The sequence below is a fragment of the Pseudoclavibacter sp. JSM 162008 genome (assembly GCF_041366455.1).
Taxonomy (GTDB): domain Bacteria; phylum Actinomycetota; class Actinomycetes; order Actinomycetales; family Microbacteriaceae; genus Pseudoclavibacter.
The window spans coordinates 1-56,093 of the sequence record NZ_JBEWYX010000016.1 but is presented as its reverse complement, the minus strand read 5'-3'; the positions used below and the strand labels follow the sequence as shown (position 1 = coordinate 56,093).

At 69.2% G+C, this 56,093-nt stretch carries 53 protein-coding genes and 1 pseudogene; 31 read left to right on the top strand and 23 right to left on the bottom strand.

Features of this window, described 5'->3' with window-relative positions; translation table 11 throughout:
* Positions 1-228: 228 nt before the first annotated feature.
* Positions 229-2,631 carry an HNH endonuclease gene (locus tag ABVF28_RS13350; protein ID WP_371030841.1) on the bottom strand — a complete coding sequence of 801 codons (2,403 nt, stop codon included), beginning with the start codon at positions 2,629-2,631 and terminating at the stop codon, positions 229-231.
* 268 nt (positions 2,632-2,899) lie between these two features.
* On the opposite strand from ABVF28_RS13350, the gene ABVF28_RS13345 reads away from it, so the two are divergent.
* On the top strand, positions 2,900-3,568 hold the full coding sequence (locus tag ABVF28_RS13345; RefSeq protein ID WP_371030840.1) for a hypothetical protein: 669 nt from the start codon (positions 2,900-2,902) through the stop codon (positions 3,566-3,568).
* 102 nt (positions 3,569-3,670) lie between these two features.
* On the opposite strand, the gene ABVF28_RS13340 is transcribed toward ABVF28_RS13345, so the two are convergent.
* Genes ABVF28_RS13340 through ABVF28_RS13330 form a run of 3 tightly spaced genes read right to left on the bottom strand, consistent with a single transcriptional unit; the run spans position 3,671 to position 6,877 of the window.
* Positions 3,671-4,960, bottom strand: coding sequence for an ABC transporter permease (locus ABVF28_RS13340; RefSeq protein ID WP_371030839.1), 1,290 nt, complete (start codon positions 4,958-4,960; stop codon positions 3,671-3,673).
* On the bottom strand, positions 4,957-5,817 hold the full coding sequence (locus ABVF28_RS13335) for an ABC transporter ATP-binding protein (protein WP_371030838.1): 861 nt from the start codon (positions 5,815-5,817) through the stop codon (positions 4,957-4,959). The genes ABVF28_RS13340 and ABVF28_RS13335 overlap by 4 nt, the downstream gene beginning before the upstream one ends.
* Before the next feature lies 1 nt (position 5,818).
* On the bottom strand, positions 5,819-6,877 hold the full coding sequence (locus ABVF28_RS13330) for a hypothetical protein (protein WP_371030837.1): 1,059 nt from the start codon (positions 6,875-6,877) through the stop codon (positions 5,819-5,821).
* Positions 6,878-7,035: 158 nt separating this feature from the next.
* On the opposite strand from ABVF28_RS13330, the gene ABVF28_RS13325 reads away from it, so the two are divergent.
* Complete coding sequence (locus tag ABVF28_RS13325) at positions 7,036-7,929, top strand: hypothetical protein (protein ID WP_371030836.1); 894 nt, start codon at positions 7,036-7,038, stop codon at positions 7,927-7,929.
* A gap of 232 nt (positions 7,930-8,161) precedes the next feature.
* On the opposite strand, the gene purT is transcribed toward ABVF28_RS13325, so the two are convergent.
* From purT to ABVF28_RS13310, 3 genes are all read right to left on the bottom strand, one after another.
* On the bottom strand, positions 8,162-9,370 hold the full coding sequence (purT, locus tag ABVF28_RS13320; protein ID WP_371030835.1) for a formate-dependent phosphoribosylglycinamide formyltransferase: 1,209 nt from the start codon (positions 9,368-9,370) through the stop codon (positions 8,162-8,164).
* Between the two features lie 68 nt (positions 9,371-9,438).
* Positions 9,439-11,262 carry an ABC transporter ATP-binding protein gene (locus ABVF28_RS13315; RefSeq protein WP_371030834.1) on the bottom strand — a complete coding sequence of 608 codons (1,824 nt, stop codon included), beginning with the start codon at positions 11,260-11,262 and terminating at the stop codon, positions 9,439-9,441.
* Positions 11,259-13,016: an ABC transporter transmembrane domain-containing protein gene (locus tag ABVF28_RS13310; protein ID WP_371030833.1), complete on the bottom strand. Its 1,758-nt coding sequence runs from the start codon at positions 13,014-13,016 to the stop codon at positions 11,259-11,261. The genes ABVF28_RS13315 and ABVF28_RS13310 overlap by 4 nt, the downstream gene beginning before the upstream one ends.
* An 85-nt stretch (positions 13,017-13,101) precedes the next feature.
* Between ABVF28_RS13310 and ABVF28_RS13305 the strand changes: the two genes are divergently transcribed.
* A complete protein-coding gene (locus ABVF28_RS13305) occupies positions 13,102-13,887 on the top strand; it encodes an AraC family transcriptional regulator (protein ID WP_371030832.1) in 786 nt (261 codons plus the stop codon).
* Between the two features lie 78 nt (positions 13,888-13,965).
* On the opposite strand, the gene ABVF28_RS13300 is transcribed toward ABVF28_RS13305, so the two are convergent.
* Positions 13,966-14,766: a hypothetical protein gene (locus ABVF28_RS13300; protein ID WP_371030831.1), complete on the bottom strand. Its 801-nt coding sequence runs from the start codon at positions 14,764-14,766 to the stop codon at positions 13,966-13,968.
* 157 nt (positions 14,767-14,923) lie between these two features.
* Here ABVF28_RS13300 and ABVF28_RS13295 point away from each other — a divergent pair, with 157 nt between their 5' ends.
* Genes ABVF28_RS13295 through ABVF28_RS13275 form a run of 5 tightly spaced genes read left to right on the top strand, consistent with a single transcriptional unit; the run spans position 14,924 to position 20,144 of the window.
* A complete protein-coding gene (locus tag ABVF28_RS13295) occupies positions 14,924-16,042 on the top strand; it encodes an ABC transporter substrate-binding protein (protein ID WP_371030830.1) in 1,119 nt (372 codons plus the stop codon).
* Positions 16,039-16,971: a siderophore-interacting protein gene (locus tag ABVF28_RS13290; RefSeq protein ID WP_371030829.1), complete on the top strand. Its 933-nt coding sequence runs from the start codon at positions 16,039-16,041 to the stop codon at positions 16,969-16,971. The genes ABVF28_RS13295 and ABVF28_RS13290 overlap by 4 nt, the downstream gene beginning before the upstream one ends.
* A gap of 7 nt (positions 16,972-16,978) precedes the next feature.
* Positions 16,979-18,097 (top strand): iron chelate uptake ABC transporter family permease subunit, encoded by a 1,119-nt coding sequence (locus ABVF28_RS13285; RefSeq protein WP_371030828.1) that lies wholly within the window; start codon positions 16,979-16,981, stop codon positions 18,095-18,097.
* Complete coding sequence (locus tag ABVF28_RS13280; RefSeq protein ID WP_371030827.1) at positions 18,094-19,245, top strand: FecCD family ABC transporter permease; 1,152 nt, start codon at positions 18,094-18,096, stop codon at positions 19,243-19,245. Before ABVF28_RS13285 ends, ABVF28_RS13280 begins: the two co-directional genes overlap by 4 nt.
* The gene (locus ABVF28_RS13275; RefSeq protein ID WP_371030826.1) at positions 19,245-20,144 is read left to right on the top strand and encodes an ABC transporter ATP-binding protein; all 900 of its coding nucleotides are present in this window, start codon (positions 19,245-19,247) and stop codon (positions 20,142-20,144) included. The genes ABVF28_RS13280 and ABVF28_RS13275 overlap by 1 nt, the downstream gene beginning before the upstream one ends.
* A gap of 419 nt (positions 20,145-20,563) precedes the next feature.
* Here the strand turns inward: ABVF28_RS13275 and araA are convergent, their stop codons facing one another.
* The 4 genes from araA to ABVF28_RS13255 form a co-directional block, all read right to left on the bottom strand.
* Positions 20,564-22,081, bottom strand: a complete 1,518-nt coding sequence (gene araA / locus ABVF28_RS13270) for an L-arabinose isomerase (RefSeq protein WP_371030825.1) — start codon at positions 22,079-22,081, stop codon at positions 20,564-20,566.
* Entirely contained in the window at positions 22,078-22,800 is a 723-nt protein-coding gene (locus ABVF28_RS13265; protein ID WP_371030824.1) for an L-ribulose-5-phosphate 4-epimerase, read from the bottom strand. Before ABVF28_RS13265 ends, araA begins: the two co-directional genes overlap by 4 nt.
* Positions 22,797-24,599 carry a ribulokinase gene (araB, locus tag ABVF28_RS13260; RefSeq protein WP_371030823.1) on the bottom strand — a complete coding sequence of 601 codons (1,803 nt, stop codon included), beginning with the start codon at positions 24,597-24,599 and terminating at the stop codon, positions 22,797-22,799. Before araB ends, ABVF28_RS13265 begins: the two co-directional genes overlap by 4 nt.
* Before the next feature lie 119 nt (positions 24,600-24,718).
* The gene (locus ABVF28_RS13255; RefSeq protein ID WP_371030822.1) at positions 24,719-25,726 is read right to left on the bottom strand and encodes a LacI family DNA-binding transcriptional regulator; all 1,008 of its coding nucleotides are present in this window, start codon (positions 25,724-25,726) and stop codon (positions 24,719-24,721) included.
* A 177-nt stretch (positions 25,727-25,903) separates the two neighbouring features.
* On the opposite strand from ABVF28_RS13255, the gene ABVF28_RS13250 reads away from it, so the two are divergent.
* The 9 genes from ABVF28_RS13250 to ABVF28_RS13210 all read left to right on the top strand — a co-directional run bounded on the left by ABVF28_RS13250 (position 25,904) and on the right by ABVF28_RS13210 (position 35,555).
* Entirely contained in the window at positions 25,904-26,893 is a 990-nt protein-coding gene (locus tag ABVF28_RS13250) for an ABC transporter substrate-binding protein (protein ID WP_307852801.1), read from the top strand.
* Positions 26,894-27,022: 129 nt separating this feature from the next.
* Positions 27,023-28,603, top strand: a complete 1,581-nt coding sequence (locus tag ABVF28_RS13245) for a sugar ABC transporter ATP-binding protein (RefSeq protein ID WP_371030821.1) — start codon at positions 27,023-27,025, stop codon at positions 28,601-28,603.
* On the top strand, positions 28,600-29,736 hold the full coding sequence (locus ABVF28_RS13240; protein WP_371030820.1) for an ABC transporter permease: 1,137 nt from the start codon (positions 28,600-28,602) through the stop codon (positions 29,734-29,736). The genes ABVF28_RS13245 and ABVF28_RS13240 overlap by 4 nt, the downstream gene beginning before the upstream one ends.
* Positions 29,733-30,758: an ABC transporter permease gene (locus ABVF28_RS13235; protein ID WP_371030819.1), complete on the top strand. Its 1,026-nt coding sequence runs from the start codon at positions 29,733-29,735 to the stop codon at positions 30,756-30,758. Before ABVF28_RS13240 ends, ABVF28_RS13235 begins: the two co-directional genes overlap by 4 nt.
* A gap of 84 nt (positions 30,759-30,842) precedes the next feature.
* A complete protein-coding gene (locus ABVF28_RS13230) occupies positions 30,843-32,117 on the top strand; it encodes a M23 family metallopeptidase (protein WP_371030818.1) in 1,275 nt (424 codons plus the stop codon).
* Positions 32,118-32,254: 137 nt separating this feature from the next.
* Positions 32,255-33,364 carry a type III polyketide synthase gene (locus ABVF28_RS13225; protein WP_371030817.1) on the top strand — a complete coding sequence of 370 codons (1,110 nt, stop codon included), beginning with the start codon at positions 32,255-32,257 and terminating at the stop codon, positions 33,362-33,364.
* Between the two features lie 82 nt (positions 33,365-33,446).
* Positions 33,447-34,175 carry a class I SAM-dependent methyltransferase gene (locus ABVF28_RS13220; protein ID WP_371030816.1) on the top strand — a complete coding sequence of 243 codons (729 nt, stop codon included), beginning with the start codon at positions 33,447-33,449 and terminating at the stop codon, positions 34,173-34,175.
* Between the two features lie 90 nt (positions 34,176-34,265).
* On the top strand, positions 34,266-34,604 hold the full coding sequence (locus tag ABVF28_RS13215) for a hypothetical protein (RefSeq protein WP_371030815.1): 339 nt from the start codon (positions 34,266-34,268) through the stop codon (positions 34,602-34,604).
* 144 nt (positions 34,605-34,748) lie between these two features.
* A complete protein-coding gene (locus tag ABVF28_RS13210) occupies positions 34,749-35,555 on the top strand; it encodes a nitroreductase family protein (RefSeq protein WP_211891098.1) in 807 nt (268 codons plus the stop codon).
* 152 nt (positions 35,556-35,707) lie between these two features.
* Here the strand turns inward: ABVF28_RS13210 and hutH are convergent, their stop codons facing one another.
* Positions 35,708-37,321 carry a histidine ammonia-lyase gene (gene hutH, locus ABVF28_RS13205; RefSeq protein ID WP_371030814.1) on the bottom strand — a complete coding sequence of 538 codons (1,614 nt, stop codon included), beginning with the start codon at positions 37,319-37,321 and terminating at the stop codon, positions 35,708-35,710.
* A 315-nt stretch (positions 37,322-37,636) separates the two neighbouring features.
* Here hutH and ABVF28_RS13200 point away from each other — a divergent pair.
* A pseudogene (locus tag ABVF28_RS13200) lies at positions 37,637-38,378 on the top strand (IclR family transcriptional regulator).
* A 21-nt stretch (positions 38,379-38,399) separates the two neighbouring features.
* Here ABVF28_RS13200 and ABVF28_RS13195 read toward each other — a convergent pair.
* Complete coding sequence (locus tag ABVF28_RS13195) at positions 38,400-38,642, bottom strand: hypothetical protein (protein WP_104310657.1); 243 nt, start codon at positions 38,640-38,642, stop codon at positions 38,400-38,402.
* Between the two features lie 156 nt (positions 38,643-38,798).
* Here ABVF28_RS13195 and ABVF28_RS13190 point away from each other — a divergent pair, with 156 nt between their 5' ends.
* Positions 38,799-39,533 carry an SDR family NAD(P)-dependent oxidoreductase gene (locus ABVF28_RS13190; protein WP_371030813.1) on the top strand — a complete coding sequence of 245 codons (735 nt, stop codon included), beginning with the start codon at positions 38,799-38,801 and terminating at the stop codon, positions 39,531-39,533.
* A gap of 171 nt (positions 39,534-39,704) precedes the next feature.
* Here the strand turns inward: ABVF28_RS13190 and ABVF28_RS13185 are convergent, their stop codons facing one another.
* Entirely contained in the window at positions 39,705-40,727 is a 1,023-nt protein-coding gene (locus ABVF28_RS13185) for a VOC family protein (RefSeq protein ID WP_211891093.1), read from the bottom strand.
* Between the two features lie 174 nt (positions 40,728-40,901).
* On the opposite strand from ABVF28_RS13185, the gene ABVF28_RS13180 reads away from it, so the two are divergent.
* The 3 genes from ABVF28_RS13180 to ABVF28_RS13170 all read left to right on the top strand — a co-directional run bounded on the left by ABVF28_RS13180 (position 40,902) and on the right by ABVF28_RS13170 (position 42,428).
* A complete protein-coding gene (locus ABVF28_RS13180) occupies positions 40,902-41,651 on the top strand; it encodes an IclR family transcriptional regulator (RefSeq protein ID WP_371030812.1) in 750 nt (249 codons plus the stop codon).
* 81 nt (positions 41,652-41,732) lie between these two features.
* A complete protein-coding gene (locus tag ABVF28_RS13175) occupies positions 41,733-41,906 on the top strand; it encodes a hypothetical protein (RefSeq protein WP_371030811.1) in 174 nt (57 codons plus the stop codon).
* A gap of 21 nt (positions 41,907-41,927) precedes the next feature.
* Entirely contained in the window at positions 41,928-42,428 is a 501-nt protein-coding gene (locus ABVF28_RS13170; protein ID WP_371030810.1) for a MarR family winged helix-turn-helix transcriptional regulator, read from the top strand.
* 107 nt (positions 42,429-42,535) lie between these two features.
* Here the strand turns inward: ABVF28_RS13170 and msrA are convergent, their stop codons facing one another.
* The 3 genes from msrA to ABVF28_RS13155 all read right to left on the bottom strand — a co-directional run bounded on the left by msrA (position 42,536) and on the right by ABVF28_RS13155 (position 45,024).
* A complete protein-coding gene (gene msrA / locus ABVF28_RS13165) occupies positions 42,536-43,045 on the bottom strand; it encodes a peptide-methionine (S)-S-oxide reductase MsrA (protein WP_371030809.1) in 510 nt (169 codons plus the stop codon).
* Positions 43,045-43,500 (bottom strand): peptide-methionine (R)-S-oxide reductase MsrB, encoded by a 456-nt coding sequence (msrB, locus tag ABVF28_RS13160; protein WP_104310650.1) that lies wholly within the window; start codon positions 43,498-43,500, stop codon positions 43,045-43,047. Before msrB ends, msrA begins: the two co-directional genes overlap by 1 nt.
* Positions 43,501-43,707: 207 nt before the next feature.
* A complete protein-coding gene (locus ABVF28_RS13155; RefSeq protein WP_371030808.1) occupies positions 43,708-45,024 on the bottom strand; it encodes a sugar porter family MFS transporter in 1,317 nt (438 codons plus the stop codon).
* 107 nt (positions 45,025-45,131) lie between these two features.
* On the opposite strand from ABVF28_RS13155, the gene ABVF28_RS13150 reads away from it, so the two are divergent.
* The 3 genes from ABVF28_RS13150 (at position 45,132) to ABVF28_RS13140 (ending at position 48,066) form a co-directional block, all read left to right on the top strand.
* A complete protein-coding gene (locus tag ABVF28_RS13150) occupies positions 45,132-46,145 on the top strand; it encodes a Gfo/Idh/MocA family oxidoreductase (protein WP_371030807.1) in 1,014 nt (337 codons plus the stop codon).
* 104 nt (positions 46,146-46,249) lie between these two features.
* Positions 46,250-47,002 carry a TIM barrel protein gene (locus ABVF28_RS13145; RefSeq protein WP_371030872.1) on the top strand — a complete coding sequence of 251 codons (753 nt, stop codon included), beginning with the start codon at positions 46,250-46,252 and terminating at the stop codon, positions 47,000-47,002.
* A complete protein-coding gene (locus tag ABVF28_RS13140) occupies positions 46,999-48,066 on the top strand; it encodes a LacI family DNA-binding transcriptional regulator (protein WP_371030806.1) in 1,068 nt (355 codons plus the stop codon). Before ABVF28_RS13145 ends, ABVF28_RS13140 begins: the two co-directional genes overlap by 4 nt.
* Positions 48,067-48,142: 76 nt before the next feature.
* Here the strand turns inward: ABVF28_RS13140 and ABVF28_RS13135 are convergent, their stop codons facing one another.
* Positions 48,143-48,694, bottom strand: coding sequence for an N-acetyltransferase family protein (locus ABVF28_RS13135; protein ID WP_371030805.1), 552 nt, complete (start codon positions 48,692-48,694; stop codon positions 48,143-48,145).
* 108 nt (positions 48,695-48,802) lie between these two features.
* Between ABVF28_RS13135 and ABVF28_RS13130 the strand changes: the two genes are divergently transcribed.
* Positions 48,803-49,672 (top strand): alpha/beta fold hydrolase, encoded by an 870-nt coding sequence (locus ABVF28_RS13130; RefSeq protein WP_371030804.1) that lies wholly within the window; start codon positions 48,803-48,805, stop codon positions 49,670-49,672.
* On the opposite strand, the gene ABVF28_RS13125 is transcribed toward ABVF28_RS13130, so the two are convergent.
* From ABVF28_RS13125 to ABVF28_RS13115, 3 genes are read right to left on the bottom strand one after another with little or no spacing between them, the layout of a single operon-like run.
* A complete protein-coding gene (locus ABVF28_RS13125) occupies positions 49,673-50,518 on the bottom strand; it encodes an HAD family hydrolase (RefSeq protein WP_371030803.1) in 846 nt (281 codons plus the stop codon). It abuts the gene before it with no gap.
* Positions 50,519-50,527: 9 nt separating this feature from the next.
* The gene (locus ABVF28_RS13120; protein WP_371030802.1) at positions 50,528-50,812 is read right to left on the bottom strand and encodes a hypothetical protein; all 285 of its coding nucleotides are present in this window, start codon (positions 50,810-50,812) and stop codon (positions 50,528-50,530) included.
* Positions 50,809-51,165 carry an isochorismatase family protein gene (locus ABVF28_RS13115; RefSeq protein WP_371030801.1) on the bottom strand — a complete coding sequence of 119 codons (357 nt, stop codon included), beginning with the start codon at positions 51,163-51,165 and terminating at the stop codon, positions 50,809-50,811. The genes ABVF28_RS13120 and ABVF28_RS13115 overlap by 4 nt, the downstream gene beginning before the upstream one ends.
* Before the next feature lie 126 nt (positions 51,166-51,291).
* On the opposite strand from ABVF28_RS13115, the gene ABVF28_RS13110 reads away from it, so the two are divergent.
* The 4 genes from ABVF28_RS13110 to ABVF28_RS13095 all read left to right on the top strand — a co-directional run bounded on the left by ABVF28_RS13110 (position 51,292) and on the right by ABVF28_RS13095 (position 54,102).
* Positions 51,292-52,299 carry a GlxA family transcriptional regulator gene (locus ABVF28_RS13110; protein WP_371030800.1) on the top strand — a complete coding sequence of 336 codons (1,008 nt, stop codon included), beginning with the start codon at positions 51,292-51,294 and terminating at the stop codon, positions 52,297-52,299.
* Between the two features lie 63 nt (positions 52,300-52,362).
* A complete protein-coding gene (locus ABVF28_RS13105) occupies positions 52,363-52,722 on the top strand; it encodes a hypothetical protein (RefSeq protein WP_371030799.1) in 360 nt (119 codons plus the stop codon).
* Between the two features lie 163 nt (positions 52,723-52,885).
* Positions 52,886-53,551: a hypothetical protein gene (locus tag ABVF28_RS13100; protein ID WP_371030798.1), complete on the top strand. Its 666-nt coding sequence runs from the start codon at positions 52,886-52,888 to the stop codon at positions 53,549-53,551.
* Entirely contained in the window at positions 53,548-54,102 is a 555-nt protein-coding gene (locus tag ABVF28_RS13095) for an RNA polymerase sigma factor (RefSeq protein WP_371030797.1), read from the top strand. Before ABVF28_RS13100 ends, ABVF28_RS13095 begins: the two co-directional genes overlap by 4 nt.
* A 138-nt stretch (positions 54,103-54,240) precedes the next feature.
* On the opposite strand, the gene ABVF28_RS13090 is transcribed toward ABVF28_RS13095, so the two are convergent.
* The gene (locus tag ABVF28_RS13090) at positions 54,241-54,675 is read right to left on the bottom strand and encodes a MerR family transcriptional regulator (RefSeq protein WP_371030796.1); all 435 of its coding nucleotides are present in this window, start codon (positions 54,673-54,675) and stop codon (positions 54,241-54,243) included.
* A 97-nt stretch (positions 54,676-54,772) separates the two neighbouring features.
* Between ABVF28_RS13090 and ABVF28_RS13085 the strand changes: the two genes are divergently transcribed.
* On the top strand, positions 54,773-55,747 hold the full coding sequence (locus ABVF28_RS13085; RefSeq protein WP_371030795.1) for an arsenic resistance protein: 975 nt from the start codon (positions 54,773-54,775) through the stop codon (positions 55,745-55,747).
* The last annotated feature ends 346 nt before the right edge of the window (positions 55,748-56,093 follow it).

The window sequence follows — 56,093 nt, the reverse complement described above, 5'->3', positions numbered from 1 at the left end:
CAGTTGGCGTCGCAGCCCCGACCGCTCTCCTGACGGCTCTCACGTCCGTTGGCACGGTCGATGCCACGGTCGGTGCCCGACCGCCGCCGTCAGCCCTGCTGCGAGCGCGGCTGCTTCGCGGCCGTCCCATCGTGTTGTTGCGTTGCACCTGACTGCCGCCGCCCCTGCATCTCAATGTACGACCGCGAGACGCCCCGCCAACGGTGAACGGGGTGGGAATCCGAAGGCCTAAAAGGGCGGTGGGTCGTGCGATGAGTCCGGGTCCTCCTGACCCAGGCGATCTCCGGTTCCCGCCCCGCCCTCTGGCAGGTTCTGTGCCAAGCCTTCAGCGTTGTCTTGTTGCGCTGTTGGACGGAACTCCGGCTGCCGCGTCCGAGAGTCCGCCGCGTCGATGGCCGCCTTCTTCGCCGCACGTTCACGCCGGAACTCCTCCAGGAGACCGACCTTCGGGAAGCGCTGCCCACGATCCTCGTCGCCAGCGTCGCCAGCGTCGCCAGCGTCGTCGGCGTCGGCGTCGGCGTCGCCGGTGTCGCTGGAATCGCCTGCGTCGGGGGATGCACGGGTGTCGCCAGAGTCATAAGGACCGCCAAGCTCGCCAAGCTCGCCAAGCTCGCCAAGCTCGCCAAGCTCGCCAAGCTCGGCAAGGCGCGCAGGGTCGCCAGGGTTTGCAGGGTTTGCAGGGTTTGCAGGGTTCGCAGGATCTGCAGGGGTGTTTGGCCCTCGCGGGGTTCTCGCGTCTGGCGGGTCGACGGCATGAGCATCCACGGCAGGGATGGGCGGTGGCAAAGCTGTGAGCCGACCGAACTGCACTGGCTCGTCTCGGAAGAGGAGTCCGGTGGGTGAGCTCCATTCGTAGGTCCCATCCGCCAGTTGCTGCAGGGCCCAATCACCGTGGTGCTTGCCCGTGTGGTCGCCCTTGCAGAGGTAGCCGAGGTTGGGGAGACTCGTGGGTCCGCCTTCCTCCCAGGCCTTCGTGTGGTCGATCTCGCAGCGGTTCGCCGGCATCATGCAGCCCACGAAGCGGCACCGACCGTCGCGAACGGCGAGCCGGCGTCGCATCGCACTCGTCGGTCGGTAGCTGTCGACCTCGACAAGCGTCCCCTTGATGGGGTCGGTGAAGATGCGCTCGAACTCGGGAGCCGCGTCGATGAGACGGCGAACCTCCGCAGTCGGAACGGGGATGTAACCGTCAAGAAGGGCCGGAACTGAGGCCACACGCGGCGGCGGAGCGTCGGTAGCGCCAGGCGAATCCGGTGGCACGCCCGGCACCATTCCGCGGTGCTGAGGCGCCGCCGGAGCAAGGTACGCCTCGACGGGGACCACGAAGGCGATCTTCGCCTCGACGGGGTCTCGGCCCTTCAACTCCTCTGGCGTCGCCCGGAGGAAACTGTCGCTCAGCACGTCGGCTCGCACCTCATCCAGCGAACGTGGCTCCGGCAGAGGGGCCTCGTCCGCGTCAATCGCCTCCGCGCGCGCCCCCACGCCCGCGCCCGCCGTCCCATCCTCGAGGTCGCCCGTAGACAGATGGGAACCGGCCAGCTGCCCGGCCGGATCGCCGGCCTCGGCCTCGGCCTCGAGAGAGTCCGCAGCGTGACCGGAGTCCGCCGAGTGATCAGAGCCTGCCGCGTGACCGGAGTCCGCAGCGCGACCGGAGTCCGCCGAGTGATCGGAGCCTGCCGCGTGACCGGAGTCCGCAGCGCGATCAGAGTCGGCACGCTCTCTAGCTGCCCGTCGCTCGGCGTCGCTGATGACGCGCGCCTGCCTCGTCGTGCGGTCGAAGACAAGCCTGAGCTTCGCGTAGGAGTCAACGATGGACAGCTCGCCGAGCCCGTCTTCGAGCTGCGCAAGCGTGACCCTCCGAGTGCGGCGGGCCCGCTCGAAGCGCTCATCCAGCGACTCCTCCGTCAGCTCTTCGGCAGCGCGCTCCGCAAGCGCCTTGATGCGGCCAGGCGTCGTCGAGACTGCCTTCTCGAGCACCACCCTGCAGAACTCCGCCCTGCGGCGCTCGAGCTCGGCCGGGTCGGGGTGCACGATGCGAAGACCGGCGTCGACGATCACGAGCGCGTGCGCCCGACTGATCGCTCCGGCCTCCATGGCGCCCTGAACCGGCTCGAAGACCTTGGCAATCGCATACGCCCGACCGAGCTCGATCTGCACCGACCGCTGCGACCTTCCGGACACGGCCCCGATCTCACCCGCAAGCGACCGAACCTCGAGTGCCGGACTTGACGTGCCAGCGAGCTCATCGCCGCGGAGGCCCATCTCGAGCGCCTGAGCGTGCAGCTCGGCCTGCTCGCCGTGCAGCCTGTTGAGCTGCCGCTGGTTGTCGGCGAGCGCGGAGATCAGCAGGGCGCGGCGTGGGCCGGCCGCTCGGTCTTCGGCGTCTTGGCAGGCCCCGTCGACGACGGCGGGTTCGACGCCGAGTCGTGCCGCGAGGCGGTCGCGCACCTGACGGGTCCTGACGGAACGGGTGGGCACCCCTTGCAGCGAAGCCTCGTCGCATGCCCCGTCGACGACGGCGAGTTCGACGCCGAGGCGAGCCTCGAGGCGGTCACGGACCTCACCCGTCGTCGCGGAACGACCGAGCGCCGCTGCCTGCGGTGCCTTGGAGTCGACGGCTTCGTTCTGCATGCCTGCATCGTCTCCCGGACCACCGACATTCTGCGTTTCGGGCGTCACTTCTTGGCCATAGGTGCCACATTTTCCGCGGGAATGGGCGACAGGCGAGTCGGCCCATCACCCGACGAACCCCATTCACGGGGGTATCGCTCGGAAGGGGCAGACAGTGGACCGCCGCGAGCGCACCGTGCCCGCGTGAGGTGAGCATCCATCCGCAAGGGCCCAGCGCCCACCCGCCTGAACACAGCATCCATTCGCGCGCCCCGGCTAGCGTTGTCGCATGACTTCACCGCTCGCGGCCCCGACGCTCGAGATCCAGCGCACGCTGTGGGTGTGGTGCGGCGTCTACGTGTCGGCCTGGGTGAGCGGCCTGCTGGTCGGTGCCCCCGACGTCGCCCCCAGCGACAGCTCGGCCACCATCGCCGCCGCCTACGCCACCTCGCCGAGCGTGCTCGTCAACGCGGCACTCGTGCATGGCCTCGCCGCCGTCGCGCTCTACGGGATGTCGACCCTGCTCGGCAGCGAGCGGATGCGCAGAGCCACCCGCGGTGCGGGCCTGGCAACGCTTGTGCTCTCGCTCATCCAGTTGGCCGGCGAAGCGCTCCTCACGTTCGGGCTCGCATCCGACGGAGCAGCAGGCGTGATCGGTCTCGACTCCGGGCAGATCTGGGCGGCAATCCAGGTCGTCGACGGCGTGAAGATGCTGGCGCTGGCGGCCCTCGTGCTGATCGTGCTGATCGGCCAGACTCGGCGCGTGCTCTGGGCGACGCTTGTCAGCGGTGCGACCGTCTTCGCGCTGCTCGTATCCGCCGCCGGCTACCTGACGCTGAGTGCACCCCTCATGGCCGGCGCCTACGTCGCGCTACCGCTGCTCTTGATCTGGGCCGTCGTCGCCGCCCTTCGCTTCGGCACGCCGATCGCCGGGCCGGAAGCCGCGCAAGCCAGTTAGCCGCCGAGCTGGACCCGGCGCAGGCCAGCCAACCGCTGAGCCTCGGACGCTCGGACGCCGAACCCCGAACCCGAACCCGAACCCGAACGACGCAGCGACGCCCTATGACCTGATCGCGTCGATCACGTTGCTGCGGGTCGCGATGACGGCCGGGATGAACCCTGCCAGCAGCCCGACACCGACACTGACGACGATGCCGAGCACCGCAGCATCGACCGGGAACGGCACCGAGTCGGTGAGTCCGAGCCCACCCGTGATGGCCTCCTGGACAAGCGGATTCTGCAGCAGCACGATCGCGCAGCCGATGCCCACGACGCCTGCGAGCAGCGTCCCCACGACACTCTCCAGCAGGATCGAGAAGAAGACGCGCCCACCCGTTGCTCCGAATGAACGACGGATGCCGATCTCTCGCACCCGCTGCTTGACCGTCACGATGGACAGGTTCACGAACCCGATCGTGCCGACCAGCAAGACGATGCCGCCGACGGCCGTCACCAGGATCTGCACGGCCAGGAACGGATCGTCGCCCCACGCCAGGTAGTCCATCCGTTGCGCTTCGACCGCCCCGCCTTCACCGAGCGCCGCCTTCAGGTCCCGAACGATCTGGCTCGACAGCTGCTCGTGGTTCTCGAGGGGCAACCACAGCTCGTAGGTGGGGAACATGGCGGAGTTCCCCTCCGCGCCAGCAGCCAACGGGTCGGTGAAGGATCCGCTCATCATGCCGCCACCGCCCATCATCCCGCCGCCCGAGCTGGCGCCGAGCAGGTGCTGCGCATCGCTGAGAACGTAGAGCTGCTCCGGATAGTCCGGGTAGATGTTCGCGGAGACACCGACCACGACGGCCGTGGTCGGAGCGGACCCTGCGACCTCGAGCGTCGGATGCTCAGCCATCGAGGGGTTGCCGAGCCGGTTCCACATGGTCTCGTTGATGACGACCGCTGGCGCGAGGCGCTCGGCGTCGCTGGCCGTGAGCCAGGACCCGTCGAGCAGCTTCACCCGGTGCATCTCCCCGTACGCCGGATCGACGATCATCGACTCGACGTCGGCGACCCCGTCAACGAACTGGATGCGCGTCGCTCCGTACCCGGACGTCGACTGGTACGTGATCCCGTACCGTTCGATGGCGGCGGCGTACGCCGCCTCGTAGACCTCCACCTTCTCGTCGGTGGCCTCGCTCGACACCGTCAGCTGGTAGCTCGCGGGCCGGCCGCTCGAGCGTTCGGAGATCTCGATGGACGACTGCCGTGTTATCGACCCGAGCCCCGTGACCGCGACGATCGCGAACACGGCGATCCCGATCCCGACGAGCGCCAGCGTGACGCGCACCCGGTGCACTCGCAGCTCATCCCAGGCCTCGATGAACGCGCCGGCGACCTGCGTGAACCAGCTCATGCGCTCCCGCCTTCCGCGGGAGTCGCCTCGGTCGTCCTGGCCCTCGTCGCAGTCGCAGTCGAGGGCACGGGCGAGTCGACGTCGAGCTCCAGGTCAAGTTGCAGGTCTGTCGCCGTGCCCCTGTCCGAATGCAGACCGGTGCCCGGATCCGTGGCGGCATCCGTACCCCGGCCGGCGCTCGAAGGAACCAGCACGCCCGCATCGAGCCGCAGCATCCGGTCGGCTCTCGCCGCGACGTTCTCGTCGTGGGTGATGGTGACCAGCGCGGCCCCCGTCTCCTTCGAGATGTCGGCGAGCAGCGTCATGACTCGCGCGCCCGTCTCGACGTCGAGCGCCCCGGTGGGCTCATCGGCGAGGATCACCCGCGGCCGGCGCACGATGGCGCGTGCGATCGCGACGCGTTGCTGCTCGCCACCGGAGAGGCGAGTGGGCAGCGAGTCGAGGCGATGATCGAGGCCCACATCGGTGAGCGCCTCCCTGGCGAGCGCGTCGCGCCGCCAGAACGTGCGGTCGCGGGCGTAGAGCAGCGGCATGGCGACGTTCTCCGTCGCCGTGCGTCCCTTGAGCAGGTTGAACTGCTGGAACACGAAGCCGATCTGGGCCCCCCGCATCCGGTCACGCGCCCGCAGGCGCAGCGCCGCCGTCGGTTTGCCGTCGAAGAGCAGCTCGCCGCTCGTCGGTGCGTCCAGGAGCCCGAGGATGTTCAGCAGCGTCGACTTGCCCGACCCCGAGCGGCCCACGATGGAGAGGTGCTCGCCCTCTTCGATTCGCAGGTTCACGCCGCGCAGGATGTGCAGCTCGCTGTCGTCGGCGGCCCGCACCGACTTCGAGATGTCGCGGAGTTCGATGAACGCCACCTCAGCCGCCGAGCATTCCGCACACCTCTGTGCCGCTCATCGGGTCGATGAAGCAGTCCTCCGGGCTCGCCTGGTCGGCACCCGGCACGAACTCGAGCACGATGTCGGTCTCGGAGACCCCCTCGGCGATCTGCACGAGCGTGCCGTCGGTGAGGCCCAGCTTCACGTCGCGTTCCTCGATGGCGCCGTCGGCCCCCTGCACGAACACGACGCCCGTCTCTGCCTGGCCCTTCACGGCCGTGATGGGGAGCGTGAGCACGTTCTCCGCCACCCCGCCGTGCAGCACCACGTTGGCTTCGAGGCCGGGGAAGACGGTCACCTCGGCAGGAACGCGGCACGTGACGGTCGTGGTGTCCGTCGTCTCAGGGGCACCGGATGCGCCACTCGGGTCCTGCGCGGCGCTGCTGCTCTTCGCCGCTGCACCAGACGCGATGCGCAGCTCGGTGCACGTGAAGGGTGCAGGGCCGGCCGTGATCGTCACCTGCGCATCCGTCGGCGTCGTCGCGAGACGGTACAGCTGGGCCGGTGGGATCGTGCCCTTCACGACGAAGCTCGCCGGAGTGATCGCCACCGGCGCCTCCCCGACGGACACCTGCTGCTCCGCGATGAGGTTGAGCTTCGTGATCGTGCCCGACGTCGGGGCGACGATCTCGTTCCACTCGTACTCCGGCTCGGCCGCGGGCGCGGGCTGGGCCTCGCCGGTCGCATCCGGTGCCGTCGGAACCACGGCGGTCGGCGTCTTCTCGTTGCGGATCGACGCGAGTACGTCGCCCGCCTCGACGCGGCCGCCCTGCGTCGCGTAGACGGCGTCGATCGTGCCCATCATGGGCACCTTCGCCTCGACGGCGGGCGACTCCTGCACGTTCGCGGTCAACGTGACGTCGTTCGTGATGGTGCCGAGCACGGGGCTGATCGTCGGCTCGACGATCTCGCCGGTCGGCATGGCGGCGGACTCCTCAGGTGCGGAGCTGAAGAAGGCGATCTTGACGAGCGCGACGGCGATCACGGCCACCAGGAGGATCTTGATTCCCGGCCAGATCCAGGACTTCCATACGCGCACGCCGAGCTCCATTCTGTCCGCATCGCAGGACCGCGACGAGATCTGCGGGTCACGCCGGCCTGATGCGGAAGCCGACCCCGCGCACAAGGTAGCAGGGGCCGACGACACTGGGCGCGCCCATCCTGGACCCGGGGACTCGCCCCCTGCCACAATGAGACGTGACCACTTCAGCGCCTGACCTCGGCCTCCTCCTCGACGTCGACGGCCCCATCGCAAGCCCAGTGACCCGCACCGTCGCGATCCAGAGCATCCTCGATGACCTCGTCACGCTCGCCGCCGCGGGCGTTCCCATTGCGTTCATCACGGGCCGCTCCGAGGAGTTCATCCGCGAGCGAGTCATCGAGCCGCTCTTCGAGAACGGGCTCGCCGAGGCGCTGCAGCAGCCGGGCGCGCGCATGTTCGGCGTGTACGAGAAGGGTGGAACCTGGTCGGCGATTTCACCCGAAGGGATGAGCGAGCTGCAGATCGACGAGACGGTTGTACCGCCCGCCGCGTACGTCGCCGCGATCCGCGAACTGGGCGAGGGGGAGTTCAGCGACGTCCTCTTCTTCGACGAGACCAAGAAGGCCATGGTCTCGGTCGAGCAGCGCACCGACGTCAGCTCTGAGGCCTACCTCGAACGGCAGAAGGCCTTCGACGATGCCGCGTTCGAGCTCGCCGCGCAGCAGGGCGTCGGCATGCGCCACGGCGACCGCGAGGCCCCGGATGCGCAGGGCCTCGTCCCGTTCCGCATCGACCCCACGATCATCTCGACCGACATCGAGTCGGTGAAGCTCGACAAGGACCACGGCGCGCGCCGCGCCCTCGCCGAGTTCAAGGCCGCCGGCCCGCTGCCGAAGCGGTGGCGCTCGGTCGGCGACTCGCGCAGCGACTACAAGATGGCCGACGAGCTGCACGCCAGCGGGTACGACGCCGCGCACGTCGACGTCCGTCCCGCCGATGGCATCCTCGAGAAGGACTACGACGTCGTCACGTTCGGCGACCTCATCCACGACGATGCCGGCGCCGCGTTCCTCCGCGAATGCGTGCGCGAGCTCGGGCTGGAGGACTAGGGCGCGCGAGCGTCCTCCCGCGGGCGCAGACCTGCGAGACATGCAGGTTCGTCTCGCGGGGAACATGCATTTCCCGGAGGTCTGTGCCTGGACGGCGCGCAGTTCGGCATCCTCGCCGCCGCCGTCCTGCTCCAGTTGCTCCTCCTGCGCAAGGGCGCCGCGCGATCCCGCGCACGCTGACCCCAGGCTTGTGCCCAGCCTGGCGCTCCCCAGCGGCGTAGGTCCGCTCGCCTCAGTCCAGCGTGATACGCAGCGCCGCCGCGGCCTCGCGCGCCCGCTCCCGCGCCTCGTCGACGTCCGCGCCACGCGCGAGCGCGACGGCGACCCGCCGCTTGCCCGCGACGTTCGGCTTCCCGAAGAGCCGCACCTGCGACGTCGGGATGGCGAGCGCAGCATCCACACCCTCGACGACCGGCACGCCCGTACCCTCGGCGAGCACAGCGCAGGACGCGGCGGCCGGCTCCCCGGACCCCGCTCCGATGCGCAGCGGCTCCGACACCGGAAGACCGAGGACCGCGCGGGCGTGCAGCGCGAACTCCGAGACATCTTGCGACACGAGCGTCACGAGGCCCGTGTCGTGCGGACGCGGCGACACCTCGGAGAAGAGCACGTCATCGCCGACGATGAACAGCTCGACCCCGAACAGGCCGTAGCCGCCCAGGGCATCCGTCACCGTCTTCGCGACGACCTTCGCCTTCTCGAGCGCAGCCTCAGGCAACGCGGCCGGCTGCCACGACTCGCGGTAGTCGCCGTCGACCTGCGTGTGCCCGACCGGCTCGCAGAAGACGGTGCCGCCGACGTGGCGCACCGTCAGCAGGGTGATCTCGGAATCGAAGGGCACGAAGCCTTCGACGATGACCCTGCCGCGGCCCGTGCGCCCACCTTCCTGCGCGTAGTCCCACGACGCCTGGATGTCGTCGGGTTCGCGGATCACCGACTGGCCCTTCCCCGACGACGACATGACCGGCTTCACGACACACGGCAACCCGACCGCTTCGATGGCGTCCGCGAACTCGGCGAACGTGTCCGCGAAACGGTCCGGCGACGTCGCGAGGTCCAGCTCCTCGGCGGCCAGCCTGCGGATGCCCTCGCGGTCCATCGTGAGCTGCGTCGCCCGCGCTGTCGGCACGACGCGTGTGCGCCCCTCCGCCTCGATCTCGGCGAGCACCTGCGTCGCGATCGCCTCCACCTCGGGGATCACGATGTCCGGATGCTCGAGCGCGAGCACAGCGCGCAGCGCCACCGGGTCGAGCATGTCGACGACATGGCTGCGGTGCGCGACCTGCATCGCGGGGGCGTTCGCGTATCGGTCGACCGCGATGACCTCGACGCCGAAGCGCTGCAGCTCGAGCGCGACCTCCTTGCCGAGTTCGCCGGCGCCGAGCAGCAGCGCGCGCGTCGAAGCGGGGGTGAGCGGGGTGCCGAGGGTGCCATCCGTCATGCACGCATTCTCCCACCCCCGTGTTTCCGGCGGGCGCGTCGCGCTCCACGAACGCGTGAGGCGAGCGTCTAACCGGCCGACGAGGCGCTCCGCCACGCGGCCCACAGTCGGGCGTATTCACCGCCACGGCGAACCAGCTCGTCGTGAGCGCCCTCCTCGACGACCTTCCCGGCTCGGAGGACCACGATCCTGTCGGCGACGCGTGCCTGCGACAGGCGGTGCGCAACGACAACCGAGGTGCGGCCGCGGGTCGCCGCCGTGAGCGCGGCGTCGAGGCCGAGCGGGTCGTCGCCCCCGCCCTCCGCGGTCGCCTCGTCGAGCACCAGGATCGCGGGGTCGCGCAGCAGCACTCGGGCGAGAGCGAGCTGCTGGGCGGCGGCACCGTCGAGCGCGAGGCCGGATGCGCCCACGCGGGTCTCGAGGCCCTCGTCGAGCTCGAGGAGCCACTCGGCCCCGACAGTGCGCACCGCGTCCGCGAGCTGCTGGCCGCTCGCCGCCGGTGCCCCGAAGCGCAGGTTCTCGGCGATCGTCGCCGCGAACACGTGGATCTCCTGCGTCACGAGCATCACGCTCGCGTCGCGCTCGCGGGCCGCCGCGGGCCGCCCACCCACGAGGACCGAGCCGTCCGTCGGGTCGAACGCGCCGACGATGAGCTGCGCGAGCGTGCTCTTGCCCGACCCGCTCTCGCCGACGAGCGCGACGCGCTCACCCGGCGCGACAGTCAGGGTGACGTCAGAGATCTGCATCCGCTCGCCGTCGTAGCTGAAATCGACCGCGTCGACTGCGATGGCGGGCATCGCAGGCAGCGGCAACTGCGTTGCTGGTGCCAGTTCGACGAGGGGTGCAGAAGCCACGTCACCCTGACGGTCGCTCACACGATGCTGGCCCGCCCCGACGACCCCGACGAGCCGCGCGAGCCCGACACCGGCGAGTTGCAGCTCGTCGATGCTCGACAGCAGCGACCCGATGGGGCCGAAGAGCGCGAGGAAGTAGAGGGCAGCAGCGGTCGCGCCGCCGATCGAGACGGCACCCGCCTGCACGAGCCAGAAGCTGACGATCAGGATCGCCGCGACGCCCAGGTACTCGCCCGCGTTCAGGCGCCCGAAGAACGTCGTGCGGATGCGAGCCGCCTCGTACTGGAGGTCGATCGACCGCAGGCTGCGCGCATCCACCTCGGTGAGCTGAAGCGCTTGGCGGCGGTGCGCGCGAATCGTGTCGGCCCCGCTGACACCCTCGATGATGACCTGTCCGCGCTCGGCCTCGGCGACCCGCATCTCCGCATACACGGGCCGGGAACGACGGATGAAGGACCGCGTCGCGAGCACCTGCACGGGCACGGCCACCAGCGCGGCGAACCCGAGCCACGGGTTGATGGCGGCGATGCCAGCCAGGGACAGCACGATCATGAACGACGACTGCGTGACCGCCGGCAGCACGCCGGATGCGGCCTCGGTCACGGACTCGACGTCGCCGGTCACGCGCGACACGATGTCCGACGAGTCGGAGCTCTCCGCCTGGCTCGCGCGCATCCCGAGCACGACGCCCAGGGCATCCTCGCGGAGGGAGCTCACGAGCTCCTGCACCACCGCGACGAGCAGGCGGATGCCCGCGTAGGCGAGCAGCGCTGAGACCGCCGTGACGACGAGCAGCAGCACGCCGGGCGTGACGAGCGCGGCCACGCCGGCGCCTCCCGTGACGAGGTCGACGAGCCAGCCCAGGAGACGCGGAACGAGCAGCGTCGACGATGACCCGCCGAGGAGCAGCAGCACGACAGCGGCGATCCGCGCCCGGGATGCGCGCAGCAGGGCGGCGACGGCGTGCGCCGTCTCGCGGCCCGTCGCGATGGGCAGGAGGGCAGGCGTGCGCACTGTTGGCGCCGTCTTCGTGGTCATCGGCGGGCCAGTTCCTCGTCGGCGTGCGCTTCGTGGGCTTCGCTGCCAACCTCGACAACCCGGTCGCAGGCGGCGAGCAGCAGGGGGCTGCGGGTGACGAGCAGCGTCGTGACCGGATGCTCGCGGAGCGATTCGGCGACACGCGCTTCGGTCGCCGGGTCCAGCGCGGAGGCGGGCTCGTCGAGCACCAGCACGCGAGCGTCACTCGCGAAGGCGCGGGCGAGCAGGACGCGCTGGCGCTGCCCACCCGAGAGGCGACGGCCGCGTTCGCCGAGCTGCCGGTCCCACCCGAGGGCGGAGACCTCCGTGAGAGCCGCGCGCTCTGCGGCTGTATCTCGGCGTGAGCTGGAGTTCGTCGGACGCTCGCCCGCCGCCGCGAAAGCCCCAGTCGAAGTCCCTCGCGCTGGCACTTCTGCCAATCCCTCCGTCACCTGCGCCTCGAGAAACAGGTTCTCTTCGAGCGTCGCCGAGAAGACGGTGGCGTCGTGGGGTGGCGCGAAGACGAGGCGGCGGTAGGCGTCGGGGCCGATCGTGCGGGCGTCCAATCCCGCGACGGTCACCTCGCCGGCCTCGAGCGGAACCCGGAAGGCGAGTGTCGCCGCAAGGTCGCGTGCGGCCGCTGGCGTCGAGGGCTTGATGCCGACGAGCGCCCCTGGGGCCACGTCGATGAGGCTCCCGTCCGGTGCCCGCCACGCGAACGACGCGGGGGAGTCTGTGGAAGCGCGCACCGCATCCACGAGCCCGGCCCCGCCGGAGTGCGTGTCCTCGATCGGCACAGCGTGCTCCTCACCAAGCACCGCGACGACCCGGACCGCCGACGCGCGCTTGTGCAGCCAGTTGGAGGCGAAGGTGCCCACGTGCGCGAGCGAGCCCTGCAAGTACTGGCCGAGCCCGACGACGGCGACGAGCTCGCCGAGCGTGATCTGCCCCAGCGAGGCGAGTGCCGCCGCCGAGAACGCCAGGACCGCCAGGAACGCACCGGACGCGACACCGCTGACCGCGAGGTACCGCTGGATGCCGCGGTTCGCGGCGATCGCGCCGGTCTTCGCCTCCGCACTCGCGTCCAGGTACCGACGCGTTGCCTCCGGCTGGGCGCGGATGCCGCGGATGATGCGGAGCCCCGCGACGAGGTCCGTCGCGACGTCGCTGGCGGCGCTCGCCGATGCCTGCTCTCGGGCTCCTCTCGCTTCGATGGGCTTGGACGCCGCGTGCATGCCCACGAGGATCAGCAGCGACGCGACGAGCACCCCGATGCCGAGCGGCACCGAGATGGCGAGCAGCGCGGCGGACGATACGAGGATCGCCGCGGCGCTTGCCCCCTGCTGCACAACCGACCACGAGACGCCCGCGACTCGGTAGCTGTCTGAGGTCGTGATCTGCAGCAGCTCACCCGGGCTGCGGCGACTCGTGACCCCGTTAGGGTGCAGGACCCGCGTCAGCAGCGACCGCCGGAGCTCCAGTTCGCCGTGCCCGTAGATGCGCACCATGAGCCTCGCCGCCCACCGATAGGAGAAGGAGAGGACGAGGAAGTTCGCGAGCAGCACGCCGAGCCACAATGCGAGCTGGGCGGCGTCGTCGGTGACGATGGCGCGGTCGATGATGACGCCGACGAGGACCGGCACCAGGGCCTCGGCAGCTTCATGGACGACGTAGCCGAGCGTCGCGAGCGTGAGCCGCCAGCTGCGTCCCGACGCGAACAGTGCGTCTCGCATGACGGATGCGGGGGTCGGGACCTTGGGGTTCTCACGGAGCATCCGTCGATAGTAAGGTTCACCTAAGTCCAGCTAGCGATACGTTCGGCCAACTTCTGTTGCGTTCCGGACAACCAGGAGATCCACCGTGTTCCAGGCGCTCGAATTCAGCCAAGGGCCTGCGACCGTCGAGGTCAGGCCCGTTGGCGTCCCCGCACCGTTCCTCCTCACGACGGCCGTGCTCACCGGCCCGAACCTCGGGGACCGGGAGCCGCACGTGCATCCCGAGGGCATGATCATGTGGCCGTCGCGCGGCAGTGTCGTGGTGCTCGTCGAAGGCGCCCTGCGCACGCTCGCCGTCGGGCAGGGCGTCTGGGTGCCGCCCTTCACGCCGCACACGATGGAGGTCGACGCCTCGTCGACCGGATGCTGCACCTACTTCACGAGCGACGTCGCCCCGGACTGGCCCTCGGTCGGCACCGTGCAGCTGGGCGCCGCCTTCCGCGAGCTGCTGCTGCACCTCGCCGAGTCGCCCATGCAGACCGACCAGCGCCTGCGGGCGCAGACGGTCGTCATCGAACTGCTGCCAGAGGCGACGAGCTACGTCGAGACGGTTCCCGTGCCCCGCGACGAGCGCCTCGCTCCGCTCGTGCGCCGCGTGCTGAACGACCCAGCTGACGATCGTGGCGTCGAGGCGTGGGCGTGGCAGCTGTCGCTGAGCGTCCGTACGATCGCCCGCATCTTCGCGTCGGAGGTCGGCATGACCTTCTCGCACTGGCGCACCATGGTGCGCATGGCCGCGGCCGCGCGGATGCTCGCCGACGACGTCCCCGTCGGCACCGTCGCGGGTCGCGTCGGGTACGCCACGACGAGCGCGTTCAGCGCCGCCTTCCGTCGCGCCATGGGGTCGAAGCCCAGCGACTGGCGGCCGTAGACCCGCGGCCAGCAAGGTGAGGCGTGAGGCGTGAGGCGTGAGGCGTGAGGCGTGAGCGTCAGCGTCAGGCGTCAGCCGTCAGCCGTCCGCGTCAGGCGCGCGGCGCTCGGGGCCAGGCAGGAAGTGCATCTGCTCGAAGCGCCCGTACTTCACGACGAGGGCCTCGACGAGGTCGCGCTGATCCTCATCGTCGATGCGGATCTGCGTGTGCCCGTTGTAGAGGAGCAGGTCGTGGGCGTTGGAGAAGATGAGCCGCTCCCAGCGGCTCGACCAGAGTCGTCGACCGCGTTCGTCGAACGCGACGATGTCATCGTCGGTGAGCGTCATCATGGCGACGCCGTCGCTGCCGCGCACGATGAGGCCGACCGGGAACTCGGTCTTCTCGTACTCCTCGAAGTACACGTTGAAGCCCACGAGGGCGAGCGGATACACCGAGCGCAGCTCCCGAGAGACGCGGGCGACGCGCACCTGCCGCACCTCCGGGATCTTCTCGGCGGCTTCAGTCTGAGCGTTGTCCCCGCTGGCAGCTGCGCCTGCGGTGTCGGCGTCTTCCGGCTGGGTGCGGTTGCCGTTGTCAGTGTCGTCCGCGGCTGGCTTCGGCGCGACCGGTTCCGGCTCGACCGGAATGGCGACGATGCTGCCGGGGGTGTGGCTTTCGCGCCAGAGCTCCCAGAGGCGCTGCTCGCTTGCCGGGAACGAACCCGTTGAGGTCGCGTAGGGCTGGTCTTTGCCGATGACGCGGTGCGTGTACTGCCAGACGGGCAGGCGGCGCGGCCGGGGGCGGATGCTGAGGTCCCCGAACACCACGATCGTGGCGATCGCGATCACGGCGAGCACGAAGATGACGAGCAGCCCCCCGACCAGCTCACCTTGATTCACTCTCGAAGCGTAGCGCGGCGCGCGGGTGGCCCGCCGCCAGATGCGGTGGCAGGAACGCGACGCCGAGTGACCGCGGAACGATACGCCACGTCCGTAGGCTCGGTGTTCTGAGGTAACCCTTACTTCTCGCGTCTGCACTCTGTCGAATGGAGCCACCTTGACCTCGACTGTCACCCGCCGCTCGTCCGCCCCGACCCGACCCTCGACGCACCGTTCCGTGCACCGTCGCTGGACCGGGGCTCTCGCCGCCGCCACCGTCGGGGTGCTCGCGCTCGCGGGATGCGCATCCGGCGACGCTGCGGCAGCCGACGGAGTGATGGCGACGCCAGCGGAGGAGGGCGCCCTGCCGGTGACGATGACCCACGCCTTCGGCGAGACGACGATCACGGAGGCCCCCGAGCGCGTCGTGACCGTCGGCTGGGCGACGCAGGATGTCGTCGCCGCCTTCGGCGCTGTCCCCGTCGGGATCCCCGAGACCTGGGGTGGCGATGAAGAGGGCTACTCGCCGTGGTTCCGCGCCGAGGTCGAAGAGCTCGGCGGCACGATGCCCGAGATCCTCAACTACAGCGACGCCGGGGACCTCGACTTCGAGCAGGTGCTCGCGCTCGAACCCGATGTCATCCTCGCCCCGCACTCCGGCCTCACCGAGGTCGAGTACAACCGCCTCACCGAGATCGCCCCCACCGTCGCGTACCCCGAGAAGCCGTGGGCTTCCGAGTCGTGGCAGTCGCTTGTCGAGATCGTCGGCGACAGCCTCGGGCAGCCCGCGAAGGCCGACGAGATCATTGCGCAGACCCAGGGTCAGCTCGACACCGTGAAGGAGGAGAACCCCAAGTTCGCGGACACGACCTTCGCGTACGGCCTCACCCTCAGCGACGGTGGGACGGAAGCCGGTATCTACATTCCGACCGACCTGCGCGTGCAGTTCCTCACCGACCTCGGCCTGCAGAACACGCCAGCCATGGACACCGTCCTCGGCACCGTCGAGGGCGACAACTGGTACGGCGCCGTCAGCCTCGAAGAGCTCGACACCATCCCCGCCGACCTCTTCGTCGCCTGGTCCAACAGCCCGGAAGAGCTCGAGTACACGCTGAACCACCCCACGTTCAAGCTGTGGGAGCCCATCGCCACGGGCCACTACCTGTTCCTTGAGAGCGAGCCGCTTGCCATGGCCACCAACGCGCCGACGCCCCTCTCCATCCCATGGGCCCTCGACGAGTTCGTCCCCATGCTCAACTCGGCGATCGACGGCAACGGAGTAGGCGGCGCAGAATGACCTATCGCACCGCGTCCGAAACCGAGGCGAGCGACTACGTCGAGCGCATCCACCGTGCTGTCGTCACGGGTGTCAGGCAGCTCGGACCCGGCATGATTCGGGTCACGCTCGGCGGCGACGACCTGCACGACTACCCCACGACGGGGATCGGCGACGAGTACGTGCGCCTCTTCTTCCCGGACGAGGCGCACCTCGAACCTCACCTGCCGTTCGTCTCCGGCCGCGGCTGGGACTACGAAGAGGGCGTCGAGCCATCGCAGATGCGCACGTACACGATCCGCGACCACCGGCCGGGCGAGATCGACATTGACTTCGTGATCCACGAGGGTGGCATCGCGAGCACGTGGGTGCTCGGTGCGAAGCCGGGCCACGTGCTCGGCATCAACCCGCCGCGCGACCTCTACGCGCTTCCAGAGGGCGTCACGAAGCAGGTGCTGATCTGCGACGAGCCCGCCCTCCCCGCCGCCTTGCGGGTGGCGGAGCTGACGCCGGACGTCGAGACGGAGATCGTCTGCGAGATCCGGGATGCGGGCTACGAGCTGTTCCCGTCGGTCGACCTCAAGGCGGCGAACTGGGTGCGCGGCTCCGGCAACGGCCACCGCCCGAGCCGCCTCGTCGAGACCGTCAAGCGCCTCGACATCCCGAACGACGGCAGCGTCTACGTGTGGGTCGCGGGTGAGACGCGCGTGACCCGCGAGGTGCGCAGCCACCTCCGCCACACGCTTGGCCTGCCCGGCTCCTCGTACAAGGTCGTCGGCTACTGGACCTACGAGGTCGAAGCCTGGACGGCGAAGTGGGAGGCGCTCGACGAGTCGATCAAGCAGCAGATCATGGACCTCTACGGTGAGACCGAGGACGGCAAGCCCGAGATGGACGAGGAGGCCCGCATCGACGAGGTCTTCCGCATCTACGCCTCGGTTGGGCTCTAGCCGCATCGTGGTCGCAGTCAGCACTGCAGGGCCGCGGGCAGCAGGGCCTCGTCCAAGCTCGGGCGCCCGCGGCAGCCGCCCGGATTCCCGCGGTAGCGGCCTGGATGCTCGCGGCAGCGGCCTGGCGAGCAGTAACGCGAAGCGCACCCTGGCCCTGGTCATCGCCCTCGTGGTGCTGGCCGGAACGGTCGCGCTGAGCATTTTCGTGGGCGCCCGCGCCATCTCGCCCGAGGTCGTCGGGGAGAGCATCCTCGGTTCGCGGGCGACGGAGGAGCACATCATGGTGCTCGACCTGCGCATCCCCCGCACCGTCGTGGGGCTCGTCGTTGGTCCCGCGCTCGGCCTGTGCGGCGCCCTCATCCAGGCGTTCACCCGCAACCCGCTCGCCGACCCCGGCATCCTCGGCGTCAACGCCGGGGCGAGCTTCGTCGTGACGCTCGCGGTCGGCATCTTCGGCTTCACGGCACCCGGCCAGTACGTGTGGTTCGCCCTCATCGGCGCGTTCCTCGCGACCATGCTCGTCTACGCCATGGGATCCGTCGGCGGCGGCAAGGCGACACCCTTGACCCTCACCCTGGCGGGGGTCGCGATCAGCGCCGTGCTGGGCGGGTTCACCTCGGCGATCGTGCTGAAGAACATCGACGCCCTCAACGTCACCCGCTTCTGGGGCGTCGGGTCGATCGGCGGCCGGTCCATGGACGTGCTCCTCACTTGCCTGCCCCTCATCCTCATCGGCGTGGTGCTCGCGCTCTTCTCCGCGCGCTCCCTCAACGCCCTGTCTCTCGGCGACGAGCTCGCCGCCTCGCTCGGGGTGCGCATCCGCTCGACCAGAGTGCTCGTGGTCCTCGCCGTGACGCTGCTCGCGGGCACGGCCGTCGCCATCGCGGGCCCCATCGGCTTCGTCGGCCTCATGGTGCCGCACGTCGTGCGCTGGTTCGTCGGCCCCGACCAGCGCTGGATCCTCGTCATGTCGATCGTCATATCCCCGATCCTCCTGCTGACCGCCGACATTCTCGGTCGCATCGTGCTGCCCTCCGGCGAACTGCGGGTCGGGCTCGTGACGGCCATCATCGGCGCGCCCGTGCTCATCGGGCTCGTGCGCCGCAAGACGGTGAGCGGGCTGTGACCGCGACGCGCGAGGAGAGGCCAGGAACCGCATCCGCGCCGAACCCCACAAGCGCGGCGGTCGGCGGGGCCCGCCGACCGACGAGTGGCCCAGCCACTGGTGGCATCGACTTCGGCGACCGCACCTACGCGGTGCGCTTCGGCCGGTTCTCGAACCTGCACCGCCGCCGCGCCGTCATCGTGTGCGGCGCGATCGTCGTCGCGATCCTGGCCCTCGGCGTCGTCTCGCTCGGCTACGGCACGCTGGCCCTCTCGCCCGGCGAGGTGCTGGCGGCGCTCTTCGACGCGGATGCATCGCGCGCGCACCGGCTCGTCGTGTTCGAGTGGCGCCTCCCACGGTTCCTGTTCGCCGTGCTCGCGGGACTCGCGCTCGGCGCGAGCGGCGCTATCTTCCAGTCGATCACCCGCAACCCGCTCGGCTCGCCCGACATCATCGGCTTCTCGACTGGCTCCTACACGGGCGCCATCATCGTGATGCTGTGGATCGGCTCGACCTCCTACTATGCGATCGGGGCGGGCGCTCTGCTGGGCGGGGCCGCCGTCGCGTTGGCCGTCTACCTGCTCGCGTATAGGAAGGGACTGCGGCCGTTCCGCCTCATCATCGTGGGCATCGGGGCGAGCGCCATGCTCGCCTCCGTGAACTCGCTCATGATGATGAGGGTCAGCCAGGAGGAGGCGATGCTCGCCGCCGTCTGGGGCTCGGGCTCGCTCAGCGCCCTCGGTTACGCGCAGCTGCTGCCGGCCACGCTCATCTTCGCCGCCCTCATCGTCGGGTGCGGGTTTCTCGGCCGCCCGCTCGCGGCCCTCGAGGTGGGTGACGACGCGGCGCTGTCGCTCGGCGTGCACGCGAACCGAACCCGCGCGTTCTCGACGCTCGTCGGCGTCGCCCTCACCGCGCTGGTTACTGCGGCGGCGGGCCCGATCGCCTTCATCTCGCTCGCCGCCCCGCAGATCGCGCGGCGGCTCACCAACGGGGCGAGCCTGCAGCTGCTCCCATCCGCGCTGGTCGGCGCGCTCCTCCTGGTGGCAGCCGACCTTGTCGCGCAGATGGTCGACCTCCCCGTCGGCGTGCTCACCGTGTGCGTCGGCGGCATCTACCTCGCCTGGCTGCTCGTCCACGAGCAGGTCACGAAGAAGGGACGTCAGTGATGACGATAAAAGCTCTCACCGTTCCGGACACCACCCAGGCGAAGCCGGCCGCATCCGCTGCGAGCGCAGTCGGTGCTGCCAGTGCTGCAGGTGTCTCCAGTGCTGCCGGCACCGCCGACCTGCAGGCGCGGTCAGTGCACGTCGGCTATGACGAGCAGCGCATCATCGAGGGCCTCGACTTCGAGGTGCCCGCGCACTCGTTCACGGTCATCATCGGCCCGAACGCATGCGGCAAGTCGACGCTGCTGAAGGCCCTCGCGCGCTTGCTCAAGCCGAGCGATGGCAGCGTGCTGCTCGACGGCACCGACATCTTCACCCTCAAGACGAAGGACGTCGCCAAGCGCCTCGGGCTGCTGCCGCAGACGTCGCTCGCGCCGGAGGGTATCCGCGTCGCCGACCTCGTCGCGCGCGGCCGGTTCCCGCACCAGGGCATGTTCGACCGCTGGTCGGCGGCCGACGAGCGAGCCGTGACCGAGGCGATGGCCGCGACGAGAGTGGATGCGCTGTCGTCGCGCTTCGTGGATGAGCTGTCCGGTGGTCAGCGGCAGCGCGTGTGGGTTGCCATGGCGCTCGCTCAGGAGGCGCCCGTGCTGCTGCTCGACGAGCCGACGACGTTCCTCGACATCTCCCACCAGTACGAGCTGCTCGAGCTGTTCCGTCGGCTCCGCGGCGAGGGGCGCACGCTCGTCGCCGTGCTGCACGACCTCAACCAGGCGGCCCGCTTCGCGACGCACCTCGTGGTCATGCGCGACGGCGAGATCGTCGCGCAGGGCAAGCCGGGCGAGGTGCTCACAGCTGAGCTCGTCGAGGACGTATTCTCGCTGCCCTGCCGCATCATCGACGACCCCGAGACGGGCACGCCGCTCGTGATTCCCCGCGAAGGGGTGTGGGCGGAGTAGGGGCAGGTCTCTCTGCTCTTCTTCTCCCGTTCTCCTCTGCCGTTCTCCTCTGTTCCGCTGTTCCTCTGCGCCTAGCCGGCGCAGTGCCGCCCTCTGCAGACCTGGGCTTTGCGCATCCACTCCGCGCAAGTTGGCTGCAGATGCCCCAGGTCTGAGCCCGGCCCCTCTGCAGACCTGGGGGTTGCGCATCCGCGTGGTGGGGAGTGGATGCGTGAGGCCCAGGTCTGTCCTGCGCGGGAGAGGGAGAGAGCGCGGAGGAGGCGCGGAGGGGCGGCGGGAGAGAGGGGAGGGGGTGCCACGGGGTGGCGCCGTTGGCCCTCTCCGAAGAAGAGTGGCGCCACCACGTGGTCATCGTGTGGTTGCCGCCGCCGCAAGGAGGCGCAGCGGCGGCAACCCGTCTGAGATCCGCGGCGCGAGACCTACAGCCCCTGCGCGAGGCGGTAGTAGGCCTGGTTCCAGCGCACTTCCTTGCTGAACTCGCGCAGGGTGGTGTCGGCGTCGATGCGCAGCAGCTCGGTCTTCGCGATGGTCGCGAAGTCCTCGAACACGTCGATGCCAACGGCCGTCGACATGACCGTGTGGTGCGCGGCGCCCGCCGTCAGCCAGGCAGCGGCCGACACCTCGAACGATGGCTCCGGCTTCCACACGGCGCGGCCGACGGGCAGCTTCGGCAGGGGAGCGGTGGGTTCCACGACCTCGACGACGTTCGCGACGAGGCGGAACCGGTCGCGCATGTCGCTGAGCGCCACGACCACCGCGGGGCCGGGGTCGGCCGTGAAGACGAGGCGCACCGGGTCGTCCTTGCCGCCGATGCCAAGCGGATGCACCTCGAGGGTCGGCTTGGCCGTCGAGAGCGAGGGGCTCACCTCGAGCATGTGCGCGCCCAGGATGAGCTCGCTGCCCTCCGTGAGGTCGTACGTGTAGTCCTCCATGAGGCTCGCGCCACCGGGCAGGCCGGCGCCCATGACGTTCGCGGCCCGCACGAGGATGGCCGTCTTCCAGTCGCCCTCGGCACCGAAGCCGTAGCCCTCCGCCATGAGCCGCTGAACGGCGAGGCCCGGGAGCTGCTTGAGCTCGCCGAGGTCCTCGAAGCTCGTCGTGAACGCGCTGAAACCGCCAGCCTCGAGGAACGACCGCAGGCCAAGCTCGATGGCCGCGCCGTCGCGCAGCGACTGATGGCGCTCCGCGCCGGGACGCAGCTCGGGGGCGACGTCGTACAGCTCCTCGTACTCGGCGACGAGTGCATCCACCGCCGCGTCATCAACCGTGGCGACGGCGGCGGCGAGCTCGTTGACGCCCCACGTGTTGACCTGCACGCCGAAGCGCAGCTCGGCCTCCGTCTTGTCGCCCTCGGTGACGGCGACGAAGCGCATGTTGTCGCCGAAGCGGGCGAGCTTCATGGTGCGCACCGCCTGCCAGGCGGCCGCGGCGCGCGACCAGCTGTCGATCTGCCGCGTCACGCTGGCGCTCGACGCGTGTCCGACGACCGTCTTGCGGGGGATGCCGAGGCGCGTCTGGATGTACCCGAACTCGCGGTCGCCGTGCGCCGCCTGGTTGAGGTTCATGAAGTCGAAGTCGATGTCGGCCCACGGCAGCTCCACGTTGGCCTGCGTGTGGAGGTGCAGGAGCGGCTTCGCGAGCGCGTCGAGGCCCTGAATCCACATCTTCGCGGGGCTGAAGGTGTGCATCCACGCGACGATGCCGATGACGCTGTCGTTCGAGTTGACCTCGAGGGCCGCGCGGCGGATCGCGTCGGAGTCGGTGAGCACCGGCTTCCAGACGATCTTCACGGGCGTGTTCGACGACTCGTTGAGAGTCTCGACGATGGCCTGCGACTGCTCGGCGACCTGACGCAGCGTCTCCTCGCCGTAGAGGCCCTGGCTGCCGGTGAAGAACCAGATCTCAGCCGTGTCGAAGGAAGTGGTGAGTGCGCTCAACTGAGGGCTCCTTTCGGGTCTTGTCCGTAGACGTTCTGGTAGCGGTCGAACAGCGAGTCGACGGCCTGCTGGGGGATGGGGTGCGGGCTGCCGAGCTGGCGGGAGATGTGCACGGTGCGAGCGACGTCCTCCACCATGACGGCCGCCTTCACGGCGTCGCGGGCGTCCTTGCCGATCGTGAACGGGCCGTGGTTCTTCATGAGCACGGCCCGCGAGCGGTGCCCGCGCAGCGTCTCGACGATGCCCCGCCCGATCGAGTCGTCGCCGATGATCGCGAACGGGCCGACCGGGATCTCCCCGCCGAACTCATCCGCCATGGCCGTGATGACGCAGGGGATGGGCTCGCCGCGTGCCGCCCACGCGACCGCGTAGTCAGAATGCGTGTGCACGACCCCGCCCACCTCAGGCATGTTGCGGTACACGTACGCGTGCGCCGCCGTGTCGCTCGAGGGAGAGCGCTCCGAGCCTGGCGTGCCCGGGACGACCTGCCCGTCGAGGGTGCAGAGGATCATGTTGTCGGCGGCCAGGTCGTCGTAGCTGACGCCGGACGGCTTGATGACGAACAGGTCCGTGCCCGGCACCCGGCCGGAGATGTTGCCGCCCGTCCAGACGACGAGCCCGTAGCGCACGAGCTCGTCGTGCAGGGCGGCGACCTCGGCGCGGATGGTGTCGATGCTCGCCTGCACCTCGGCTGTGATGGTCTGGGTCTGGATGCTCACGCGCTGACCTCCTCGTGGATTGCGGGGGCGGATGCGGGCGCCGCTTCGGGCGACGCGGGAGCGGATGCCGGGGCAGCGGATGCGTCGGCGAGCGCCTCGCGGCGGCGTCGCTTGAGGCGCTTCATGACCTGGTTCGCGCCCCGCCCGAAGTGGTCGTGCAGCAGGTCGTACTCGGCGTACAGCTCGTCGTAGGCGGCCACGGCGTCGGGGTTCGGGACGTACCGCGCGCGGGTCACCCGGCCCATGGCGGCCGCCGCTGCGCGCGCATCCGGGTACGCACCCGCGGCGATCGCGGCGTGGATGGCCGAGCCGAGTGCCGGGCCCTGCGCGCTGTCGATCGTGGAGATCGGCATGCCGAGGATGTCGCTGTAGGTCTGCATGAGGAACGCGTTCTTGAGCAGGCCGCCGGCCGCGATGAACTCGGTGACGGGTACTCCGGAGGCGTTGAAGGTCTCGACGATCTTGCGCGTCCCGAACGCGGTCGACTCGAGCAGCGCACGGTAGACGTCCTCCGCCTTCGTCGCGAGCGTCGCGCCGACGAGCAGGCCGGAGAGCTCATGGTCGACGAGCACCGAGCGGTTGCCGCTGTGCCAGTCGAGCGCGACGAGGCCGTGCGCGCCAACCGGCTGCGTGGCCGCGAGATTCGTGAGGTGCTCGTGCACCGAGACGCCGAGTTCGGTGGCTGCCCGCTCGTAGCGGGCGGGCACCTGGTTCTCGACGTACCAGGCGAAGATGTCGCCCACGCCGGACTGGCCGGCCTCGTAGCCGTAGAGGCCCGCGACGATGCCGCCGTCCACGACCCCGCACATCCCCGGCACCTCGGCGAGGGTGTCGCAGCTCATGACGTGGCAGGTGGAGGTGCCCATGATGGCGACCATCTGGCCGGGCTCGGTCGCTGCGGCGGCGGGGGCGGTGACGTGGGCGTCGACGTTGCCAACCGCGACCGCGATGCCCTCTGGCAGGCCGGTCCAGGCTGCGGCCTCCGCCGAGAGCGTGCCGGCGGCGTCGCCGAGCTGGCCGATCTCGTGCGCGAGCTTGTTGTCCGCGAAGCCCGCGAAGTCGGGGTTGAGGGCGGCGAGGAACTCGCGGCTCGGGTACTCGCCGTCCTGCAGGATGCCCTTGTAGCCGGCCGTGCAGGCGTTGCGGATGTAGGTGCCCGTGAGCTGCCAGACGATCCAGTCGGCCGCCTCGACCCAGTGATCCATGGCGGCGTACACCTCGGGGTCCTCCTCGAGGAGCTGGAGGCCTTTCGCGAACTCCCACTCGCTCGAGATGAGCCCGCCGTACCGGGCGAGCCACGTCTCACCGCGGAGTGCGGCGAGCTCGTTGATGCGGTCGGCGTGGGGCTGCGCGGCGTGGTGCTTCCACAGCTTCACGTAGGCGTGGGGGCGCGTCTCGAAGCCAGCGACCTCGTTGAGGGGCGTGCCGTCGGCGAGCGTCGGCACCATCGTGCAGGCCGTAAAGTCGGTGCCGATGCCGATGACATCCGCCGGGTTGATGCCCGCGTCGGCGATGGCGGCGGGCACGGCGACCTTGAGCACGTCGACGTAGTCGCTCGGCACCTGCAGCGCCCACTCGGGCGGGAGCTTCTCGCCGGTTGCCGGCAGCTGCTCATCGACCACGGCATGCGGGTAGGGCAGCTCGCCGACGCCGAGCTCGGCGCCGTCCCGCACACGAACGACGACGGCACGGCCCGAGAGGGTGCCGTAGTCGACGCCGATGACGTAGGTGTCGCGCTCGCCTGGCCCTGCGTGGGCTGCGTCGTTGGCGCGCGATTCCGAGTTCGTCGCATGGCTCATCCTGGCGGTCTCCTTTGGCTCGACCGGACGTAATGTGATCGATCACACCACGGAGGAGCCGGGATGCGCAAGCCCGAGTCTGTCGGCGAGCCGCGCGGGCGGGTGCGCCGATTCCAGAGCTACAGTCGGCGGGTCGAGGCGCGCACGATGAGCTCCGGCAGCACGTCCGGGGCGCCCTGGGCTCCGTCGAGGAGTCGGGCAACGCACTGGGCTCCCGTCGCGGCGAAGTGCTGGCGCACGGTGGTCAGCGGGGGCCAGAAGTGCGCGGCCTCGGGGATGTCGTCGAACCCCACGACGCTGAGCTGCTCCGGCACGGAGACTCCGGCGTCATGCGCGGCGTGGAGCACTCCGAGGGCAGTCTGGTCGTTTGCGCAGAAGACGGCCGTCGCGTTCGACTCGAAGATGGTGGCGGCAGCGGCGTAGCCGGCTTCCGGGGACCAGTCCCGAGCGTCGACGTGCCGGGGCGTCAGTCCGCGAGACTCCATCTCGAGGCGGAAGCCCCGGAGGCGGGACGTGGCATCGATCCAGTCGCCGGGGCCGGCCAGGTGCACCACGTCGACGTGGCCCAGGTCGAGCAGGTGCGCGGTCGCGACCCGCGCGCCTTCGAGCTGATCCTCGGCCAGATCGACGCCCCCATCGTTCGTCCAGGTCTGCAGGGTCACGAACGGGATGCCCGAGGTCATGTTGCCGAGCACCTCGAGCAAGGGGGTCTGCGGCGCGACGGCGACGATGCCCTCGACGTTGAGGCTCGCCAGGTTTCCCAGCGCCTCCTCGATCGACGCGACATCGAGGCCGTCCGTCTGCTCGACGATCGTCGTGTATCCGCGCGTTCGTGCGGCCTCGGTGATGGCGATGATGCTCGAGGACGGGCCGTACTCGCCGCTGGCGGTCGAGAGGACGCCGAGTGTCCGGCTCCGCTTCGAGGAGAGTGCCCTCGCGGCGAGGTTGGGGCGGTAGTTGAGCTCGCCCATCGCGGTCAGAACTTTCTGCCTGGTCGCGGGCCGCACGCTCGAGTGGTCGTTGAGCACTCTCGAGACGGTCTGGTGCGAGACGCCCGCCGCCCGGGCCACGTCGAACACGCTGGCAGCCCGCTTCGGTTTCGTCGCATCCACAGGTCCGCTCGTCATTCGGCAATTATGCCCGCACGCGCGACGCAGTGCCGCCCGAATAACAATTCAGATTGACGGTTGCGTCCACTGGATGTGATCGATAACATTCCCGACAGATGCGAGGAAGCATTCAACTGCGCAGCGTCACGACCGGCCACGGCACGAGTGAACTGCTCTCAACGAGGAGAGACCAGCGTGAACAAGACAACCATCAGGACCATCGCCGGAATCGCGATGGCAGGGGCACTCACCCTGAGCATGGCGGCCTGCTCCGGCGGATCGGGTGACGCCCCCGCCGGGAGCGACGGCGAGCTCATCACCGTCGGCTTCGTCGCCGTCGGACCGGAAGGCGGATGGCGCACAGCGAACGAGCAGAACATCCAGGACTCGTTCTCGACCGAGAACGGCTTCGAGCTCAAATACGCCCCCGCCACCAACGGAGACCAGAACTCCCAGATCACCGCCTTCACCTCCTTCATCGACGAAGGCGTCGACGCCATCCTGCTCTCGGCAACGGAAGCAACAGGCTGGGAGAGCGTCCTCGAACGCGCCCAGGAAGCCGAAATCCCCGTCGTGCTCCTGGACCGCGGAATCGAGCCGAACGACGAGGCGCTCTACACGAGCCACATCGCCCCGGACAACGTGGGAATCAGCTCGGCTGCCGCCGAATGGGCGAACGGCCAGTTCGCGGACGGCGGCAACTATGTCGTGCTCGAAGGCCCTCCCGGCCTCTCCGTGGTCAACGACCGCAACAAGGGCTGGGACGAGAGCATCGACTCGAACCTGACGAAGCTCGAGAGCCAGTCGGCCAACTGGTCGACGGAAGAGGCCAAGAGCGTCTTCGAGACGATCCTCAAGTCGAACAGCAATGACGTGCAGCTCGTCTTCGCCCAGAACGACGAGATGGGCCTCGGCGCCGCCCTCGCCGTCGAGGAAGCCGGCCTCAAGCCGGGCACCGACGTCAAGATCATCACGATCGACGGCACCAAGGCTGCACTGGAAGCGCTCGCCGCCGGCCGCCTTTCGTTCGTCGCCGAGTACAACCCGCTCTTCGGAGACGTCGCCGTCGACGTCGTCAAGGCCGCAGTCGCCGGAGAGACCGTCGAGAAGAACATCGTCGTCGAGAGCGTCACCTTCGACTCCCCGGACGCAGCCACGGCCGCGCTCCCAGACCGCAAGTACTGACTCGAACCACGTTCATCGGTGCGCCACCGCTCTCTCGGCGGCGCACCGATGAACCCCACCCCCGACACTCGACGCCGGCCACCGGCAGAACGCTAGGCGATCATGGCAGCGAATCAGCCAATCGTTGAGATGAGCGGCATCTCAATCGAGTTCCCAGGAGTCAAAGCACTCCAAGACGTCAACTTCCGGCTCTACCCCGGCGAAGTGCACACGCTCATGGGCGAGAACGGCGCAGGCAAGTCCACGCTCATCAAGGCCCTCACCGGCGTCTACAAGATCGACGCCGGCGCCATCCGCATCGCCGGTGACGAGCGGCAGCTCAAGGGCACGGCGGACGCGCAGGCCGCGGGCATCTCCACCGTCTATCAGGAAGTCAATCTCTGTGACAACCTCTCCATCGGCGAGAACGTGATGCTCGGACACGAGATCCGAGGGCCCTTCGGGATCAACTGGCGCAAGACGAACGCCGCGGCCCGAGAGGCACTCGGCGCGCTCGGCCTCGAGCACCTCGACCCGAAGCGGTCACTCTCCAGCATCTCGCTCGCGATGCAGCAGCTCGTCGCGATCAGCCGGGCCATGGTCATCAAGTCGAAGGTGCTGATCCTCGACGAACCCACGTCCAGCCTCGACGCACAGGAGGTCGAGGGCCTGTTCGCCGTCATCCGCCAGCTTCGCGAGCAGGGGGTCGCGATTCTGTTCGTCTCCCACTTCCTCGACCAGGTCTATGCGATCAGCGACCGCCTCACCGTGCTCCGCAACGGCCAGTTCGTGGGCGAGTACGCCACCGCCGAGCTCAGCAGAGGCGACCTCATCTCCAAGATGATCGGCAAGGAGTTCTCCACCCTCGAGTCGCTCGGAGCGAACCGACGCGTCGACGCTCGAGATGCCGCAGACATTCCCCTCTACCGGGCGCAGGGCGTCGGCAGGAAGGGATCGATCGACCCCGTCGACATCGAAGTGCACCGCGGTGAAGTCGTCGGCTTCGCGGGGCTCCTCGGCTCCGGACGCACCGAGCTCGGGCGCCTGATCTATGGTGCCGACAAGCCGGACTCCGGATCAGCGCAGCTCAACGGGAATGACGTCGAGGTGCACTCTCCAGCCGCAGCGCTGCGGAAGCACATCGCCTTCTCCACCGAGAACCGGCGGGATGAAGGCATCGTCGGCGACCTCACGGTGCGCGAGAACCTGATCCTCGCCGTCCAAGCTCGGCGAGGCTGGGCACGGCCCCTCTCCCGCCGCGAGCAGAACGAGCTCTGCTCGAAGTACCTCACCGAACTCAACGTGCGCCCCGCTGACCCGGAGCGCGCCATCCGCAACCTCTCCGGTGGCAACCAGCAGAAGGTGCTCCTCGGGCGCTGGCTCGCCACGAAGCCCGAGCTGCTCATCCTGGACGAACCGACCCGCGGCATCGACGTGGGAGCCAAAGCCGAGATTCAGGAGACCATCGCGCAGCTCGCCGAAGACGGCATGTCGGTCATCTTCATCTCGTCGGAGATCGACGAGGTGGTCAGGCTCAGCGAGCGGATCGTCGTCCTCAAGGACCACCGGAAGATCGCGGAGATCGCGAACGGGCCGGACGTCACCGCGGACCTCATCGTCCAGACCATCGCCGCCGACGGAGTGGAGGGCGTCGACCCGGTCGTCGCAGACACGCCTGCCGCCCCGACCACACCACCCGCATCCGCCGACGCCGAGGGAGCACGCGCATGAGCCAGTCCACGGCCCCGCACACCACGTCGCCCGCAGGCCCCTCGCCCCAGGAGCCGCGGCGGGCGCCGGGCGCCATCCAGGTGGCACGAGGCGCATTCCGACAGCCCTACATCTGGGCTGTCGTCGCACTCGTCCTCCTCATCGTCATCAACCTGATCAAGGACCCGGGCTACCTCGGCGTCTCCGTCAATCAGGCCACCGGCGACCTCAACGGCAACCTCATCGACATCCTCCGCGCCAGCGCCCCGGTCATGATGATCGCCGTCGGCATGACCCTCGTGATCGCCACTCGCGGCATCGATCTCTCCGTCGGCTCTGTCATGGCCGTGGCCGGCGCCGTCTCGATGGAGTTCATGGCATCCGCCCAGAACTCGTTCGGCTCGGCGCTCACCGCCATCGCCCTGGCGCTGCTCATCAGCGCACTCCTCGGCACCGTCAACGGACTGCTCGTCTCGGTGGTCGGCCTGCAGCCCTTCATCACGACGCTCATCATGATGCTCGCGGGGCGCGGGCTCGCCAAGGTCATCACGGCCGGTCAGAACACGTCAGCCACCAACGACTCGTTCCGCTGGATCGCGAACGGCACCATCGCCGGATTCCCCGTGATCTTCCTGCTCGCCGTCGGCATCGTCGTCCTCGTCGCGCTGCTCGTGCGACGCACCGCGCTCGGCCTCATGATCGAGTCCATCGGCATCAACCCGAAGGCGTCCCGCATGGCGGGCATCCGCCCCATCGGACTCCTGTTCTTCGTCTACATCTCGAGCGCCATCCTCGCGGGAGTCGCGGGCATCCTCAGCACGGCCACCGTCATGACGGTCGAGGTCGCCAAGACCGGATCCGCGTCGGAAATGGATGCGATCCTCGCCGTCGTCATCGGCGGGACCTCGCTGGCCGGCGGCAAGTTCTCCCTCACCGGCAGCGTCATCGGCGCGCTCCTCATCGCGACGCTCGACAAGACCGTCGTCTTCCTCTCGATCCCATCCTCGGCAACGCCCGCGTTCAAGGCCATCGTCATCGTCCTCGTCTGCCTGCTGCAGTCGCAGCGTGTCCGCGACTTCTTCAAGCGACGACGAGCGCAGACCCCCACCGGGCCCGCGAGTCCCGCACCAGCACCAGAGGCGGTTGCCGCATGACCACCATCGTCGAACAGACCAGCGAAGTCACCCGGCTCGCGAAGTTCAAGCCGAACCTCGACTCCCTCCCGACACTCGCCGCCGTCGTCATCTTCGTCGGCATGCTCGCGTACGGGGAGCTCGCCTACGGCGGCATCCTGCAATTCAGCACGCTCTCCAACCTCCTCATCAACAACGCCTACCTGATCGTGCTCGCCATCGGGCTGACCTTCGTCATCCTGACCGGCGGCATCGACCTGTCCGTCGGCGCGGTCATCGCCGTCAGCAGCCTCATCGGAGTCATGCTCTCGAGCGCTGGACTGCCCGCGATCCTCGTGATCGTGCTGATGATCGGCATCGGCTCCCTCTTCGGCCTCGCCTCCGGAATCCTCATCCACTACTTCCGAGTGCAACCGTTCATCGCGACGCTCGCCATGATGTTCCTCGCCAGAGGACTCGCCTCGATGCTCAGCACCGAACCACAGCGACTCGCCGACGACTCGCCCATCCGCGGCCTCTCCGCCGAGATCAAGATCATCGATGGCCCGAAGATCAACGACCTCGTCGTCACACCGGCCGTCATCATCGCGGTCGCCACCATCGCGGTCGCCTTCTTCGTCCTGCACCGCACCCGCTTCGGGAGGACCGTCTACGCCATGGGAGGCTCGGAGCAGTCCGCGCTCCTCATGGGCCTCCCGGTCGCACGAACGAAGGTCGCGATCTACGTCATCAGCGGCACCCTCGCGGGCATCGCCGCCGTGCTCTACACGTCGAAGCTCGGCATCGCGCAGAACATCACGGGCGTCGGCTGGGAGCTGGACGCGATCGCCGCAGTCATCATCGGCGGCACGCTGCTGACCGGTGGCGGCGGGTTCGTGCTCGGCTCGGTCGTCGGCGCCCTCGTGCTCGGGCTCATGAACGTCCTCATCACTCGCGACGGCAGCATCCCACCGGAAGCGACGACCATCATCACGGGTGGCATCCTGCTCGTGTTCGTGCTGCTGCAGCGGGCCGTGACCTCCAGGAAACGCAGATCTCAGTAGGGGGTCGCCCGTCCAGCCTGGGTGCTGCCGAACCGGGGCGCATGCGGCCTGGCGGGCCTCCATCCGCGGGCCTAAGCTCAAGCCATGACCGGCATCACGGCGGGGAACGCGCGCGTCTTCGCGGTCGCCGTCGCGGTCGCGGGCCTCCTCGCTCTGAGCGCCTGCTCGGCGAGCCCGGCCCTCACGATCGGGGCGGATGCACCCCCGTCTGTCAGCGAGACGGCGCCGGTCGAAACGGGCCCTGGCGTCATCGGCGAGCAGTTCACCCCTGTCGTCGTCTCCGCGCTCGCCGACCCGATACCCGTGCTCGGAACCGACGAGCGCATCCACCTCGCCTACGAGCTGCAGCTCACCAACGGGTCGCCGTCCAAGGTGAAGATCACGGGAGTCGAGACGAGCGCGAGCGGCACAGCGCTGCAGGAGCTCGAGGGCGACGACCTCGACGATGTGATGCGCGTCGCCGGCACCACCGACGGCGGCGGGCTCGAGCTCGGCCCCGGCCAGAACGCAACCGTGTGGATGGACGCCACCGTCGCAGCCGACGCCGACGTGCCCGACCGCATCGAGCACACCGTCACCGTCGAGATGCCCAAAGCCCAGCCGCCGCTCTACGAGAAGACCATCGAGCAGACCACGCAGGCCGTGAGCGTCGACAAGCGCGACGTCGCCGTCATCGGCCCGCCCCTCACCGGCGACAACTGGCTGAACGCCAACGGCTGCTGCGGCCTCACCGCGCACCGCGGCGCCGTCAGCCCCATCAACGGCACCTACTGGGCGCCCGAACGGTGGGCCATCGACTACGTCAAGCTCACCCCCACCATGAAGCTCTCCGACGACGGCGCCCGCGACAACGCGCGCAGCTACCCCGGCTACGGACAGAACGTCATCGCCGTCGCCGACGGCCCCATCGTCGCCATCACCACCGACCGCCCCGAACAGGAACCCGGCACCGCACCCGGCCCAACCCTCACCCTCGACGAATACGGCGGCAACTACGTCGTGCAGGACATCGGCGGCGGCAACTACGCGTTCTACGCGCACCTCAAGACCGGCAACCCCTTCGACCTCCAAGTCGGGCAGCAGCTCACCCGCGGCGACCGCCTCGGCCTGCTCGGCAACACCGGCAACACCGACGCCCCGCACCTCCACTTCCACCTCATGGACTCCCCGAACCCACTCGCCTCCAACGGGCTGCCGTTCGTGTTCGACACATTCACGCTGGACGGGCAGGTCACCTCGCAGGCCGCCCTCGACGCCGGCGAGCAGGGCAAGGCCTATAAGGTCGACGAAGCGAACGCGGGGGAGCGAACCGGCCAGGTGCCGCTCACCGGGGACCTCATGACCTACCCCGGCGAGTAGCGCGCACGAGGGGGTCTGTCTCGCTTCCTCTCTGAAGGGTTCTTGCGGGTCTCGCTGGACCTCACGAGTTTTACGAGCCCTCGCGGCGCCGCCGCGCCTCGCGGATGCTCTCAGGATGCGAGGCGTACCGTCGTTGCGTGAGCGTGCACATCCGCAGCATCGGCACCGCAGTGCCCCCGACCGAGCTGCCGCAGACCCAGGCCCGTGACCTGTTCGCAGGTCAGCCGGGCATCAACCGCCTCGGTGCCCGCCTCATCGGCGCAGCCTTCGACGGCTCGGCGATCGACCGCAGGCACACGGTCGTGGATGCGCTCGCGGGCGGAGAGGACTCAGCGCTCGTCGCCGACGGCCAGGTCCTCGACGCGTCCACCGGCGCTCGCAACCAGCTCTACGCGGAGCGTGTCCCCGATCTGCTGCTCGGCGCCGCCCGCGCCGCGCTCGACGGCAGCGGCCTCGACGCAGGCGACATCACGCATGTCGTCACCGTCTCCTGCACCGGCTTCTACGCGCCCGGCCCCGACTACGAGATCGTGCGCGGCCTCGGCCTGTCTCCTCGCGTGCAGCGCTTCCACCTCGGCTTCATGGGCTGCTACGGCGCCTTCCCAGCACTCCGGGCAGCGGATGCATTCGCCCGCGCCGACCCGAACGCGGTTGTGCTCATCGTGTGCGTCGAGCTGTGCACCATCCACCTGACGAGCTCCAACGACCCCGAGCAGATCGTCGCGACCTCCGTCTTCGCCGACGGGGCCGCTGCCGCGCTCGTGACCGCGCGTCCCGCGCCGGCCGGCGCGAGCATCCTGACCATCGACGCTCTCGAGAGCACCATCACCGACGAGGGCGAGTCTGAGATGGCGTGGACCATCGGCGACAGCGGGTTCCGGATGCGCCTCTCGGGGTACGTGCCGAGCATCATCGGCGCCTCCATCGGCGACGTCGTCGAGCCGCTTCTCGCGCCGACCGTGCCGTCGGAGACGCCGCTGTGGGCGATCCACCCCGGCGGGCGGAGCATCCTCGACAAGGTCGGGCAGTCGCTCGGGCTCACCGAGGCGCAGCTCGCCCCGTCGCGCGGCGTGCTGCGCGACTACGGCAACATGTCGAGCGCGACCGTGCTGTTCATCCTCGAGCGACTCCTCAGCGACGGTGCCGACGACACCTACCTCGAAGGGGCCGGTGAGGCGCTCTGCGCGATGGCGTTCGGACCCGGTCTGACGGTCGAGGTCGGGCGGTTCACGCGGATGCGCGCGTGAGGGTCGCGACCTGGGCAGCGGCCGGCCGCGGTGCGATCCGGGACGTTTCCTTCGCCGCAGTCGCGCAGGCCGGGCCTGGGCTGTGAGGCCTCCCACGCTCCCGTCGCTTCGTCCCCTGCCGCGCGACACGACCTCGCTTGAGCTCATGGACGACCCCGACTGCGACCGCGACCGCCTCTTCGCGACATATGCCCAGTTCCGCGCCGTGAACGCGTTCGTCGCAGGATGGCGGCGCGTGTACCTGCGGGACGTGCGGCCCGTGCTCGACCGGCGGCGCGCATCCAGGCTGCTCGATATCGGCTTCGGCGGGGGCGACATTCCGCTCGCCCTCGCCGGCTGGGCGGCGCGCGACGGGCTCCGGCTCGAGGTCACCGCCATCGACCCGGATGAACGCGCGCACGAGTTCGTAGAGACGCGCGCGCTCACGCGGCGCGGCGTCGACTTCCGGGCGGCGTCGAGCGGCGAGCTCGTGGCGGCGGGGGAGCGGTTCGATATCGTCACGTCCAACCACCTGCTGCACCACCTCGACCCGCACACGCTCACCGGCCTGCTCGCCGACAGTGCGGCCCTCGCGCCGCTCGCCCTGCACAGCGACATCGAGCGCGGCCGCCTCGCGCTGGCCGCGTTCAGCGCCGCGACGAAGCCCCTCGACCGCGGATCGTTTGTGCACTACGACGGGACGCTGTCCATCCGCCGCAGCTACACGGCCCCCGAACTCCGTGCCGCGGTGCCTCAGGGCTGGCACGTGCGACGCCAGTTCCCCTACCGACTGCTGCTGACCCGAGACGAGACGCTCACACCGCAACGGTGAGCGGATGCTCGTCCCGCGCTGAGCTCCTGGCTCCGGCTCCTTGCACCGGCTCCAGCCTCCGCTTCAGGCCGCCCGTGTAGTTTCGGCGTCGTGAATGTGCCCCCGCTGCTGGTCGCCGCGACGACGAGCTACGCCGCCAACTGCGCGCTTGGGGTCAGCGTCGCGACCGGAGTGGTGCGAACCGGTCGCTGGCACTGGATCCACCACGCTCTCTACATCTGCACATCCGCGCTGGCACTCGCCGCGGGCGTCGCGTTGCTCACGAGCCGCGACGAGAGCCGGCGCCGAGCCGGCAAGCTGCTGTTGCCGACCGCGGTGCCGCTCGCCGCGATCCCCTTCGCCGGCACGCACTCGAGACGCCACCCGTCGCTCGCCCTCACCGCAGCGCCCTTCTACGCGCTCGCGGTGCGGGCATCCACGCGCCGCTGACATCTGCAAGCCAAACAACCCTTCTTGGCCTTGTCCTGGCGATCGCTGCCAGCCGAATCGCCCTTCAGAGTGAGTGCTAGAGGGCCATTTCCCTGGCAGTGATCGCTCGGCATACGTTTCAGGCGGATACGACAGACTCAGCGCATGGAATTCCTCGACGTTCTGCGACGCCGCAAGACCACGAACGGCCCCTTCCTTCCCGATCCCGTCAGCGAGGAGCATCAGCGCCTCCTCATGGAGGTCGCCGGACGCGCACCCTCGCAGCTCAACAGCCAGCCATGGCGGTTCGTCGTCGTCGAGGCGCGCGAGACGATCGAGGCGATCGCGAGCATCAGTGGCGAGAGCATGACGACCGCCATGAGCAACGGCACGTTCTTCGAGCGTTACAAGCCGTACTTCCGCTTCAGCAAGGAGGAGATGGAGCAGCGGCGCGACGGGATGCTGTTCGACAAGCTCCCCGCACCGCTGCGGCCGTTCACGAGCCAGGTCTTCACGAAGCGCGGGCAGTTCCTCATGAACTCCCTGCGCGTGCCCAACACGCTCGGCGAGGAGAACCGCAAGCTCGTCGCCGGATCCCCACTCCTGCTCGGCGTCATGCTCGACCGTTCCGAGTACCGGCCGGGGGAGCTGTCGTCGTTCTACTCGGTCTTCAGCATGGGCGCGGCTATGGAGAACATCTGGCTCACCACCGGCGAGATCGGCATGGGGATACAGTTCGTGTCGTTCCCCATGGAGGTGCCCGGCCAGTGGGACAAGATCATCGACCTCCTGAAGGTGCCGGACGAGTTCGAGCTCATGGCCGTCTACCGCCTCGGCTACCTCCCCAAAGAGCAGCGCCGCCCCGCCATCGACTGGTCGTCGCACCAGCGCAAGCTGCCCTCGCAGTACGTCTTCCGCGACACCTGCGAGACCCCACAGCAGGGATGGGACGAAGGGCAGGCGAGCCACTAGCTCGGCCCCGCCACGAGCCTGCCGCAACTCCGTTTCGGGATGGGAACCTCGCTTCGTTGTGGGGAACTTCCCGCAACGAAGTGAGGTTCCCATCCCGCAATCGGGGGCTGCGCGCGAGCGAGCGGATGCGCGGGGTCAGGACACCGCGTCTGTCACCTCGCGGGGTCAGGCGCGATTGAGTTCGCGAGGGCGGTCCGCGCGACTTCGCCCGACAGTACGAGTTCGGCCACAGCCTCCATCTCGGGGCTGAGGAAGCGGTCGGGGCCAGCGCCGGCGGAGACGGTGGCGACGAGATCACGGACGGCTGCGGTCGCGCGGCCGGGCTCGAGCGGGGCTCGCAGCTCCAGTGCCCTCGCGCCGGTGAGCACCTCGATGGCGAGCACCCGCCCGAGCCCGTCGAGGGCGCGGCGCAGCTTCCGCGCCGCGGCCCACCCCATCGACACGTGGTCCTCCTGCATCGCCGACGACGGGATCGAGTCGACGGATGCCGGCATCGCCAGCCGCTTCAGCTCAGACACGATGCCTGCAGCCGCGTATTGCGCGATCATGAGGCCGGAGTCGACGCCGACTTCGTGTGCGAGGAACGGCGGCAGCCCGCGGTTGCGGGCCGGGTCGAGGGCGCGGTCGGTGCGCCGCTCGGAGATGCTCGCCACGTCGGCGACCGCGATGGCGAGGAAGTCGAGCACGTACGCGACGGGCGCCCCGTGGAAGTTGCCGTTCGAGGCGACCCGGCCATCCACCGTCACGACGGGGTTGTCGACGGCGGATGCGAGCTCACGCGAGGCGATCAGCGCCGCGTGTGCGACCGTGTCGCGGGCCGCGCCGTGCACCTGCGGGGAGCAGCGCAGTGAGTAGGCGTCCTGCACCCGGCCGTCGTCCGCGCCGCGGTGGCTCGCGATGATGGGGGAGCCGGCGAGGAAACGCCGCAGGTTCGTGGCCGAGTCGCCCTGCCCGAGCTGAGGGCGCAGGGCCTGCAGATCAGCGGCGAAGACGGCGTCGGTCGCGAACTGACTCTCGACCGACATCGCCGCCGCGACGTCCGCCGTCGTGAGCAGCATCTCGATGTCGTGGATGGCGAGCAGCAGCATCCCGAGCATCCCGTCCGTGCCGTTGATGAGCGCCAGGCCTTCCTTCTCGCGGAGCACGAGTGGCTCGATGCCGGCTGCGACGAGCGCGTCCCGGGCATCCACCTCGGTGCCGGATGCGTCGCGCACCGTGCCCTCGCCCGTCGCGGCGAGCGCCAGGTGGGAGAGCGGGGCGAGGTCACCCGAGCAGCCGAGCGAGCCGTACTCGCGCACGATCGGCGTGATGCCAGCGTTGAGCATCGCCGCGTACGTCTCGACCACGACGGGCCGCACGCCGGTCCGCCCCGTCGCGAGGGTCTGCAGGCGGAGCAGCTGCAGCGCGCGGATCACCTCGCGCTCCACTTCAGGGCCGGTGCCGGCCGCGTGTGACCGCACGAGGCTCGCCTGCAGCTGCACGCGCCGCTCGGGCGCGATGAACGTCGTCGCCAGCGCGCCGAAGCCCGTCGAGATGCCGTAGTGCGGGTTCGGGTCGTCGGCGAGGCGCTCGATGAGCTCGCGAGAGTGGGCGACCTCGGCAAGAGCCGCCGGGGCAACCTCGACGCGAGCGCCGTGACGCGCGACCGCGACGACCTCGGTTGGTTCGAGCGGGCGCACGCCGAGGACGACGGTCTCGGAGCTGACCGTGCTGCCGACGTCGTCGCGCGGCTCGTTGTGACCGGTGGCGGGTGCTGCTGTGCTCATGTGTCGATTCCACTCCACCCGTTGCGCGATGTCTGCGCGGGGAGGACACTCAGTGTCTGTGATCTCAGACGATTGGCTCGGCGGCGGCGACCGGAGACCTGCCGCGCAGTTGGCGGTCGGCTCGGTGTCCAACTTGAGTGCAATATCCGCCATTTGGGAGCTCTTCGCGCTGTTCTGGCCGCTTTCTGCACTGATGTTGGACAGGTCTGCAGCGATAGCCACCGCGACGGGCGCCCCCAGGCCGAGGTCCCATCGTCGCCTGGCAGAGGCAATCGTGTGACCGAGGTCAGCGGTGAAGCGCCCGCCCGCGCCCAGGTGCCGGCGGCCGATCAGACCCTCGCGATCCTCAGCTTCTTGAGCCACCAGCGTGGCCCCGTCGCGGCGAGCACCATCGCGACGCAGCTCGGCATCCCGCGGTCGACCGTCTACCACCTGCTGGCGACGCTCCTCGAGCGGCGCTTCGTCGTGCACCTCCGCGGTGAGCGCCGTTGGGGTCTCGGCACGGCTGCGTTCGAGCTCGCCGGCGGATACGCACGGCAGGAGCCCCTCGCCCGAGTCGGCCACCCGGTGGTCGCCGACCTCGTCGACCAGGTGGGGGAGAGCGCGCACCTCGCCGTGATGAGCGGCCGCGACGTGCTCTACATCGTCGACGAGCGCGCGCCGCGCCGCCCGGTGCTCGTCGCCGACGTGGGCGTGCGGCTCCCGGCGCACCTCACCGCATCCGGCCGCGCGATGCTGGCCGCGATGCCACAGAAGCAGGTGCGAGCGCTGTACCCGGATGCTGCGTCATTCGCAGACCGCACGGGCCGCGGCCCGAGAACCCCCCCGCGAGCTGCGGGTGATCCTGGACGGCATCCGCAGCGGCGCGTTCGCGTCAGAGAACGGCGAGGTGTCCGTTGGGATGCGCTCTGTCGGGATGCCCGTGCTCGACCACGCGGGTTGGCCCGCAGCGGCGCTCGCCGTCACGTGGTCCGAGGAGCGCCCGCAGGACGAGGCCCGCCTGCGGGCGCTGCTCGAGGGAGCCGCGGGAGAGATCAGGCGCCGTATCCATGGCTGATAGGCGGCCCGACAGGTCGGCTCAGCTGAGGTGCGGCGGGTTGCTGGTGTCTGGCTCGTAGTCGGTGGTTCCGAGCGGATGCCGTCTGCGCTGCCTGGCGCCCTTGATCATCGTGACGGCGCCGTAGCCGCCGGCGAATCCTCCCACCCAGGTGAGCGCGTGCAGGTAGGCGGGGCCGCCCATGAGGTCGGCGACGAGGGCGATCACGCCGAGCGCGAGCCCCGCGACGAGGTATCCGAGTGCGAGGCCTTCTTGTCGAGTCATGTTCGTCTCCTTATGACAGGCAAGCGTGGGGGCTGACGCCGCTGAGCGTAGGGCCGATCGATCCGGCCGCTGGGGCCCTTGCGCGGCGTCAGCTTTCTGCGCTAGGCCCGGGAAAGGCCTGGGCGCGCTGAACCCGGCGGGTGTGAGGATGGGCGCATGGCTCGCATCCTCATCACCGGTTCCACTGACGGTCTTGGCCGCGCGACGGCCGAGGCGCTGCTCGACCAGGGGCACGAGGTTATCGTGCACGCGCGCAACCCGGGGCGAGCGGACGCGGTGGCGACGCTGGTTCGGCGAGGCGCGGACGTCGTCGTCGCTGACCTCGCCGACCGCGAGGCGGTGCTGGATGCCACGCGCGAGCTGAACGACAGCGCGGCCATCGACGCGGTCATTCACAATGCCGGAGTCCTCTCGGGCCCCAGCCTCCTGCCGGTCAACGTGGTCGCGCCCTACCTCTTCACCGCGCTGCTGAGCACCCCGACCCGGCACGTCTACCTGAGCAGCAGCATGCACCGAGACGGCAGAGCGACGCTCGACGGACTCGACTGGACGGGTGAATCAGTGTCTGCGAGCTACTCCGACACGAAGCTGCTCGTCGCGGCCTTCTCGGCCGCGGTCGCAGAGCGATGGGCTCCTCGCGTGCTCGCGAACTCCGTCGACCCCGGCTGGGTGGCGACGAAGATGGGCGGCGCCGGGGCGCCAGACGACTTCGACCTGGGCCATGAGACGCAGGAGCGCCTCGCAGTCGACCCCGATCTGCAGGTCACGGGCGGCTACTGGCATCACGGCGCGCAGCAGCAGCCCGCGAGCGGGGTGCGCGACCCGGAGTTCCGTGCACGCCTCCTCGAGGAGCTCGCATCCGTCACCGGCGTCGCGCTCACTGAACGCTGACGCGCACCCCGGCCTGACGGGCACTCCGCCTGCCGCGCACGCGCGCGCGAACGCGGGCCCCGCGCATCCACCAGGAAAGGAGGACCTGGTGGATGCGCGGGGCCCGCGCAGATCTCGGTCGTGCGGATCTCACGTCGCCGCTGGAGACACGGCGACGTCGCTCGGTGCGCTCTAGCCGCGGCCCTGCACGGCGTACGGGTTGAGGATGGCCTCTTCCGTGCCGGGGAGGATGCCTTCTTCGGTGGCGGTGGGGTGGCCAGCGTCTGGCGGGAACGACTCGGTCATGGAGAGCGGCATGGCGCCGTTGCGGTAGAGGTTGTTGGAACCGGTGGACGGCTTCCAGTCGTTGGGCTCCCAGTCGGGCACGTAGTTGCGGTAGCCGCCGGTGTTGACCTCGATGCGCATGCCGCTGGGGTCGCGGAGGTAGAGGAAGCTCTGCTCGCCGATGCCGTGGATGGAGGGACCGTACTCGATGGGGACGTTGTTCTCCATGAGCACGTCGGCGCCCTGGAGGAGCTCCTCGCGGGTGTCGACCCAGTACGCGTAGTGGTTGATGCGGCCGGGGCGCGACGAGCTGTCGAGGACAACCCCGAGGTCGTGCGACTTCTCGTTCGTGGTGAGCACGGAGAAGACCGTGACGGGGTGGTCGTCGAGCACCGTGTAGGCCATGATGCGGAAGCCGAGGACCTCGTTGTACCACTTCGCGAAGCCGCGCACGTCGGAGGCGGCGACGGTGACGTGGTCGAGCTGGCGGGGGCCGACGGCGTGCTTCGAGCGCTTCTCGGGGCGGTCGGGGAAGACGGAGGCGTGCTCGGCGTCTGCCTGGTACTTCTCGACGTCCCAGTAGAGCTCCATGGTGTGGCCGTATGGGCCGGTGAAGGTGTACGACTTGCCGTGGCCGACGCTCCGGTCAGCCCACTCGCCCTGCACGCCCGCTGCTTCGACGCGCTTGGCGGCCTCGTCGAGTGCCTCGGCGCTGGAGGTGCGCCATCCCATGATGTTGAGGGCGGCTTCGGGGCCCTCGGCGATGACGAGGCTGTACGTGTAGTAGTCGCCCCACGAGCGCAGGTAGACCTTGCCGTCTTCGCGTGCGACGACGCGCAGGCCGAACTCTTCTTCGTAGAACTTCACCGAGGCCGCGACGTCTGGCGTTGCGATCTCGATGTGCGAGAGGTGGGAGAGCAGTTTGATCATCGTCGATCCTTTTCGTCTGGTGCAGTGCGTCTGTGGCGGTTCTCGGCCGCGGTGTGCGCGTGCCGTCTTGGGCACATGACAACTTTCGTCTCGAACCCACATATCAGGGAAGCTGAACTTCATGATGCCGAGCATCATCGATGTGGATGCTCTGCTCGCGGCTACCATTGCGGCATGTCCGGTGGCGGTGGTGACGAGCGCAGTGTCGCGCAGAAGCTGTTCGCGATCGCCGAGGCGTTCTCCGCGCGGGAGGAGCTGACGCTCACGCAGATCGCGGCGGCGGCGAACCTGCCGGTGTCGACGGCGCACCGCATGCTCGCATCCTGGACCGAGTGGGGCGGCCTCGAGCGCACGGATGCCGGCGCCTACCGCGTGGGCATCAAGCTGTGGCGCCTCGGTGCGCGGCGCACGACTGCGGAGCGGCTCCGCGCGATCGCCCGGCCCTACTTGGAGGACCTCCTCGAGTCGACGGAGGAGAACGTGCACATCGCGGTGCGGGATGGCCTGGGCGCGGTGTACCTCGAACGAATCTCGAGCCCGAGGGCGGTGCGCGTCATCTCCGACGTCGGCGCGCGTCTGCCCCTGCACGCCACGGGGGTCGGGCTCGTGCTGCTCGCGCATTCACCGCTCGAGGTCTTCGACGAGGTGGTCGCGTCGCAGCCGCGCCAGTACCTGCCGAACACGATGACCGACCCGAAGGCGCTGCGACGTCGGCTCGCGGAGATCCGCGCGACGGGTCTCTCGAGATCTGTCGAGGAGATGACGCCGGGGGCTTTCTCGATGGCCGCCCCGGTGGTGGATGCGCACGGCGAGGTTGTCGCGGCGGTCTCGATCATCGCGCACGTCGAGCGCCTCGCCGAGCCGCAGTTCGCGCTCGGGGTGCGGATGGCCGCGCGCGGGATCTCGGGTGCACTGGGGCGGTGACCAATCCGCGACCGGGTGCCGGGAATCGGTCAGGGGAGTCGTCCCCTTGAACGACGCGGTAAATGTAGCTAGGCTAACTACATGACTTCCGCGACCCCCACCACCACGCCCGAGAAGTCCTCCGCGCTGTCGTCCTCGGACACGTACTGGGACTCCTACCAGCAGCGGACGCTGCCCAAGGAGTTCCTCGCCCTCTGCGCGATCGGGGCGACTCTGAGCGTCGGTTTCCTCGCCGCGGTCTCCGCCTTCCTCTGAGCCCGGACTGGTCCCGCGCCGATGACTGACGTCTCGAACGACCGCGAAAATCGCTCGACGACGCGCGAGCATCCGTCACCCACTCCGGGCGATGACGCCTCGGAAGCCGTCGACGAGCTGCGTCGCGCGGAAGCGCGCCTCGGCCGCCGGCGCCAGGCGACCGGCGAGCTGAGTGAAACGCACCGGTCTGCGATGAGGTTCATCCTCGAACGCACCAGCGACGGCATCACGACCACCCCCAGCGCCCTGGCGGAATACCTCGACGTCACGAGTGCGTCGGCCACGATGCTCGTGCAGCGCCTCACGGAAGCTGGCCTCATCCACACCACGCCTGACCCGGATGATCGCCGACGCAAGATGATCGTCCCGGTCGACACCGACCTCGATGCCGATGAGATCGACCCGGTCACCGGTCAGATCCGTCACCTCTCTGAGGACCTCTCGCCGCAGGAGGCGAAGCTCGTGTCGCTGTACCTCGACCGCGTCACCGCGGTCGTCGACGGGGAATCCTCCGACGGCTGACGACGACCTGCTCGAGATGAGCAACCATCGCGCTCGTCCAGTGCCCGCCGTCGAGAGAACCCGACGGCGGGCATCCAGGCTAGCTGGGCCCCTGGACGAGCTCGCGGCTAGCTCGTCGCAGCCGCGTCTTCGAGCACCCAGCCGGGGCGCACGTAGTGGCACGTGTAGCCGCCCGGGTGCTTGCGGAGGTAGTTCTGGTGTTCTTCCTCCGCATCCCAGAATTCGTCGGCCGCTTCGACCTTCGTGACGACCTTGCCGGGCCAGCGACCCGATGCGTCGATGTCAGCGATCGTCTCGCGCGCCACTCGCTCCTGCTCGGGGGTGAGCGTCAAGATCACCGAGCGATAGCTCGCGCCACGGTCGTTGCCCTGCCGGTTCTTCGTGGTCGGGTCGTGTGCCTGGAAGAAGAACTCGAGCAGATCACGGTACGAGGTCTTCGATGGGTCGAACTCGACCTCGACGGCCTCGGCATGGTCGCCGTGGTGCCGGTAGGTGGCGTTCGGGGTGGTGCCGCCGGCGTAGCCAACCCGCGTGCTGAACACCCCAGGCAGGTCGCGGATGAGTTCCTCGAGCCCCCAGAAGCATCCGCCGGCAAGGATCGCGCGCTCGTCAGCCATCAGATGCCCGCCTTGTCCTCGAACAGTCCGATGTACTGCCCGTAGCCGTCCGTCTCAAGGTCCTCGAGCGGAACGAAGCGCAACGCAGCCGAGTTGATGCAGTAGCGCAGCCCTCCCTGGTCGACGGGGCCATCGTCGAAGACATGACCGAGGTGGCTGTCAGCGGCCGCCGATCGCACCTCCGTGCGCCGCATGCCGAGCGACGTGTCGGAGTTCTCGACGATGTTCTCCGCGCTCAGTGGCTTCGTGAAGCTGGGCCACCCGCATCCGCTGTCGTACTTGGTGGTCGAGGCGAACAGGGGCTCGCCGGAGACGATGTCGACGTAGAGGCCCCGGTCGTCGTTGTGCCAGAACTCGTTGTCGAAGGGGCGTTCGGTCGCCGACTGCTGTGTCACGGCGTACTGCTCAGGCGTGAGGCGAGCGATGGCGTCTTGGTCTTTCGTGTACTGCGTCATGGGTATTTCCTCTCCAACATCAGGTCAACACGCGGGCGGGCGAAAGCGTTCCGACATTGGATGCGCGTCTTCGCGCTTGTCGGCGGACGCTCAGGTAGGCGCACAGGAAAAGCCCGCGGGGTCCGGCCAGGACGTCCAGATCGAAGCCGATCCCCGCGGGCGGGTCGGCCGCTCGCAGAAGCGGCCGAGTCTTGAATTCTGTGGTGTCTAGCGGCTCTTGCCGAGCACGTGGATGGCTCCCGTCGTGACGCCGACCTCGAGCTTCTCGAGGGTCACGCCGCGGGTCTCGGGAACCTGCGTGATCGTGAAGATCAGCGCGAGGGCTCCGATGCCGGCGAAGAGGAAGAACACTCCGCTGATGCCCATCCCGGCGATGAGGCTCGGGAAGTAGAGGGCGAGGAACCCGTTCGTCATCCAGCCGAAGAACACGGAGACGCCGATGCCGAGGCCGCGCATGTGCAGCGGGAAGATCTCGGCGAGGTACACCCAGACGGCGACGTTGAGGAACGTCTGCATAGAAGCGACGAACGCGACGACGAGGATGAGGATCACGAACGGGCGGGCTGGGTTTCCGACGGGCAGCAGCAGCGACGAGGCGCCGATCAGCAGGTGGCACGTGGTCGTGAGCGTGAGACCGATCGCGAACGTCTTCCGGCGATCCACGCGGTCCATCATGTACAGCGCGATGAACCCGCCGATGACGGCGACGACGCCGGGCGCGATGTTCGCGATCAGGGCGGCGCTGGCCTCGAAGCCCGACTCGATGAGCACGACCTGGCCGTAGTACATGATCGAGTTGATGCCCGTGAGCTGCTGCATCATCGAGACGCCGATGCCGATGAGCAGGATGCGGATGAGCCACCTGTTGGTCAGCACGGCCGCGAGGCCGACCTTCGACTCCTTCTGCTCCTCTTCCGCGACCTGCTCGACCTCGCCGAGCTCGGCGATCGCACGCTCCTCGGAGCGCACCGTCTTCAGTACGGCGAGCGCATCCGCGTGGCGGCCCTTCTCGACGAGCCAGCGCGGCGACTCCGGCATGCGCAGCATCCCGAAGAACAGGCAGATCGCGGGGATCGCGCACACCGCGAACATGATGCGCCAGACCCCGTCGATGTGGCTGAGTGTGTTGCCGAGGATCGCGTTGATGACAAACGCGGAGAGCTGCCCCGTGACGATCGCGACCTCGTTGCGGCCGGTGATGGATCCGCGGATCTCGAACGGCGCGAGCTCAGCCAGGTAGACCGGCACCACGGTGGATGCACCGCCGACGGCGAGGCCCAGCATGATGCGGCCCACGACCAGCAGTGCGAAGTTCGGCGACGCCACGACGATGAGCGTGCCGACGAAGAAGAGGACGGCGAGGATGATGATCGTGCGGCGCCGGCCGATGGCGTCGGAGATGCGCCCGCCGAAGGCGTGAGTTTGGGGAGGGCCGTCTCTGACGCTGATGCCCCGTGCGTGGAAGTGATGAGAACTCCTTTGTCTCCGCGATCTGGGCCGGGTCGCCCGGCCGATTGCAGGCAACCTTATACGTACTAGACGCCGAGCGCTAGTACGTAATAGTCTTTGCGTGCTGGGCGCACCCAGCAGCACAGTGTCGTGTCGGCACCGCCGTCCCCAGGAGAAACACCATGACCACGAACCCCCTCATCCGCGTCGCCCTGATCGGTGCCGGCCGCATCGGCAGCAACCACGCAGCGCTCATCGCCCGCGACATCCCGAACGCCGAGCTCATCGCCATCGCCGACCCGGTCGAGGGTGCAGCGGCGAAGCTCGCCGAGTCGCTCGGCGTCGAGCAGTCGTACACCGACATCGCCGAGCTGCTGGCCCGCCCCGACCTCGACGCGGTCGTCATCACGGCCCCGCCGCGCTTCCACACCGCGCTCGTCGAGCAGGCGGCCGCGGCTGGAAAGGCGATCTTCTGCGAGAAGCCGACCGGCGTCTCGCTCGAGGAGCTGCGCCGTGTCGAGGCCGCCGTCGAGCGCCACGACGTCGTCTTCCAGGTGGGCTTCAACCGCCGCTACGCGAACGGCTTCCCCGAGCTGCGCTCCGCCCTCGACGCGGGAACCCTCGGCACCCCGCAGCTGCTGCGCTCCGTGACCCGCGACCCTGGCCTCGCGAACCCCGCCGCGATCCCGCCGTTCACGATCTTCCTCGAGACTCTCATCCACGACTTCGACACCCTGAACTTCTTCAACCCGGGTGCCCGTGCGACCTCGGTCTACGCGGTCGCGGATGCGCTCGTCGCCCCTGACTTCAAGGACAAGGGCCTGCTCGACACCTCCGTTGTCACGATCCGCTTCGACAACGGCGCCATCGCCACGGCCGAGGCGAACTTCTCTGCCGCCTACGGCTATGACACCCGCGCCGAGGTCTTCGGCAGCGTCGGCATGGCGACTGCTGGCGAGCTCGCCGCGTCCAGCCTCCGCCTCTACGGCGCGGCCGGCGCATCCTTCGACACCGTGCGCGCCGACACGCAGCTCATGCGCGCCGCCTACACGGGCGAACTGCAGGCCTTTGTCGACGCCGTCGCCGGCGTCGAGAGCCCTCGCCCGGGCACGGAAGCCGCGCTCGAGGCGATGGTCATCGCGCTCGCCTGCATCGAGTCGGTCAAGACCGGTGCAGCGGTCGAGGTCGTCCGATGAGCGGGGCTGTCGCTGACACTCAGGGTGACGTAGGCCGCGAAGCGGGCGGAAACGGAGCCGTCGGCACCGCCACGTCACCGTTTGTGCTCGCTGCCTGCGCGGAGATGCTGTTCCTCGACCTGCCGTTCGAGGAGCGCGTTCGCCGCATCGATGAGGCCGGGTTCGAGGTCGAGATCTGGCGCTGGTGGGAGAAGGACCTGGATGCGCTGGTCGCGACCGGCGCGACGTTCGGCTCCATGTCGGGCTACGTCCGCGGCGAGCTCATCGATCCGGATGGGGCCGACGCGATCGTAGAGACGGCGCGCGAGTCCCTCGAGGCGGCACAGGTGCTGAACGTGCCGCGCCTCGTCATCCACGGCACGGGCCTCGACGACAACGGCCTGCCTGTACGCCCGAGCGCGCACACGACCCCGGCCGACTGGCTCGCCGCGCTGCGCACGCTCGAGCGGCTCGCGAAGCTCGGCGAGGAGTACGGCAAGGTCTTCACGCTCGAGAACCTGAACCACGCCGTCGACCACCCCGGGGTGCCGTTCAACCGGGCGAGCGACACGATCGCGCTGGTCGCGGCCGTCGACAGCCCGCACCTCCGCCTCAACCTCGACCTGTACCACGCGCAGATCGGCGAGGGCGATCTTGTCGACCTGTGCGGGCGCGCGCTGCCGTACATCGGCGAGATCCAGGTGGCGGATGTGCCCGGCCGCTGTGAGCCGGGGACGGGTGAGATCCACTACCCGCGGGTCGCGCGTGCGCTCGACGAGCTCGGCTACACGGGAGTCGTCGCGATGGAGGCGTTTGCGTCCGCCGACTCCGACCTCGCGCTGCGTCGGTTCCGGGAGGCCTTTAGCATCGAGGTATGAGCGACGCCGACGCACGAGACGCCCGCCGCCCGGCACGACCGGGCGGCGGCAGGCGCGTCACGATGCGCGACGTCGCCAATGCGGCGGGCGTCTCGCAGCCGCTCGTGTCGATCGTCATGCGGGATGTGCCGGGCGCGAGCCCCGAGTCGCGAGCGCACGTCCTCGAGGTCGCGGCCCGGCTGGGCTACCGGCGCGACGAGCGGGCGCGGATGCTCAAGCAGGGCCGGTCACGCCTCATCGGCATCGTCTTCCATGCGGCGCAGCCGTTCCACGGTCAGCTCATCGATGAGCTGCAGCTCGCTGCGCGGACAGCTGGGTACAACGTGTCGCTCGCCGCGGTCACCAAGCGGCGGGGTGAGGCGGATGCGGTCGAGGCGCTGCTGGGGGAGCGGGTCGAGGGGCTCGTGCTGCTCGGCGCATCGCTGGACGAGCAGCAGCTGAACCGGGTCGCCGACGAGGTCCCCGTCGTGACGGTGGCCAGTCAGTACTCGTCCGAGCGCTTCGACAGTGTTTCCATGGACGACGCACGCGGCACCGAGCTCGCCGTCCAGCACCTGCACGAGCGCGGTCACTCCCGCATCCTGTACCTCGGGGCGCCGGGCGTCTCGGGGGATGAGGTGCGCACGGAGACGTTCCTCGAAGCCACGGCCGAGGCCGGGCTCGGAGACGAGGTCGCGATCGTCGCCGGGGGAGCGTCCGAAGCCGCGGGCGCGGAAGCCATCGAGGATGCGCTGCGGCGTTACCCCGACACGACCGCCGTGATCGCGTTCAACGACCGCAGTGCGCAGGGGGTTGTCGCGCAGGCGCGCCTCCTCGGCAAGCGCGTCCCCGAGGATCTCGCCGTCGTCGGCTTCGACAACTCGGAACAGGCCGAGCTGCCCTACCTCCAGCTCACGAGCCTCGCGCAGGACCCCGCGCAGCTCGCTTCCGCCGCCGTCGAGATGGTCGTCGGGCGAGTGGATGCGAACGCGGAAGGCGAGTCGCCGCGGATCGGAGAGCACCGCATCCTGCCGACCGAGCTCGTGGTGCGCAGCAGCAGCGGGGGTTCTCCATTCGGAGCCTGAGCTAGGCCGCTGGGGTGTTCCAGACGGCTGACCTCGTCGAGTTCACAGCCTGAACCCCAGCAGTCGGAGACGCGATCTACGGCAGGCGCCTCACGTGCCGGAGCTCGACGAGCTCGCGTGCGCCGCCCTCATCCGCGACCTTGCTGGCGCCGTCCGCGAGCCAACCCTGGCGCTCGTAGAAATTGATCGCGCGCTGGTTGCCGGACAGCACCCACGCGTAGGCCTCTGTGTTCCCGGCCGCGCGGAGTTCCGTCTCAGCTCGACGGATGAGCGATGCGCCGACACCCGTCGACCAGCGGTCCGGATGAACGTACAAGCCTCCGAGCTCACCGCGGTGCCCCTCGCCGGCGTCTCTTCCGGGCCCGAACGCGACCCAGCCGACGATGCGTCCGTCGTTCTCGGCGACGAGCAGCCGATGGGGCAGTGCGGTGTCGAAGTCCGTGGCGGCCTCGCGCGACGATGCAGCAATCCACCGAGTCCACCCCTCGGTGCGCTGCTCGACACTCAGCCCAGCCAGCACGTCCGCGGGGATGAGGCCCGCATACGCGGCCCGCCACGAATGGACGTGCACGACCGCGACGCCACGCGCATCCGCCTCGGTCGCCCATCGGAGCGTGCTGCCTGTCATGCGGGCAGGCTATCCGTCATCCGCTTGCCCGGCCTGATGCAATGCCTGGTGTGGCGCGGGCCCTCGTCCTACGATCCAAGGGAGATCGTTTCGAGGAAGAGGCCATCCATGACACAGCACACGCTCGAGCTGCCCGACGTCGACCTCGTCTACGACGTCCACGGGCCGCTCCCGACAGCGGACGGCCGCCCACCCCTCGTCATGATCGGGCAGCCCATGGACGCGAGCGGCTTCCAGGCGCAGGTGCCGCTGTTCGCCGATCGCACGGTCGTGACGTACGACCCCCGCGGCCTCGGCCGCAGCATCCGCAAGGACGGCCTGGACGAGAACGACCCGCACACGCAGGCGCAAGACCTGCACGCCCTCATCGGGGCGCTCGGGGTCGGCCCCGTGGATATGCTCGCGAGCAGCGGCGGTGCCGTGAGTGCGCTCCAGCTGGTCACCGCGTTCCCGCACGACGTCGCGACCCTGGTCGCGCACGAGCCTCCGGTCGACTGCGTGCTCGCGGATGCGGAGGCCGTGCACCGCGCGCGCATCGCGTACACGCGCTCCTACGACGAGCGGGGGTGGGGCGCCGGCATGGCGGGGTTCGTCGCCCTGACCTCATGGGAGGGGGAGATCACCGAGGAGTTCCTCGCGCGCCCTGCCCCTGACCCTGCTGCGTTCGGCATGCCGAGCGAGGACGACGGCGATCGGGGCGACCCCCTGCTGTCTGATCGTTCCTGGGCCGTGCCCCTCTACGAGCCCGACTTCGATGTTCTGAAGGCGTCCCCGACGCGCATCGTCATCGCCGTGGGGGAGGAGTCGCTCAAGGTGTACACGGGCCGCACCGCGATTGGCGTCGCGGAGCGTCTCGGGCAGGAACCGACGGTCTTCCCCAGCCATCACGGTGGGTTCATGGGTGGCGAGTTCGGCTACGCCGGCCAGCCTGAGGCGTTCGCGGCGAAGCTGCGGGAGGTGCTCGACGCTGCTTGCTAGCTAACTGCCCTCGATGAGGCCGAGGTGCACGAACGCGGCGTGCAGGCCGTCGTCGTCGACGGACGAGGTGACGAAGTCGGCGGCTTCCTTGGCGGCGGGCGTCGCGTTCCCCATCGCCACGCCGACACCGCAGGCGAGCAGCATCTCGAGATCGTTGCCACTGTCGCCGACGGCGATCGCATCCTGGATACCGAGGCCCAGCGAGGGAAGCAGCGCCTCGATGGCCGCCGCCTTGTGCACCCCGAGCATGGAGATCTCGCCGCCGCCCGTGCCGAGACCGGGCATGGTGCCGCCGACGATCGCGTACTCGGTGCCGAGCCGCGCCTGAACCCGGTCGAACGTCGTCTGGTCGTCGCTGCTGAACACGACCTTCGCGGTCCGGTCGAGCTCCAGTGGGCCGGAGTCGATGACGAGATGCCTCAGCCCCGACTCCTCCAAGTCGCTGAACCCGAGCTGGGTCAGGATGCGCCGCATCCGCGACCGGTGCCCGACCGTTGTGTGCATGGCGTGCCTGCCCTGCAGGCTGTAGTCGACGCCGAGCTCGTCAAGGGCGCGCGTGAGGGCGGTCGCCTCCGTCTCGCTGAGATGCTTGTCGACGATCCACGTCCCCTCGTAGAGGACGTACGCGCCGGCGCCCGCGACCATGCCGTCGAAGCCGACCGCCTCGACCCGCGGGTCGATCTCCAGCGGGCTGCGCCCGGTCGCGAGGAACACGAGATGCCCGTTGGCCTGCGCCTTCTTGATGGCGGCGTGCGCCGACTCCGGCACCTCGCCGAGGTCCGTCGTCAGGGTGCCGTCGATGTCGAGGAACACCGCCCGCCGTGAGGTCGTCCTGGGTGCATCCACCACCGAAATCTACCCGCGCGCGGCGAGCTCTGCGCCGAACATCGCCGACGAAGGGAGGTTGTCCTTCGCGAGCGGCTGGCCGTCGGCGAGTGCCTGCGCCCAGTCGTGGGTGGTCGCGACAGCCGCGAAGTTCGACTGCAGCAGGGCCATGAGCGTGGTGTGCACCGTCTTGGCCGGGGCGAAGCCGGCGCTGTTCGCGATGTTGATGGCGCCGGTCGCATCCGAGAGCACCTCGACGGCGATCCCGTGCGCCTCCGCTTCGACCGCCGAGGCGATGATGCAGTTGTTGGTCATGAGCCCACGAGGGTGATCGTGTCGACGTCGTGCTCGCGCAGCCAGGGGAGCAGGTCCGTGTCGGCGAACACCGAGCCGTACTGCTTGACGACGCTCTTCCACTCGGGCTGCCGACGCTGCTCCACCTCTGGGTGCAGGGCGAACTCGGGCGTCGTGGGGTTGAAGACGGGCGCCTGGTCGCCGGCCGTGTGCTGGACCGCCACGACCGGGACTCCAGAATCGACCACCGCGTCGATGGCGGCCGCGATGTTGGGCAGGGACTCGGCCAGCGGTGGGAACTGGATCTCGAGGGGGCCAGAGAAGTACTGCTGCTGCACGTCGACGAGGACGAGGGCTCTGCGAGGGGAGGTCATGATCTTCTGCTCCAGACGTTGGTGACGGCACGCGCCGTGCTTCCTATGTTCTGCCGCGGAGGCCCGCGCCGCCATTGGCGGGAATGCACGCTTACGATGGGTTCACGCCAAGCAGCAGGAGGGCACGTGAAGATCGCGGTCTACGCCTTCGATGGGGCCTCGATGTTCCACCTCTCGGTGCCGCATCTGGTGTTCGACGAGGTCGCGCGCAGTGGGGCGGCGCCGTGGCAGACGTCCCTCTTCTCCGAGGATGCAGGCTCGGTGACGACGTCGGAGGGCTACGCACTGGGCGGTATCGAGGGGCTCGACAGTGCTCGCGACGCTGACCTCATCGTGGTGCCCTCCTGGATTCAGGATGGAGTCGCGCCGAGCCCCGCGCTCGCGGAGCTGCTCCAAGAACGACACACGAGAGCGGTGCCGATCGTGGGCCTCTGCCTTGGCGCGAACGCGCTCGCGGACACGGGGCTGCTGGCCGGTCGCAGCGCCGTGACACATTGGAAGAGCACCGAAGAGCTCGCGCGACGCCACCCTGAGATCTCCGTGGAGCCGTCCGCGCTGTACCTCGACCACGGCGACGTCATGACCTCGGCAGGCACCGCATCCGGTATCGACGCCTGCCTCCACATCGTGCGCACGCGGCTCGGGTCGGCGGTCGCGAACCGCGTCGCGCGCCACCTGGTCGTCGCGCCTCATCGGGAGGGCGGGCAGGCGCAGTACATCGAGCGGCCCGTGCCCGCCGACTCGTCCGGGGGTGCGATCGCCGTGGCCTGCGCGTTCGCGCTCGAGCACCTCGCCGAAGAGCTCAGCGTGGCGCGCCTCGCCGAAGCCGCGCACCTCAGCCAGCGCGCCTTCCGCGACGAGACAGGGTCGACGCCGGCCGCGTGGGTGCGCTCGCGCCGCCTCGACGAAGCGCGCACCCTCCTCGAGACCAGCGAGCTGTCCGTCGACCAGATCGCCGCGGCCTGCGGATTCGGGAGCCCCGTCACCCTGCGGCAGAACTTCGCAGCCGCATTCGGGAGCACCCCGTCGAGCTACCGGAGGCGGTTCGGGGAGACCCGCCCAGCATCCTCTCCGACAAAAAAATCCAGCCCACACCGGCGGACCGGGCGGGCTGAACGATTGGGACCAACATAGCGGGGGTCTGCGGGGACTTGCATGGATGCGGTTTGCGACCAGCTGCGTCGATAGGGTCGTTGCATGTGGGAGGCGTACACGGAGGACTTCGCGGACATCAAGAACGCTGAACTCGCGCTGCTCTCTTCGGCCGTTCGGGCGGACTCCGCCGAGACGTCCTCACTCCTCGCTGAAGACTTCGCAGAGATCGGGCGCTCGGGCCGTCGGTGGACCTACGCGGATTCGGTGGTGGCCCTCGCGGGCGAGGAGCAGCGCCCGGTCCCACCACGCACATCCGAGTGGCTCTTCAATCGTGTGAGCGCGGAGCTCGTGCTGGTGAACTACGTGATCCACGAGCCCGACCAGAACAGTCGGCACGCGTCGCTCTGGGACACACGAGGCCCAACCCTGCGATACCACCAGGGGACGGTCGTTCCCCGCTAACCTCGGCGTCGATTGACTCAGCGAGCTGCTGAATCTCAGAGCCCGACGTGATCGTGCACTGGTTGCTCGAGAAAAACTCTGCACGGAACTTCGCATGCCACGTTAAGGAGGAGGCGCATCCGGACATGTTCACAGTGAAGGGCAACCACTGAGGAGGCACGACATGGACGATATCGACGACCTGGTGCGACGAGCGGGGCCACCGGCGTTGGGCTCGGACCGGACGAACGCGGCAGTGGCGCGCGCCCTCGCGCAGGCTGTCGCGGCTGAGCGACGGCCGGGACGCTCCCGGTTGCGCGCGGGTCTCGGAGTCGCATTCCTGAGCGTCGGGCTATTGGGCGTCGGGACGACGGCGGCGGTCGCCGGACCGGGCCTGCTGAGTTGGGTCGGGTGGGTCCCGGATGCCGCCGCGCAGCGCACGTTCGAGCTCGAGGCGGGCAGTGATCTCGGTCTCTGCACGGTTGTCGCGCGCGTCGTCCCCGAGTACGGAGGCGGGCTCTCAGATGCCGAAGTGGATGAGCGCACCGAGACGGCGCGCGAGTTCCTGGCCGACTATGACTGGGGTCCGGTTGTCGCGTCGATCGCTCCAGAAGACGTCGAAGCCGCGCTTGTAGCGGAGCAGGACGAACGCCAAGCCTCGGAGGAGCGAATCGGAGCCGGGGGAGGAGACTCGGCGGACGTCCCCGACGTGGACCGCGGCGTCGTCGCGAGCTCGCTCATGGGCGATGAGATGCTGCGCGTGTTCGAGGATGCCGGCTACCTCGATGGTGGAGTGTCGCTCGAGATGGCGGGTCAGTGCGAGGCCAGCACGCCCGGGAGTGGCGAGTGATCCGCAGGCGGGGGCGCGATGGCCGGGAGGCGACGCTCGAGGCGCTCCATGATGCGAACGCGGCTGATCTGCTCAGCTACTTCGGGAGGCGGGTGAGTGTCCCGGCCGACGCCGCTGATCTGCTGAGCGAGACGTTCGTCGTCGCGTGGCGACGCATCGACCGCATGCCCTCGGACCCCGAGCAGGCGCGGATGTGGCTCTTCGGGGTCGCGCGGCGACTCCTGGCGAACGCGGCCCGCGGGTCGGTCCGGCGCACGGATCTGAACCTGAGGCTGCGCCAGCAACTCGAGGCGCAGCCCGAGGCCGCCGACCCTGCAGCGATCGAAGTGCGTGAGGCGCTCGACCGTTTGCCGGCCAATCAAGGTGAGCTCGTGCGCCTGATCCTCTGGGACGGATTCACGCTGCCGCAGGCCGCTGAGATCCTCGGAGTTCGTGAGTCGACCGCTCGCGGTCGGTATCAGCGCGCTCGTATCCGGCTCCGGGAGCTGCTGCGTCCGACCGAGCCTGGGGTTGCCGCCTACACGTCGCAACGTGAAGCGCGTTCACCCTGATCTTGACTGGATCAGGGTGCACGTGGCGAGCCTTGACGAGACTCGAGAGGGAGCCTGGCAGAGCAACCCACTGGCGCGAACACCCCCGCGACAAGGTGGGCCCTTGTTGGTGTCCCGCAACCCATGGTTTGACATCTCTCACTCCTGGGGAGCGGAGCAGGTTCCAGCCCTCTCGTCGTAGGTGCGGAAGATGCATTCCGTGGAGCATCTGTCGTCGCGGTCGGGACACGCAGCAAGGCCGTGATTGGCCGCAGTGAGCCGTGCTCTGAGCTCGTCCAGCCGTGCCCGCTTCTCGTCGATCTGCCGCACCCGCTCAGCGAGGAGCGGCCGCAGGTGCTCGCGCACGTCGGTGCAGGAGTCGACCTCCAGGGAAGCGAGGTGCCTGCTGATGTCAGCGAGGGGGAGTCCGAGCTCTTTGCTCGCCTCGATGAGATCGAGTCGGTGCAGGGTGGCGGCGTCGTAGTCCCGGTAGCCGTTGCTGGAGCGGTGGGGTGTGACGAGGCCGATGCTCTCGTAATAGCGCAGCGCAGTCGCGCTGATCCCGCTCCGCCTGCTGACCTCAGAGATACGCATGCCGGGAGCTTACGAGCGCGGAGCGGGCTTGACCTTCGAGCGGGTCGAACGTCTACCGTCAGGTCGTGCCCATCAACTTCACCTCGAACCCCGTCTCGTGACGCGCGTCGTCGCAGTCCTGGAGCGCCACCAGATCGCCTTGTACCTGGCGGCGATTGCAGCTGGCGGCGCGCTCGGCCTCCTCGCTCCCGGGGCGCACCACCTCGAACTCGCGATTGAGCCGGTGCTCGCGCTGCTGCTGTTCGCGACGTTCCTGGGCGTCCCGTTCGCGGCCATCGGCAAGTCACTTCGCGATGGTCGCTTCCTCGGGGCCGTGGGAGTCGTGAACCTCGTGATCGTGCCTCTCGTCGCATACGGACTTTCGAGGTTCGTGGCGGATGAGCCGGCCTTGCTGTTCGGGGTGCTGCTGGTGCTCCTCACGCCGTGCATCGACTACGTGATCGTGTTCGCCGGCCTCGCGGGCGGCGCATCCGACCGACTGCTGGCAGCCGCCCCGCTGCTGATGCTCGCGCAGATGCTGCTCCTGCCGATCTACCTGCTGATCTTCCTCGGCCCGGATGGGGTGGCCGTGGTGGAGGTCGGCCCGTTCGTGCGCGCCTTCCTGCTGCTGATCGTGGTTCCACTCAGTGCCGCCGCACTCGTCCAGCTCCTCGCGAAACGACGCCGCAGCGGTCGGGTGATCGAGCGCAGCATGCTGAACCTGATGGTGCCGCTCATGATGGCGACCCTCTTCACGGTTGTTGCATCCCAAGCCGGAGCGGTTGGTGCTGCCGGGCCGCAGCTGCTCACGCTCGTGCCGATCTACGTCGCGTTCCTCGTGATCATGGTGTTCGTCGGCCTCCTGGCCGGACGAGTCTTCCGCCTCGACGTTCCCGCGACCCGAGCACTGGCGTTCAGCGGTGCCACTCGCAACTCCCTCGTCGTGCTGCCACTCGCGCTCGCCCTGCCACCAGCGCTCGCGCTGGCTCCGGTGGTCGTCGTGACGCAGACGCTCGTCGAACTCGTGGGCATGGTCGCCCTCGTGCGCATCCTCCCCAGGATCACGCGAGAACGAAAAACCAGTGCCGCATAACCCATGGGCGGTTTCTGTCGGTTGTCGCAACACCCTGATGAGTGAGGGGTGGCTGGATGCCGGCGGACGATGCTGCGCGGGAGCGCAAGCGAAAGTTCTGGGACTTGATGCGGGAGGGGCGGTCCTCGTCAGCGGCGTGTGAAACTCTCGGCGTGCATAGGAGCCAGGGGTATCGGTGGATGGGCCTTGACCCTCGATCGTGGACACGGTGTCGGTTCCGTTATGCCGCTTCCGCGAGGGTAGCGGATGTGGTCGCCGTGTAGGCGGTCTCGTAGCTGTTCGGGGTGATTTGGCCGATCGCGGAGTGGCGTCGGCGTGTGTTGTAGCGGTTCGCCCAGTGGAACAC

What these genes read in the sequence shown, in the direction of transcription:
- purT (WP_371030835.1), bottom strand. Translation starts at nt 9,370, where the DNA reads ATGACGGATGGCACCCTCGGCACCCCGCTCACCCCCGCTTCGACGCGC.
- ABVF28_RS13235 (WP_371030819.1), top strand. Translation starts at nt 29,733, where the DNA reads ATGACCACCATCGTCGAACAGACCAGCGAAGTCACCCGGCTCGCGAAG.
- ABVF28_RS13120 (WP_371030802.1), bottom strand. Translation starts at nt 50,812, where the DNA reads ATGACCAACAACTGCATCATCGCCTCGGCGGTCGAAGCGGAGGCGCAC.
- ABVF28_RS13105 (WP_371030799.1), top strand. Translation starts at nt 52,363, where the DNA reads ATGTGGGAGGCGTACACGGAGGACTTCGCGGACATCAAGAACGCTGAA.
- ABVF28_RS13130 (WP_371030804.1), top strand. Translation starts at nt 48,803, where the DNA reads ATGACACAGCACACGCTCGAGCTGCCCGACGTCGACCTCGTCTACGAC.
- ABVF28_RS13090 (WP_371030796.1), bottom strand. Translation starts at nt 54,675, where the DNA reads ATGCGTATCTCTGAGGTCAGCAGGCGGAGCGGGATCAGCGCGACTGCG.
- hutH (WP_371030814.1), bottom strand. Translation starts at nt 37,321, where the DNA reads ATGAGCACAGCAGCACCCGCCACCGGTCACAACGAGCCGCGCGACGAC.
- ABVF28_RS13170 (WP_371030810.1), top strand. Translation starts at nt 41,928, where the DNA reads ATGACTGACGTCTCGAACGACCGCGAAAATCGCTCGACGACGCGCGAG.
- araB (WP_371030823.1), bottom strand. Translation starts at nt 24,599, where the DNA reads ATGAGCCATGCGACGAACTCGGAATCGCGCGCCAACGACGCAGCCCAC.
- ABVF28_RS13145 (WP_371030872.1), top strand. Translation starts at nt 46,250, where the DNA reads ATGCTGTTCCTCGACCTGCCGTTCGAGGAGCGCGTTCGCCGCATCGAT.
- ABVF28_RS13185 (WP_211891093.1), bottom strand. Translation starts at nt 40,727, where the DNA reads ATGATCAAACTGCTCTCCCACCTCTCGCACATCGAGATCGCAACGCCA.
- ABVF28_RS13315 (WP_371030834.1), bottom strand. Translation starts at nt 11,262, where the DNA reads ATGACCACGAAGACGGCGCCAACAGTGCGCACGCCTGCCCTCCTGCCC.
- ABVF28_RS13135 (WP_371030805.1), bottom strand. Translation starts at nt 48,694, where the DNA reads ATGACAGGCAGCACGCTCCGATGGGCGACCGAGGCGGATGCGCGTGGC.
- ABVF28_RS13150 (WP_371030807.1), top strand. Translation starts at nt 45,132, where the DNA reads ATGACCACGAACCCCCTCATCCGCGTCGCCCTGATCGGTGCCGGCCGC.
- ABVF28_RS13340 (WP_371030839.1), bottom strand. Translation starts at nt 4,960, where the DNA reads ATGAGCTGGTTCACGCAGGTCGCCGGCGCGTTCATCGAGGCCTGGGAT.
- ABVF28_RS13310 (WP_371030833.1), bottom strand. Translation starts at nt 13,016, where the DNA reads ATGCTCCGTGAGAACCCCAAGGTCCCGACCCCCGCATCCGTCATGCGA.
- ABVF28_RS13100 (WP_371030798.1), top strand. Translation starts at nt 52,886, where the DNA reads ATGGACGATATCGACGACCTGGTGCGACGAGCGGGGCCACCGGCGTTG.
- ABVF28_RS13275 (WP_371030826.1), top strand. Translation starts at nt 19,245, where the DNA reads ATGACGATAAAAGCTCTCACCGTTCCGGACACCACCCAGGCGAAGCCG.
- ABVF28_RS13255 (WP_371030822.1), bottom strand. Translation starts at nt 25,726, where the DNA reads ATGACGAGCGGACCTGTGGATGCGACGAAACCGAAGCGGGCTGCCAGC.
- msrB (WP_104310650.1), bottom strand. Translation starts at nt 43,500, where the DNA reads ATGACGCAGTACACGAAAGACCAAGACGCCATCGCTCGCCTCACGCCT.
- ABVF28_RS13195 (WP_104310657.1), bottom strand. Translation starts at nt 38,642, where the DNA reads ATGACTCGACAAGAAGGCCTCGCACTCGGATACCTCGTCGCGGGGCTC.
- ABVF28_RS13180 (WP_371030812.1), top strand. Translation starts at nt 40,902, where the DNA reads ATGTCCGGTGGCGGTGGTGACGAGCGCAGTGTCGCGCAGAAGCTGTTC.
- ABVF28_RS13175 (WP_371030811.1), top strand. Translation starts at nt 41,733, where the DNA reads ATGACTTCCGCGACCCCCACCACCACGCCCGAGAAGTCCTCCGCGCTG.
- ABVF28_RS13350 (WP_371030841.1), bottom strand. Translation starts at nt 2,631, where the DNA reads ATGCAGAACGAAGCCGTCGACTCCAAGGCACCGCAGGCAGCGGCGCTC.
- ABVF28_RS13140 (WP_371030806.1), top strand. Translation starts at nt 46,999, where the DNA reads ATGAGCGACGCCGACGCACGAGACGCCCGCCGCCCGGCACGACCGGGC.
- ABVF28_RS13290 (WP_371030829.1), top strand. Translation starts at nt 16,039, where the DNA reads ATGACCTATCGCACCGCGTCCGAAACCGAGGCGAGCGACTACGTCGAG.
- ABVF28_RS13210 (WP_211891098.1), top strand. Translation starts at nt 34,749, where the DNA reads ATGGAATTCCTCGACGTTCTGCGACGCCGCAAGACCACGAACGGCCCC.
- ABVF28_RS13245 (WP_371030821.1), top strand. Translation starts at nt 27,023, where the DNA reads ATGAGCGGCATCTCAATCGAGTTCCCAGGAGTCAAAGCACTCCAAGAC.
- ABVF28_RS13190 (WP_371030813.1), top strand. Translation starts at nt 38,799, where the DNA reads ATGGCTCGCATCCTCATCACCGGTTCCACTGACGGTCTTGGCCGCGCG.
- ABVF28_RS13240 (WP_371030820.1), top strand. Translation starts at nt 28,600, where the DNA reads ATGAGCCAGTCCACGGCCCCGCACACCACGTCGCCCGCAGGCCCCTCG.
- ABVF28_RS13345 (WP_371030840.1), top strand. Translation starts at nt 2,900, where the DNA reads ATGACTTCACCGCTCGCGGCCCCGACGCTCGAGATCCAGCGCACGCTG.
- ABVF28_RS13230 (WP_371030818.1), top strand. Translation starts at nt 30,843, where the DNA reads ATGACCGGCATCACGGCGGGGAACGCGCGCGTCTTCGCGGTCGCCGTC.
- msrA (WP_371030809.1), bottom strand. Translation starts at nt 43,045, where the DNA reads ATGGCTGACGAGCGCGCGATCCTTGCCGGCGGATGCTTCTGGGGGCTC.
- ABVF28_RS13115 (WP_371030801.1), bottom strand. Translation starts at nt 51,165, where the DNA reads ATGACCTCCCCTCGCAGAGCCCTCGTCCTCGTCGACGTGCAGCAGCAG.